The organism is Streptosporangium sp. NPDC051022, from assembly GCF_040683035.1.
GTDB lineage: Bacteria > Actinomycetota > Actinomycetes > Streptosporangiales > Streptosporangiaceae > Streptosporangium.
In genome coordinates, this window is the sequence record NZ_JBFBCF010000003.1 from 55,932 (window position 1) to 113,602 (window position 57,671).

The following is a 57,671-nucleotide window of genomic DNA, read 5'->3' on the forward strand; positions in this document are numbered from 1 at the left end:
CAGCCAGAGCGCGGCACCCGTCCCGGTGACGAGCGCGACGGAGGCGAGCGCGACGAGGGATCGCGGCGGGGTGCCCGGCTCGCGGACGCGGCGGGCGGTGGGGGGCTCTGCCGCCACCGGCATGGAATCCACCTCCTCGACGACACCGGACGGTCGCGGTGGGTGTTCGGCCCATCACGTGACGCACCGGAGGTCTGAACGGTAGCAAGCGCTCCGCCACGCCGTTGGCTTTCTGCGGATGCCGTCCGAAGTACCCGGATAATGGTGTTCGCGAAGTTGGGGATGTCGATGGCGTCCCGGGCAGGGGTGACAACCCTCTGCGCGAAGTGCATAACGGGCACACGGGCGGTCCGGGCGGCCGAGATAACGCGGCCAGAGTTCTCTTCGGAGACCGGGGTCGCTTTCATCGTTTTGGTAGTAATGCGGAGAATTGAGGCGTACCGTCCGACAGTGGATGAAGTCCAATTCCGCTTTACGGACGCGCTGCCGTCCTGTCCTCACTGCGGCAGAGCGAGCCTGATGGCCGTCGATCTCAACCAGTACGGCCGGGGCCTGGTGGTCCTGTGCCAGACCTGCGACAGCGGCCGACCGGCGCGAGTCGCATGGCTGGAGTACCTCGCCGCGGGGAAAGCCAAGCGCTCTCCTGAGGAGATGGGGCCCGCGGAGCTGGAGGAGGCCAAGCGGCTGTGGGATGCCTGCTTCTCGGACCTCCTCTCAGACAGTCCGCTGGGCATGCCGATGGACTTCGAAAACTAGCCGGGTCCGGTGATCGCGCTTTTCGGCGCCGATGCGTCGGCGGTGTCCGGGCGGTTCGCGAAGCGGGCCGATGCGAACCGCCTGGGCTCCTCTGGCCGAGGCGTCCCGCTGGCATGACGGCCGTACGACCCTCGGTGTCCAGGGCATGGCCACCCAGATGGCCGCCCGGGGACACGCGCAACTGGGGAGGGGCAGGCCGCGAGGTCCCTGCTTGGGGAGGCCGAGAGCTTGGGGAGGCCGAGAACCTCATCAAGAGCGCGGCTGAGCGTCCAGACGACGAACCGCCGTGGATGTACTTCTACGGGGAGGACTGGTTCCTCATGCAGCGAGGCATGGCCGAGCTGGAGCTCGGCGACGGCCGACGGGCGGTGCCGTTCCTTGAGCGGGGGTTGTCGGAGCTTCCGGAGTCCTACCGACGTGACCGTGCCTGGTACGGGGCATGCCTGGCCCATGCCCACGCGACGGCTGGCGAGGCCGAGGCCGCGGCAGAGGTGGCGCTCGGCATCGCGCCCGACGCCGTGGCCGTGAACGCCTATGCCGTCCGGGATCTCCGCAAGGTGGTCAAGCTGCTCGACCGTATGCGGGCGCCGGGTGCGCGGGATCTTGAGGATGCGCTTCCGATGTCTGCCTGAGCCGGACATGACGACGTCCCGCTGGTCGGTGACCGGCGGAGCGGGCCGACCGGTTTTGGACCGGCGGGCGATCACGGGCATGCTGTCGCCGCCGATCGAGGTCGGCCCTCGCCAGGTCCATTTGTCGTCAAAGGGTTCCGGCGTCCGGTGGCGTACCGCTGGCGGTAGATCCACATCCGGTTAGACTTCCTGCGGATATCTGTGGTGGTGCCCGGGAATTCGCCTTGCCGCGGTCCTGCGCCCACTGCGAAGTAAATCGCTGAACGGTAAAACGGGTCGATCGTGGTAGCCATCGCGTGGATTTCCTCCCCTGAGGGGACGCGGCGATGGGTGGCGGGCATGTGGGATTTTTCGGGGTTTTGCCTATCTATATTGTGCTTTACCTGCGCTTTTGGAAGGGTGTGCCATGAAGTTGAGGATCTTCACTGAGCCGCAGCAGGGCGCCACATACGACGAACTCCTGACGGTCGCGCGGGCCGCGGAGCGGCTGGGCTTCGACGCCTTCTTCCGTTCCGACCACTACATGCGGATCGGCCCGGGTGACCCCGGTCCGGGCTCCACCGACGCCTGGGTGACCCTCGCGGGTCTGGCCAGGGAGACCTCCACGATCAGACTCGGCACCCTGGTCACCCCCGCCACCTTCCGGCTCCCCGGCGCGCTGGCGATCAGCGTGGCCCAGGTGGACCTGATGAGCGGCGGCCGGGTCGAACTGGGCCTCGGCACCGGGTGGTTCGACGCCGAGCACGTCGCCTACGGCATCCCCTTCCCTCCGGTCGCCGAGCGTTTCGGCCGGTTCGAGGAGCAGCTGGAGATCCTCACCGGGCTCTGGAGCACGCCGGTCGGCAAGACGTTCTCCTTCGAGGGCGCCCACTACCGGCTGGCGGACTCGCCCGCCCTGCCCAAGCCCGCGCAGAGCCCCCGGCCGCCGATCATCATCGGTGGGGTCGGCGCCAGGCGCACCCCGCGCCTGGCCGCGCGGTTCGCCGACGAGTACAACGTGCCGTTCCGCACGCTGGAGGAGACCGCCGCCTCCTTCGGCCGTATCCGGCAGGCGTGCGAGACCGAGGGGCGTGACACGCCGATCGTCTACTCGGCGGCCCAGACCGTCGCGGTCGGCGCCGACGACGCGCAGGTCGCGCGCCGCGCGGAGGCCGCCGGATACGACGTCGCCACGTTGCGGGCCGGTGGCGTCGCGGGCACCCCGGCCGAGGTGGTCGACAGGATCGGCGAGTTCGCCGAGCTGGGCGCCGAACGGGTCTACCTCCAGGTGATGGACCTGTCCGACCTCGACCAGCTGGAGCTGATCGCCGCCGAGGTCCTGCCCCACGTGTAGACCCACCGGCCCACTCCGAGGCGGGCGCGACCCCTGACGGGCCGCGGGCGGATCCCCCGGATCCCCCGGATCACGTGCGAGCACAGGGGCTCACGTGCGGGCCCGGGGGAAGCGATAACCCATGGCAGGGCAGATCGGGCATCGGGCAAACTGAGCCGGGTGTTGCTCACGATCTCTACGACCCTGCGGCCCGCCACGGATCTCGGGTTCCTGCTGCACAAGCATCCGGACCGGATCCAGGAGTTCGGTCAGGCATACGGCACGGCCCGGGTCTTCTATCCGGAGGCGGGCGAGGAACGCTGTACGGCGGCGCTGATGCTCGACGTCGACCCGGTCCGCCTGGTGCGCTCGCGTGGCCGGTCGACGCCCGACTACGCGCTGGGGCAGTACGTCAACGACCGCCCCTACGCCGCGTCCTCGCTGCTGGCGGTCGCGCTGGCGGACGTGTTCCGCACCGCTCGCGCCGGACGCTGCCACAGCCGTCCCGAGCTGGCCGCCCGGCCGATCCCCCTGGAGATCTCCCTGCCCGTACTGCCCTGCCGGGGCGGGCCGGAGCTGGCGCGCCGGTTGTTCGAGCCGCTCGGCTGGCAGGTCGAGGCGCTGGCCGTACCGCTGGACGAGGGGTTTCCCGAGTGGGGCGACTCCCGTTACGTCCGGTTGTCGCTGCGCGGCGAGGTGCGCCTGGCCGACGCGCTCAACCAGCTCTACGTGCTGCTCCCGGTGCTGGACGACTCCAAGCACTACTGGGTGGCGCCGGACGAGGTGGACAAGCTGATCAGGGCGGGTGAGTCGTGGCTGGGGGCCCACCCGGACAGGAGCCTGATCACCCGTCGTTATCTGGGCAGGCGCTGGGCCCTCGCCCGTACCGCGTTCGCCCGCCTGGCCGAGCTCGGCGACGACGCTGAGGAGGATCTCGAACCCTCGGTCGAGGAGGACTCCCCGCGGACCGGCGCCGATCTCGACGCCCTGGAGGTCCTCACCGGCACCGGGGACGCCGAGGACCCGTCGGCTGCGCCGTCCCCGGCCGTCCCCGGGAAGCCCGAGGACACGGCCCGGACGGAGAGCACCGGGGAGGCGGGGAACGCGGAGAACGCGGGGAAGGCGGGAGACACAGAGAGCGCCGGGAGCGCCGGGGCCGTCGCCGTACCCGCGCGTCCCCTGAACACGCTGCGCCGGGAGGCGGTGCTCGGCGTGCTGTCCGAGCTCGGGGCGCGCAAGGTCATCGATCTGGGATGCGGGTCGGGGCAGCTGCTCGGGGAACTGCTGGGCAGGCCGGAGTTCACGAAGGTGGCGGGGACCGACGTGTCGGCGCGGGCGCTGGCGCTGGCGGCCAGGCGGCTGCGTCTCGACCGGATGCCCGAACGGCGGCGGGAGCGGCTCGAACTGTTCCAGGGCGCGCTGACCTACACCGACGAACGGTTCGCCGGCTACGACGCCGCCGTGCTCATGGAGGTCGTCGAGCACGTCGATCCGCCCCGGCTGGGCGCGCTCGAACGGGTCGTCTTCGGTACCGCCAGGCCGGAGAACGTGATCGTGACGACCCCCAACGCCGAATACAACGTGCGTTACGAGTTCCTGGACGGCATGCGTCATCCGGACCACCGTTTCGAGTGGACCCGGGCCGAGTTCCGGGCCTGGGCGGCGGGTGTCTGCGACGGCTACGGCTACCGCGTCGCCTTCCGCCCGGTGGGCGACGACGACCCCGAGGTGGGCCCGCCCACCCAGATGGCCGTGTTCACCCTCGGAGGGATGCCCGGGGAAGCACCGGAGAGCGGAGGCCCCGGGGAGGGGCCGGGGGACGCGGCCCGAGGCCGGGGGACCGCGGAGAAGGCGGGCGGGAACAACGGAGACGACAGAGACGACAGAGGCGACGGAGACGACGTGAACGGCGGAAACACGGAGAGCGCGGCGGAAGGAGCCGGAGATGACTGAGATAGCCGTGCCCGAGATGTCGCTGGTCGTGCTCGTCGGAATCTCCGGCAGCGGGAAGTCGACCTTCGCCGCCAGGAACTTCGCGCCGACCCAGGTGGTCTCCTCCGACTTCTGCCGGGGGCTGGTGGCCGACGACGAGAACGACCAGTCGGCCACGCCCGACGCCTTCGACGTGCTCCACTACATCGTCGGCACCCGCCTGAGGCGCGGCCTGCTGACGGTGGTCGACGCGACCAACGTGCAGTGGGACGCGCGCAAGCAGCTGATCGACCTCGCGAAGTCCCACGACGTGCTGGTCGACGCGATCGTGTTGGACGTGCCCGAGGAGGTGGCGCTCGAGCGCAACGCGACCAGGCCCGACCGGGACTTCGGGCCGCACGTGGTCCGGCGCCAGCGCAAGGAGCTGCGCCGCTCCATGGGGAAGATCTCCAGGGACGGTTTCCGCCGGGTCCACGTGCTGCGCGGCGTCGAGGAGATCGAGGCCGCCACGGTCGTCAGGGAGAAGGCCTGGAGCGACCGGCGCGAGCTGACCGGTCCCTTCGACATCATCGGCGACGTGCACGGGTGCCGCGCCGAGCTGGAGACGCTGCTGCGCACCCTGGGCTGGGAGCTCACCCCCGGCGGCGGCGCCGTCCACCCCGAGGGCAGGACGGCGGTGTTCGTCGGCGACCTCGTGGACCGGGGCCCCGACTCGCCGGGTGTGCTCAGGCTGGTCATGGGCATGGTCGAGGCCGGGAACGCCCTGTGCGTCTCCGGCAACCACGAGCAGAAGCTGGCCCACGCGCTCAACGGGCGCAAGGTGAGGGTCGCCCACGGGCTCCAGGAGTCGCTGGACCAGCTCGCCGCCGAGCCCGAGGAGTTCCGCACGGCCGCGCTCGCCTTCATGGACGGCCTGATCAGCCACTATCAGCTGGACGGTGGCAGGCTCGTCGTCGCGCACGCGGGTCTCAAGGAGTCCTACCACGGCCGTGCGTCGGGGCGGGTGCGCTCCTTCGCGCTGTACGGCGAGACCACCGGCGAGACCGACGAGTACGGCCTGCCGGTGCGTTACCCCTGGGCGAGGGAGTACCGGGGCAGAGCCATGGTCGTCTACGGCCACACCCCGGTTCCCGAGACCGAGTGGATCAACAACACGATCTGCCTCGACACCGGCGCCGTGTTCGGCGGGAGGCTGACCGCGCTGCGCTACCCGGAGCGGGAGGTCGTCTCGGTCCCCGCGGAGAAGGTCTGGTACGCGTCGGTCAAGCCGTTCACCGCCCCCGGCCACCGCGAGCCCGAGGCGCTGTCCATCGAGGACGTCCGGGGCACCAGGCACATCGAGGTGCGGCACGGCGGAGGCCGCATCAAGGTCAGGGAGGAGAACTCGGCGGCCGCGCTGGAGATCATGAGCCGTTTCGCGGTCGATCCGCGCTGGCTGGTCTACCTGCCGCCGACGATGGCGCCGCCGGAGACCTCCGGGCTCGACGGCTACCTGGAGCACCCGGCCGAGGCGTTCGCCGAGTTCGCGGCGGCCGGGGTCACCCGGGTCGTGTGCGAGGAGAAGCACATGGGGTCGCGGGCGGTGGCCGTACTCGCCAGGAACCCCCGGGTCGCGGCGGCGCGGTTCGGGGTCACGGACGGGAGCGCGGGCGCGGTCTACACCCGCACCGGCAGGCCCTTCTTCGACGAGACCGGCGAGCTGGTCGAGCGGCTCCGGCGGGTGTGCGAGCCGCTCATGGACGAGCTGGGGTCGGACTGGCTCGTGCTCGACTGCGAGCTGCTGCCCTGGTCGGCGAAGGCGGAGGGGCTGATCCGCGATCAGTACGCGTCGGTCGGGGCCGCGGCCCGCGCGGCGCTGCCCGAGGCGGTCGCCGCGCTGGAGACGGCGGCCGGGCGCGGGGTGGATGTGGGCGATCTGCTGGACCGCACCCGTCGCCGCCTTGTCAACGCTTCCCGGTTCAGGGACGCCTATGCGCGTTACTGCTGGCCGGTTTCCGGACTTGACGGGATCCGGCTGGCACCGTTCCAGATCCTCGCCTGCGAGGGACGGGCGACGGCGCTGGAACCCCACTCCTGGCACCTGGAGACGCTGGCCCGGCTCACCGACCCGTTCATCGCCCCCACCCGGCACGTGTTCGTCGATCTGGTCTCGCGGGAGTCCATGGACGCGGCGACCGTCTGGTGGGAGGCGCTGACCGCGGAGGGCGGGGAGGGCATGGTGGTCAAGCCCCTGGACCGTGGGCGGGAGGAGACCGCGCCGACGGCGGCGGCCTCCGCGGATCCGGCCGGGAGCACGGACGGGGATACGGACGGGGATACGGCCGGGGGCGTGGGCGACGGTACGGTCGCGCGCCCGAGCCGGGTGCAGCCGGGCGTCAAGGTGCGCGGGCGGGAGTATCTGCGGATCATCTACGGTCCCGACTACACCGAGAGCCTGGAGGTGCTGCGCCGCCGCTTCCTGGGACGCAAGCGTTCGCTCGCCCTGCGTGAGCACGCCCTCGGGCTGGAGGCGCTGTCGCGGCTGGTCGAGGGCGAGCCGCTGTGGCGGATCCACGAGCCCGTCTTCGCGATCCTGGCCCTGGAGTCCGAACCCGTCGACCCGCGTTTGTAGATCCCCAGGCAGGACCGGTGATCCCCCGGTAAAGACAGGTGAAGAAAGAGGGCATATTACTGATAGCGGCAATAATCCCCTCTGTCCGGCTCCCTAATGTGGTGAGAACTCGACCACCAGGGGGGACGTCATGGAGTTCGAGCGATTCGATCGTGCCGCTCTGCGGGAAGTCGTTTCCATGAACGACGGGCTGGGGGTGCTGTCGTTCTATGTGACCGCCTCCCCCCAGGAGGAGGCGTCGGTACGGCCCGCATGGCGGATCCGCTTCGGCAACCAGCTGTCCGACCTGCGAGAACAGGTGACGGCCGAGGCGGACCGGACGCGACGGATGGCCGTGCTCAAGCGGCTGGAGGAGCTGGAGCTGGACTTCCGGCAGCTGCTCGACCCGTCCGAGTCCGGCCTCGGCCGGGTCATGTTCGCCCCGGTCGGCGACGGCCAGGTGCGGGCCTTCTCCTTCCAGCTGCCGGTGGCCGACCAGATCGTGATGGAGTCGACCGCCTACGTGCGCCCGCTGGTCAACACGGTCGAGACCGCACCGCCCGCGGGCCTCGTCCTGCTCTCCCGGGACGGCATGCGCATGATCGACTACCGGTACGGCCTGGCCGAGGACGTCGGCAGGACCCCCTTCGAGATCGTCGCCGAGGACTGGAAGCAGATGCGCGGTCCCGCCACCTCGGAGATCGCCCGGCAGGCCGCGACACACCGCGACAAGTTCGAGCGCCGCGTCGGGGAGAACCTCACCCGGCATCTGCGCACCGCCGCCGCACGGATAACGGAGGAGGCCGAGAGCCGGGGCTGGCAGACGATCGTGCTGCTCGGCGACGTCCAGCTGACCGAGATCACGGCACCGCTGGTGAGCGGGGACGTCATCCAGGTCGACGCGGTGGTGGACTCGCTGACCCCGGCGAAGCTCGCCGAATACGTGGAGCCGCAGCTGCTGGCGGCCCGGACCCGGCACGGCCTCGGACTGGTGAACCGCGCCAAGGACGCCGGGCTGTCCGGCGGGCAGGGCGCCCTGGGGCTGGACGCGACGCTCGGCGCGCTGAACGACAGCCGGGTGGCCCAACTGCTGCTGGACGAGGCCCGCGAGTGGGGCGGCGGCCGTGCGTTCGACGGGCGGCTCTACCCGCCGGACACGATCCCCCCGGGGGAGCCGCCGGAGACGTTCGTGCGGGAACCCACGATGGGGGAGCGCATGATCGAGCGGGCTCTCGACATCGACGCCGAGGTGATCATCCTGGACGGTGAGGCGGCCGAGGCGCTCGCCGAGTTCGACGGAGCGGCCGCGGTCCTCCGCTGGTAGCGCACACCCCCTTCACGGGACGGTCCCGCCCGGGAGAGGGAATGTGGACCGTTCCGGGGAAGGAACGTGATACCTCTCCCCGCGGAAACGCGGACCCGCGGTGAGGGGATGAGCAGTGCCCCCGGTGCCCGGCACCGGGGGCACTGCGTCGTGGGCGGTGGAGGTGACATCCGGAGCCGAGGGCGACGTACGGCCGGCCCGCGGCGGAGACGGTGGTTCAACGGTCCGTGAACAGCAGGCCACGGCGAGGTAACAACAGGGCGTCGTGAGACACTCCACGTAGCAACAAGGGTTGTGTTTCCGCAGTTCAGGGTAGATGTCGGCGTCATGATCGGAAGCGGGGAGATCTCGCGGGGGGCGGCCCAGTTATACCTGTGTGTTTCGGGGAAAGGACTGTCATGGTCGGTACCACCCCTTCGGGCACTTCGAAAGAGAACCTGGGGCACGTCGTCTTCATCGCCGCCGCGGCCGCGATCGGCGGTTTTCTCTTCGGCTACGACAGCGCCGTCATCAACGGTGCGGTCACCGGCATCCAGAAACACTTCCACGTTGGACCGGTCCAGATCGGGTTCGTCGTCGCGATCGCGCTGCTGGGTTCGGCGATCGGCGCGTGGATCGCCGGGCGCATCGCCGACCATTGGGGACGCACCCGGACGATGCAGGTGGCCGCGCTCCTGTTCGCGGTCAGCTCCATCGGCCAGGCGCTGCCGTTCGCGATCTGGGATCTGGCCCTGTGGCGGGTGCTGGCCGGCGTCGGCATCGGCATGGCCTCGGTGATCGGCCCCGCCTACATCGCCGAGGTCGCACCGCCCGCCTACCGGGGACGCCTGGGATCCTTCCAGCAGCTCGCGATCGTGCTCGGCATCGCGGTCTCCCAGCTGATCAACTTCGCGATCGCGCAACTGGCCGGGGGAGACGTCAACAACCAGCTGCTCGGCCTGGAAGCCTGGCAGTGGATGCTCGGCGCCTGCGTGGTGCCCGCGCTGCTCTACCTGCTCTTCTCGACGATCATCCCCGAGTCGCCGCGGTTCCTCGTCGCGGTCGGCAGGACGGAGATGGCGCGCCGGGTGCTCAAGGAGGTCGAGGGCGACCAGGCCGACCTGGAGGATCGGCTGACGGACATCCAGAACTCGCTGCGCATGGAGCACCGGCCGCGGATGAGCGACCTGCGCGGCCCGGCGCTCGGGCTGCTGCCGATCGTCTGGATCGGCATCCTGCTGTCGGTCTTCCAGCAGTTCGTGGGCATCAACGTCATCTTCTACTACTCGGCGTCGCTGTGGCAGTCGGTCGGCATCAACCAGAGCGACTCGCTGCTGATCAGCTTCTCCACCTCGATCATCAACATCGTCGGCACGTTCATCGCGATCGCGCTGGTCGACCGGATCGGCCGCAGGCCGCTGCTGATGATCGGCTCCGCGGGCATGACGGTCGCGCTCGCCGTGGCCGCGTGGGCGTTCAACGCGGGCATCCCCACCGCGGAGGGCGTGCGGCTGCCGTCGATGCAGGGCACCGTCGCCCTGGTCGCCGCCCACGTGTTCGTGCTGTTCTTCGCGCTGTCGTGGGGCGTCGTGGTGTGGGTGCTGCTGGGCGAGATGTTCCCCAACCGGATCAGGGCCGCCGCGCTGTCCGTGGCCGCCGCCGCCCAGTGGGTGGCGAACTGGCTGATCACCGTCTCCTTCCCGTCCCTGGCCCAGTGGAGCCTGTCGGGCGCCTACGTGGGCTACGCCTTCTTCGCCGCGCTGTCCTTCGCCTTCGTGTGGTTCAAGGTGCGCGAGACCAAGGGACGCAGGCTGGAGGAGATGGGCTAGGTTCACCCTGTGCCCCCGGGTGCCCCCGGCGGAGCCGGTCTTGCCGGGAGGCGTCGTCTTTCGGCGTGGGAGGAGGACCGGTGCGGCGACCGAGCCAGGCGCGTACGGCTGGACAGGAGGACCCGGTGGTGCGGGAGACGGGCGCCGCGCGGCCGACCCGGGCCGAACTCGAGGCGGCGTCCGGCCTGACCATCGACGACGTGCTCGGGCCGTCGCTGGAGGTGCTGTTCTGCGAGATCAACCCGGGCCTGTACTCCGCGGTGACCGGTCACCACTTCGCCAGGCCGGGCAACCGCTTCTGGCCCGCGCTGTACCGTTCCGGCTTCACTCCCCGGTTGCTCGCCCCTGCGGAGCAATGGGAGCTGCCCTCCTACGGGCTCGGTATCACCAATGTGGTCGCGCGGGCCACCGCGCAGGCGGCGGAGCTGTCCCCCGAGGAGTTCCGGGAGGGCGGAGTACGGCTGGCGAACCTGGTTGCGGAGGCCGGGCCCCGGGTGCTCGCGGTGGCCGGGGTGACCGCCTACCGGACGGCGTTCGGGCGACCGAAAGCGACCGTCGGCCCCCAGGAGGCCCGGATCGGCGAGACGGCCGTGTGGGTGCTGCCCAACCCCAGCGGGCTGAACGCCCACTGGACGCTCGACCGGATAGCCGGGGAGATGCGGCGGCTGCGGGAGTCGCTCGCCTGAACTCCGTCCGGCAGGCGGTTTCACTCGCCCCGTTCGCCCTTCTCCGGCACGCCGTACGTCCGTGCCGCAACGCCGTACGCCAGGTGGTTCACCCCTTCGCCGCCGGCCGAGGCTCCTGTCCGGGCCGCCTTCGAGGTCTCCGCCCGGACAGGGCCGCTTGGCCGTTTCAGCCGGCCCCTTCGGGCCCCTTCTAGAAGGCGCCCGGGTGGCCTATCCGCCGGGCCTGATGCATCCGGTGGTGCTGTTCGTGCTTGCGGTGGAGCATCTTCGCCACGGCCAGCACCAGTCCGGCGATCAGGAGGAACTTGAGGAATCCGAACCCGGTGATCGCCGCCAGGACGGCCAGCATGATCAGGATCGGGAAGGGGCCGGGGCCGTGCCTGTGGCCCGCGTGGCGGCGACGCATCGCCGCGGTCTGCTGCCATGCCGCGAGCTGCCGCGTCATCGCGGGGTCGAGCCGCAGGGGCGGCGGCGGCGGAGGCCATCCCCCGTGCGCCCATCTCGGGCCGTGCCGGTGGCGCCTGCGCGCCTCGCGACGCTCCCCGGACCGGCTCCGGCCGGCCCACGGGTGGTGGTCCCACCGCTCCCCGTACTCCTCCTCGCCGTCCATGGCCGCGTGGTGGTCGCCGGCGTCGGCGCGGGAGCCGTACAGGTCGGGGAGGTCCGCGAAGGCCGGCGCCAGATCGCGGCCGGTGCGCGCGGACAGGACCAGTTCGAGGCGCTCGTCGAGCTCCTCATGGGTGAGCCTGCCCTGCGCGTAGTGCTCGCGCAGGGCGGCCATGGCGGCGTCACGCTCGGCGTCTCCGATGCGGAGATCGTCGGGAAACGTCATCGTGGGATCACTCCTCGCCGGGATCGCCGTCTGCCAGGATCTGGTAGAGCTTGCGGCGCGTCTCGATCATGATCTGCCTGGCCTGCCGGATCTGCGCCTCACTGCCATTCTGAAGCACCTGGAACAGAGCGACGCCTGACTGCCGGGCCAGATCCATCAATTCCCAGGAGCTCTCGCCGACGTCGGGGGTCATCTCCTCCCACGGGGCGCGCAACTCCTCGGAGTGCTCGGCCACGTAGGCGCGGCCCGCCTCGGTGAGTTGGAAGGACTTGCGTCCGTCGTTCTCCTCGGCCAGGACCAGGCCCTCGTCGGTGAGCTGCTGCAGCGCCGGGTAGACCGCGCCGGGGCTGGGCTTCCAGCCTCCCTGGCTGCGCTGGGCGATCTCCTGGATGATCTGGTAGCCGTTGCGCGGCTCCTCGGAGAGGAGCGCAAGGATCGCCGCGCGGACGTCGCCCCGCTTCGCCTTGCGTCCGCGCCCGAACGGGCCGCCCCCGCCGAACGGGCCCCCGCGCCCGAACGGGCCGCCCCTGCCGAAGTCCCAGGGGAAGGGGCCGGGGAACGGTCCGCCGCGGCGCTCCCTGCGCTCCCTGTGCCGGTGCTCGCGGGGACCGAACTCGTGGGGATCGCGGTCGTGCACGCCGTGCGGCCCGTGCGGGCCCTGCCCGCCGTGGTGCCAGCCGCTGGCCATGCTCCTGAGGGCGTCCTTGGCGGCGCGCTTCACCTCGCGCCGGATCTCGTGCGGGTTGGCGCCGGCCCAGCCGCCGCCCATCGCGTTCGTCGAAGACATGTGAGTACCCCCTTCGTCACGATCGTCTTTCGATCGCTTTCGATGCTTCAAAGATATATCGAGAACATTCTAGTGACAACCCTCGATTCGTTCCCGCCCGCCCGGCAAGGGGTGGCCGGTCGGGGTGTAACCTTCTAAAGTGTTTAGGTGGTTACGGTGATCGGTCGCGCGGAAACGGGAGGGCAGGGCGGTGCGGACGACGGCACGGGAGAGGTGGGCTGCCCGGACGGCGCGCGGGACGCGGCGGAACGAGGCGGTGCTGATCGGGTTCACGGCGGCGACCAACCTCGCCGACGGGGTGACCAAGATCGCGCTTCCCCTGCTCGCCGTCGGCCTGACCGACTCGCCCGGCCTGGTCGCCGGGGTCGGGCTGGCCCTGACGCTGCCGTGGCTGCTGGCCTCGCTCCACGTGGGCGTGCTGGTCGACCGGGGCGACCGCAGACGGCTGGCGGCCCTGGCCAACCTGGTCAGGCTCGCGGTCACGCTGGTCCTGCTGGCGGCCGTCGCGGCGGACAGGCTGTCCCTGCCGCTGCTCTACCTGGCGGGAGTCCTCATCGGCCTGGCCGAGGTGGTGGCGAACTCGGCGGTCGGCGCCCTGATCCCGGCCGCCGTGCCGAGGGGGCGGCTCGGCCGGGTCAACGCCTGGATCGCGGGCGCCGAGACCGTCGCCAACGAGTTCGCCGGCCCGGCCGTGGGGGGCCTGCTGGTCGGCGTCGGCGCGGCACTCGCCCTGGGATCCTCGGCCGGGGCCTTCGCGCTGGGGGCGGTGCTGCTGGCCCTGCTCGCGGGCCGCTTCCGCGCGCACCCGGCCGGGGAGACGGCCGAGGGGGCGGCCGAGGGGACAGCCAGGAAGGCAGCCGGGGAGACGGCCTCTTTCAGGGGGACGGTTCCCTCCGGGGGCGCGGCGCCGCGACGCGAGCGGGGCGGGACGCGGGCCGAACTGGTGGAGGGACTGGCCTTCCTGTGGCGGCGGCGCCTGCTGCGCACGATGTCGCTGACCATCGCGGTGCTGGTGGCCTGCTGGAGCGCCTGGCTGGCGCTGCTGCCCTCCTACGCCGTCCGGACCCTCCACCTCGGTCCGGCGGGGTACGGCCTGCTGCTCGGCTCGATCGGCGTGGGCGGCCTGCTCGGCGCGGTACTCGTCGGCGCGGCCAACCGGCTGCTGGGCATCCGGTGGGCGCTCTTCGCCGACCTCGTCGGCACGATCCTCATGATGGCCGTCCCGGCGGCGCTCCCCGAGGCGTGGGCGGTCGGGGTGGCGGCGTTCGCGGGAGGCATGGGCGGCACGCTCTGGACGGTCAACAGCCGCACCCTGGCGCAGCTGATCGTCCCCGACCGGCTGCTGGGAAGGTACGGCGCGGCCTCGCGTCTGCTGAGCTGGGGGACCCTTCCCGTCGGCGCCGGTGTGGCGGGGCTGTTCGCCGAGGTGGCGGGCCTGAGGACGGCCTTCGCGATCTTCGCTGTACTGGCCGCGTTACCCGTCGTTCCCTTCCTGGTAACCGTCACGGAAGGTGAGCTCGCCGCCGCTCAGCGAAAAAGTGAGGTAGATCACGTAATTCTCGGCGGAATCCGGAACAACTCCTGAGACCTACACGTTACAAAGGACATAGACGGGATTCGTTCCGTGCCGGAAGGGCTGGGGGGTGCTTTCGGCGCGGAACGGTCCCGTCTGTCGTTTTCTGAAGTGTGAGGGCGGTCCGCCGGAGATTTTCCGGCGGGCCGCCCTTTCCAGTCGGAGCGCCGCCGGGCCGCCGCCGGGACGCCGGAGGCGGCCGACCGCCGTCGCGACGGTGTCCCGACGGTGTCCCGACGCCTCCCCGGGATCCCCCGGGCGCCTTCGCGAGGCATTCCCAAAGCATTCCCGGGGCATTCGTGGCGCCTTCCGGGCGCCGCTGGGGGACCGCGTGACCGGCCCCGGTCGCCGGCCTGATCCCACGTTCCTGATCTTTGCCCCTTCGCCGTTCGTGCTCCGCCGCCTCGCCGCCTCGCCGCCTCGCCGCCTCGCCGGGGAGGCGAGCGGCCCGCGGATCGGCCATGGCACCGTCTCCGTAGCCTGTGACCTGGACGAATGGCCCGAGGGTGTTCGCGTCCGGTCGTTAGCCGACTCGTTGATCCGGGTAGAGAAGCGTTTGTAGAGATCTGCCCCCTGAAGATCAATCAACGGGGGTGGACTCGGATGAGCATGGTGCGAACCGGCCTGCTGGCCGTGATCGTGGGAACGGCGGCGGTCGGCGCCGTCCAGCACTCGAACCAGCACGCGAAGCCGACGGCCGACCATGCCACGAACTGGACGGCCAAACGGGCGGGGACGTCGGCGGGCAGGCGAGGCGGGGGCTGGACGTTCGGCCGCCCGGACTCGACCGGCAAGCGCTACAGGGGCAAAGGAGCCGCCGGGCGGCGCGGGGAGGCGGGCGCGAGGCGCTCCGGCAGCTGGCGGACTCGGTGGCCGAAGGCGGATGCCGGGCGTGGTGGCGGCCGGTGGTCCAGGAGGTCCGCGGGATCCGGTTCGAGGGGGTCCGAAGAGGGCGCCGGCAGACGCTCCCGGAACCGGGCGGACGAGTCGTCCGAGGGGTGGGGCGGCAGAAGGTCTCGAGAGTGGATGTCCGGGTGGTCCGACGGCTGGAACGGCAGGCGGTCGCGGAACCAGGGATATGAGCCTTCCGACGGCTTGGGCGGCAGGCGGTCGCGGAACCAGGAGTACGAACCGTCCGGCGACCGGGGCGGCAGGCGGTCGCGGAGCCGAGGGTATGAGCAGCCGGATGGCTGGGGCGGCAGGCGGTCGCGGGGTCAGGTGGATGAGCCGTCCTACGGCCGGGCCGGTAGACGTTCGCGGAACCGGGCGTACGAACCTTCCGATGGCCGGGGTGGCAGGCGGTCCCGGAACCGGGCGTATGAACCGTCCGGCGACTGGAGTGCCAGGCAGCCTCGAGGCCGGGCATCCGGCCGCTTCGACGACCGGAGCGACAGACGCTCCCGGAGATGGACCTACGGGCCGTCCGACGACGGGAACACCGGGCGGCCTCCATGGGCACGGGACGACGCCTGGCGACTCCGGCCGGGAGAAAGAGCCACAGGGGAGTAGCCGGGAAGTGGACCGCCCGCGGGGAGAGGGGGCGTCGTCCTCCACGCCCTTGGCCGGGAACGCCCCGGGGTACGCCGACCGGGAACGTCCACCGGGAGAACGCCCACCGAGGTGCGCGCCGTTCATCGGCGCCAGGCAGGTCGGCGTCACCGCTCGCCGTACCGGCGCCATGGTGTGTGTCCATGGGAGTGGTGCATCGGTGGTGTGGATGCCGTGGGTGTGGTGTGTGGCCGTATCGGCGTCATGGGGTGCGTCCGTGGGTGTGGTGCATCGGTGGTGTGGATGCCGTAGGTGTGGCTATGTCGGCGTCGTGGGGTGCGTCCGTGGGTGTGGTGTGTGGCTGTGTCGGCGTCGTGGGATGCCGTTCATGGGCTGGTGCGTGACTGACCCGGCGTTGTGGGGTGTGCCCGCGGGGGCATGATCTCCCGGGCCGGTGCGGTGCCCACGTGCACCTCCGGTTCCGGGGTGCCCGCCGTTCGCCTTCACGGTTCTCGTGACCGTTCGCCCTCACCTTGTTCGTGGTTCTCAGGGCGCCGGTACGGCGGGCGGTGGAGCGGGGTGAACCGGCGCCGATGAGCGGTGCCCCGCCCGGTGGACGTGACCGTGAACGTTCCCGGCCATGACATCGGGTGGCACGGCGCCGCGAAGTACCGCGAACACGGTGTGGGTGTGCCGCCGTACCGGCGGTGTGTGGTCCGGCGACGTGGGGGAGTGTCGCGAAACACCTCCGGCGGGCCCGGGAACAGGCGTACGTTTCACCCCGGCGCCCCTTCCCTCACCCCGTGTTCCTTCCCGCCGACACGCCGATGATGGAAAATGGCGTGATTCTCCGCTTGGGGTGGGCTTTGCCGTACAGTCGACCAAAGTGATCTTGATGGGAGTGTTTGGCCGATGATGGGGCACACGCACGCGCTGACGGGGGCGGTGGCCTGGCTCGGGGTGGCGCCCACACTGGCCGCCCTGCCGTTGCTCACGGAATCCTCCAGGTTCATAGAGACCGGCGTCATGGTGAACGCGCTCACCCCGGCCGAGTTCGTCGCCGGGACGCTGGTCTGCGCGGGGGCCGCGATGCTGCCGGACCTGGACCATCCGAGCGCGACGATCGCCCAGACCTTCGGTCCCATCACCTGGGGGCTCAGCAAGGCCGTCGCGTGGCTGAGCGGAGGCCACCGGCACGCCACCCACTCACTGCTGTTCGCGGTGGCCACCGGGTTCGGCGCCCACTACCTGGCCAACACCTATCCGATCGGCCGGGACATCCTGGTCGTGCTGCTCATCGGCCTGGCGCTGCGGGCCATCGGCATCGGCGTGCCGGGCAAGAAGTTCGCCTCGGCGATGGTCAACATCGGCCTGACGGCCGCACTGTTCCTGGTGTTCCGCAGCGACAACGTGGGGTACGCGTGGCTGGGGGTGGCGGTCGCGGTCGGCTGCCTGGTGCACGTCGTCGGAGACTGCTGTACGGAGCAGGGATGCCCGGTGCTGTGGCCGATGCGGCAGCGCTGGCTGTTGCCGTGGAAGATCGGGATCAAGACGGGGCGTGCCTTCGAGCAGAAGTTCCTCGCCCCGCTCCTCTCCGTCATCGTCGTCGGCCTGCTGTACTTCAGGCTCGTGCAGACCTGAGTGTACCGACAAGTAACTTGATGTCGAGATATATGCCGCGATATCTTGATATCGAGACAACCGCTGCAACCTGTGAGGGGTCGCTGGTTAGGCATACCTAACCGAATGGTGCACTCCGGCGGTGCGGCAGGATTCAGTTGCGCCCTTTATGTGTGGGTGCGTCAGATAACCCCGGGTGACTAAGGGAGGCGAACCGTGTCTGCGAACAGCTTCGGCAGCCGTGACACGCTCCGCGTCGGAGACGCGGCATATGAGATCTACCGGCTGGACGCCGTCGAGGGGTCGGGACGCCTCCCGTACAGCCTGAAGATCCTCTTGGAGAACCTGCTCCGCACCGAGGACGGCGCCAACATCACCGCCGACCACATCCGTGCCCTCGGCCAGTGGGACCCCGGTGCCGCGCCCAGCGTGGAGATCCAGTTCACCCCGGCCCGTGTGATCATGCAGGACTTCACCGGCGTGCCCTGCGTCGTGGACCTGGCCACCATGCGCGAGGCCGTACGCGACCTCGGCGGCGACCCCGCCAGGATCAACCCGCTCGCGCCCGCCGAGATGGTCATCGACCACTCGGTCATCGTCGACTTCTTCGGCGGATCCGACTCCTTCCAGCGCAACGTCGACCGGGAGTACGAGCGCAACCGCGAGCGCTACCAGTTCCTGCGCTGGGGCCAGACCGCGTTCGACGAGTTCAAGGTCGTCCCGCCGGGCACCGGCATCGTGCACCAGGTGAACATCGAGCACCTCGCCCGCGTCGTGATGATCCGCGACGGCAAGGCCTACCCGGACACCTGCGTCGGCACCGACTCCCACACCACCATGGAGAACGGCATCGGCGTCCTCGGCTGGGGCGTCGGCGGCATCGAGGCCGAGGCCGCGATGCTCGGCCAGCCGATCTCCATGCTGATCCCGCGCGTGGTCGGCTTCAAGCTGACCGGCAAGCTCCCCGCCGGCGCCACCGCGACCGACCTGGTGCTCGTGATCACCGAGATGCTGCGCAAGCACGGCGTCGTCGGCAAGTTCGTGGAGTTCTACGGCGAGGGCGTCTCCAGCGTGCCGCTGGCCAACCGGGCCACGATCGGCAACATGAGCCCCGAGTTCGGCTCGACCTGCGCCATCTTCCCGATCGACGGCGAGACGATCGGCTACCTGCGGCTCACCGGCCGCTCGGAGGAGCAGGTCGCGCTCGTGGAGGCCTACGCCAAGGCCCAGGGCCTGTGGCTGGACCCGTCGGCCGAGGAGCCGGTCTTCTCCGAGTACATCGAGCTGGACCTGGCCACGGTCGTCCCGTCGATCGCCGGTCCCAAGCGCCCGCAGGACCGCATCGCGCTGTCGGACGCCAAGCGGGCCTGGCGCGCGGCCGTCAAGGACTACGCCCCGAGCGACCTGGGCCCGGTGGACGAGGCCTCCGACGAGTCGTTCCCCGCCTCCGACTCCCCGGCCATCGCTCACGACGGCACCGAGGACCTGCCGCACGCCGCCGGTCTCAACGGCGACCGTCCCAACAGGCCGGTCCAGGTCACGCTGGCCGACGGCACGAGCTTCGAGATCGACCACGGCGTGGTGACGATCGCGGCCATCACCAGCTGCACCAACACCTCCAACCCCTACGTCATGATGGGCGCCGCCCTGCTGGCCAGGAACGCGGTCGAGAAGGGCCTGACCCGCAAGCCGTGGGTCAAGACCTCGCTCGCCCCCGGCTCGCAGGTCGTCACCGGTTACTTCGAGCGCTCCGGCCTGCAGCCGTACCTCGACAAGATCGGTTTCAACCTGGTCGGCTACGGCTGCACCACCTGCATCGGCAACTCCGGCCCGCTGCAGGAGGAGATCTCCTCCGCCATCCAGACCAACGACCTCGCGGTCACCGCGGTGCTGTCCGGCAACCGTAACTTCGAGGGCCGGATCAACCCCGACGTCAAGATGAACTACCTGGCCTCGCCGCCGCTGGTCGTCGCCTACGCCCTCGCGGGCACCATGGACATCGACCTGAACAACGAGCCGCTGGGCACCGGCACCGACGGCGAGCCGGTGTTCCTCGCCGACATCTGGCCCTCGGCGGAGGAGGTCTCCGCGGTCGTGGCGTCCTCGATCGACCAGGACATGTTCCTGCGCGACTACGCGGACGTGTTCAAGGGCGACGAGACGTGGCAGTCGCTGCCGATCCCGACCGGTGACACCTTCGAGTGGGACCCGGCCTCGACCTACGTCCGCAAGGCCCCCTACTTCGACGGCATGCCCTCCGAGCCGAGCCCCGTCACCGACATCGCGGGCGCGCGGGTTCTGGCCAAGCTGGGCGACTCGGTCACCACCGACCACATCTCGCCGGCCGGGTCCATCAAGGTCGGTACCCCGGCCGCCGACTACCTCAAGGCCAACGGCGTCGAGGTCAAGGACTTCAACTCCTACGGCTCCCGCCGGGGCAACCACGAGGTGATGATCCGCGGCACTTTCGCCAACATCCGGCTGAAGAACCTGCTGCTCGACGGTGTGGAGGGCGGCTACACCCGCGACTTCACCCTTGAGGGCGGCCCGCAGTCCTTCATCTACGACGCCTCCGCCAACTACCAGGCCGCGGGCACCCCGCTCGTCGTCCTGGCCGGCAAGGAGTACGGCTCCGGCTCCTCCCGCGACTGGGCGGCCAAGGGCACCGCGCTGCTCGGCGTCCGCGCCGTCATCGCCGAGTCCTACGAGCGCATCCACCGCTCCAACCTCATCGGCATGGGCGTGCTGCCGCTGCAGTTCCCCGAGGGCGAGACGGCCGGGTCGCTGGGCCTGACCGGCGAGGAGACCTTCGAGATCACCGGTGTCGAGGAGCTCAACGGCGGCGGCATCCCGCAGACCGTCACGGTCAGGGCGGACGACAAGGAGTTCCAGGCGGTCGTGCGCATCGACACCCCGGGAGAGGCCGACTACTACCGCCACGGCGGCATCATGCAGTACGTCCTGCGCTCCCTGCTCGCCAAGAGCTGAGAGGCCGAAGGCCGCGGACCCGGCCGCCGACGGGCCGGAGCCTTGACCGGGCTCCCGGATCACGGCAGGCCGGGGCGTTGGCCGGGAGATCCGGACGACGGGCAGGCCGGGAGGTTGACCGGAATCCCGGGTCGCGGCAGGGCGGGCCGTGGACCGGGACTCCGGCCGGTGAACCGTGGGCCGGAGCATGGCTTCCGCTCCTCGGCTCCCGGCCTCTGGTTCCCGCTCGTAGGTCTCCGGCTCCCCGTTCTCGAAAGCCGGAGGCCGGAAACAGGGCCGGACCACGGTCACGGAGGAGCGCAAGCGGAGCCGCACCCTGGACCAGGGTCATGGACGGATTCGAGCGGGCGGGACCCCACGGGGCCCGCCCGTCTTCCGTTCTCCAGCTTTCGCGCTCCGTCTTTCAGCTCTGGGTGGTGTTTCTTCGGCGGAAGAATGTCATTCCCCGAGGGATATCCAGAAACTTGTTGTCTCCCGAGTGAAATGCCGGGACAATTCCCCTAACGGGGAAGGGGAGTACCCTCACGCTGCCTGGTCGTCAATACGGCTTTCGCCCGGTCAGGCAGGGTCCGCGCACTCGCGGGCCAGGGGAGACCTTCCAGCTACGTCGACGTGGCTGGAAGGAGAAGCATGCACAGCCACACCCCTCACGGCCTGCACGTCCGGATGTTCGTCTCGATGGCGCTGCTCGGCGTGGTCTACGCGATCCCGGTGGCCGCCGCCCTCTCGATCGGCTTTCCCTGGCCGGTTGTCGCGGTCCTGGCGGCTCTGACGGTCGCCGTCCAATGGTTCGGCACCGAGTGGCTCGCCAGGCGGGCGGCGGGGGCGAGGTTCGTCGACGCCCAGCGGGAACCGGAACTGCACGCGGTACTCGACCGGCTCTGCGCGCTCAACGACCTGCCCAAGCCGCGGGTCGCCGTCAGCCTCGACCCCGTCCCGAACGCCTTCACGGTCGGCCGCTCCCCCCGGCACACCACCGTGGTCGTCACCACCGGGCTGCTGCGCACACTCGAACCCGACGAGCTCACCGCGGTGCTGGCGCACGAGATCGCGCACATCCGCCACCGCGACGTCGCGGTGATGACACTGGCCAGTTCGTTCGCCATCGCGCTGGCCTGGATCGGGCGGAGCACCGGACGGGCCGTCCTGAACGCCCCGGGCGAGCTGCTGGAGGCGGGCCTCATCGGCGCCGTGATCGTGATTCTCGGCGCCTTCGCCGCGTTGGTCGGAGCCCTGGCCCAGCTGCCCTTGCGCGCGCTCAGCCGCTATCGGGAGCTGGCGGCCGACCATGGCGCGGCCGTACAGCTCGGCCAGCCCGCGCTGCTGGCCTCCGCCCTGCTCAAGGTCCACAACCGCGACGCCATCCCCAGCACCGACCTGCGCGCCTCCCGCATCCCGGCCCTCGGCCTGGTCGCCTGCCGCCCCGCCCGCTTCTCCTGGCTGTCCACCCACCCCTCGGTCTCCACTCGCGTGAACAGACTGGAGTCCCTCCTCCGCCACTAACCCGGCGCCCCCTCCTCCTTTCCTCCCCGTCCCTTTCCCGCGTTCCCGGTTTCTCGTTTCCCTCCCCGCGTCCCGTCTCCCTACGCGCGCCTCTCCGCGTTCCCCGCCCCCTACGCTCGGGATCTTCTACAGCGCCGGTACGGCGAGCGGTGAAGCGGGGCGGGTCGGCGCCGATGAGCGGTGCTCAAGCCGGTGAACCCTTCCGGTCGTCCCTCCGGCAGCGCGGTGATATTCGATCGCCCCCAGGGGGAGCAGGCCCTACGGTCTTGGCATGACCGGCGAACTCCTCACTCTGATCATGGTGGGCACGGCCGTCCTCCTGGGGGCGATCGTGCAGGGATCGGTCGGGTTCGGGCTGGGGCTCATGGCGGTGCCCATGGTCACGATGCTCAATCCCGGGGCCATGCCGGGGGCCGTACAGGTCGTCAACGCCACGCTGCCGCTGTTCACCCTGGCGGCCGAATGGCGCCTGATCGACTGGCGCGGAGTCGGATTCGCCGTCCTCGGCAGGCTTCCGGGCAGTTTCCTGGGAGGCCTGGTCGTCCTCTACGTCTCCAAGCGGTCCTTGGGACTCCTGGTCGGAGTGATGGTGCTTGCCGCGGTCGGCCTGACCGTGTGGGCGGTGAGCGTGCCACGCAACGGCCGGACGATCACGGGGGCGGGCTTCGTCTCCGGCATCACCGGCACCGCGACCGGCGTCGGCGGCCCGCCCATGGCCCTGGTCTACCAGAACGCCAAGGGCCCCCAGATCAGGGCCACCCTGGCGATGTTCTTCCTGCTCAGCGCCGTACAATCCATGATCATCCTGGCCGCCCTCGACAGGTTCCCGGCCCATGCGCTGACCTTCGGCGCGCTGCTGATCCCCTTCGTGGTCGCGGGATTCCTGATCTCCAGACCGCTGCGCCGCTTCCTCGACGCCGGGCGCATCAGAACCGCGATCCTCGTCGTGGCCGCAATCTCAGCCCTCACCCTGATCGCCCAGAGCACCCTCGGCTGACCTCCGCCTCTGGTTCCTCACCGGGGAGAGTGTTCCCCGCTTCTCTCCCGAAACGACGACTCGTTCGCCTTCTCTATCACGGGATGTGGGTGAACCTTTCGTTTCGTGACGATCGAAAAACGACGCGTGAGGTCGACTGGCATCACGCACGGTTTTCATGGAGTCACTTAAAGGTGTCGACCCTCTGGGGTCATTTGCTTCCCTGGCTTGCTGCCTGTCAACCGTGCCGAATGGCAAGAATTTTGAAGCGGTTGCGATTCTTGGTCAACTACGACGGGTGATCACGTATGTGAGAATCCAGTGTTCCCGATGTGTGGCGGAAGAGTTTATTCATTTGTTTCTTGCGAAGATCTTGTCCGGGATGACGATCGATGTATACATTTCGTTCGTTTGTGTCCGGCGCGCCTCGTGCGACCTGCTCGTTTCCATGACGGATTGGGAACTTCCGTGAGGTGGCGCCAGGTGTTGACTTCTGCTTTGAATGGCTCGGAGGGTGGCTGCTTTGCGCCGTAATTCGTCATGGCCGAATTCAGTTCGCTGGGTGTTCCTTGTGATGCTCGCGGCGCTTCCGGGCCTGCTGCAGATGAATGCCTTTCCCGCAGTCGCGGCGGCGCGTTTTTCTCTTTCTGCGCAGCCGCCTGACACACCCGACCAGCTTTCCGGGCCGACTGTGGGGCTGCCACACCTGGTGGACGCCGATGCCACCCGGACCCGTGCGGCCGCCGGAGGCGGAAAAAACTCGACGGGTGAGCTGAAGCGGCCCAAAGATGCACCGACGCTCGATGTCAGAGACTTCGGTCGGATCGAGAAGAGGATTACCCGGTCGTCACCGAAAAAGCCCAGATCAGGCATGCTTTCGCCGCAGGAGCGCAACGCCGCGGCGTTGAGCGGCATGTGGATCGAGGGCTACTACCCTGAGGACCAGGAACAGATCGACACCCTTACTCCGCAGTTGCGTGTCGACGGTTACAACACCGGGGACGGTTCCGCGGAGCTCGAGTACTCCTACAAGGTCTGCGCTCTGTCCGACAACGGCACCGTTGGCCTGTGCCAGCAGTCCGGCTGGTTGTGGTGGACCAGTCCGTGGTGGACGGTGCCCGCCGGGTTCCTGAAGTGGGGAAAGCGCTACACCTGGGAGGCCACCGTCCGCGACGCCGCCACCCTGGAAACCGGCACGGTCTCGAACCTGACCTTCGTCACGGGTGTGCGTCAGTCGGTGGTGGGCTCAAAACTCGCCACCCTGGGAGCCGACGGCCAGGAGTTCCATCAGCTCGCGGGTAACTACACCACCAGCGTCACCGATGCCTCGGTGGCGACCTCAGGGCCGCCGCTGTCGGTCACCCGCTCCTACAACAGCCTGGACGTGCGCACCACCGGGATGTTCGGCGTCGGCTGGTCGACCCGCTTCGACATGAAGATCCAGCCCGAGACGGGCACTCCACAGACACTGCTGGTGACATATCCCGACGGTCGTGAGCTTCGCTTCGCCACCAAAAGCACCGCGGCGGGTGTCACCAGTTTCCAGTCCCCACCCGGCATCCAGGCCACACTGACCACCGTCACCGGCGGCGGCTGGAAACTGATGGACAAGTCGTCGACCGTCTACACCTTTGACGCGCAAGGCCGTCTGACGAAGGTGACGGACAACCGCGGCCGGACACAGGACTTGACCTACGGCACCAACGGCAAACTGGCCACGGTCACCGCGGCCGGCGGCCGGTCGCTCGCCTTCACGTGGACAGGCGACCACGTCACGTCCGTGGCCACCGACCCGGTCGGAGGGCAGCCGCTGACCTGGACCTACGTCTATGACGGCCAGCGCCTGAGCCAGGCCTGCTCCCCGCTGGCGGCTCCGAACTGCACCACCTACACCTACGCTACGGGGTCCACCTATCGGGAGAGCGTCCTGCAGGACCGGCCTCTGGGGTACTGGCGAATGGGTGAGAGCCGTTTGATGAGCGGTGCTTCCTACAGCTACTTCCCCGATGAAACGGCACTGTCGGGAGGCGCTTACCTCCCTTCTGGGACCTCCGGGGTGCAGACCGGCAAGCCCGGTGCGCTGACGGGCACCACGAACGCCTCGGCCAACTTCCAGGGCAGCGGTACCACCTCCTGGGCCAACGTTGACGGTACGTTCCCCAGACTGGGCAAGAACATATCGATTGAGTCGTGGTTCAAGACGACCAACTCGGGATTCATCTTCTGGTCCGGTAGCTCCAGCGTCTGGTACCCCAGCATTCTCGCCTACGGGATTCCCGGTCTCTACGTCGGTGTCGACGGTAAGCTGCGCGGCCAACTGCAGTTCCCCCTCATCGGGCCGTACACCCCGGTCACCTCTTCGCAGGTCGTCAACGACGGTCAGTGGCACCACGCGGTGATCACGGCTGACAGCAGCGTCACCAAGCTGTACGTCGACGGCGCCGCGGCGGGTTCGGTCAATCTGGGTGCCGAGGAGAGCGAGTGGATGCCGATCAGTATGATCGGCAGCGGCAGCGCCGATTCGTATCTGCCCGGCGCCCCCAGTGGACGCTCCGTCCCCGCGGAGTTCGGGTTCAAGGGTCTCATCGACGAGGTCGCCGTCTACGATCGCGTGCTCACCCCCGCCCAGATCAGCGCGCACTACGCCGCCCGTGCCGAGGCGCCTTACAAGCTGAGCAAGATCACGCTGCCGTCCGGGCGGGAGTGGATGTCCACCACCTACGACCCGGCCAACAGCCGGGTCGCCACCCACACTGACCAGCACGGCGGTACCTGGACCCTCGGCGCCCCTGTCTACAGCGACAGCGGTGAGCTGGACTACGACAGCGAGCGGACCACGATCACCGTGACCGACCCCAACGGCAAATCCCAGGAGTACGTTCACGACTCCTGGCGCAACGACCGGCTCATCAGCCGGAAAGACCAGCGCACCCCCATCACCTCCGTCACCTCCTACGAGTACGACAGCACGGGCTTCCTGGCCAAGACCACCGACCCCAACGGCAACGCGGTCGAGCAGGTCAGCGACGAGCGGGGCAACGTCACCAAGGTCAAGACCTGCCGGGCGGCAGGGAACTGCCAGACCACCTATCAGGCGTACTACCTCAACAGCGGCGACGAGTTCGACCCGCGCAACGACCAGATGACCGCCAGCCGGGACGCCCGTTCAACCGGCGCCACCGACAACACCTACGCCACGAAGTGGGAGTACACCACCAAGGGCGATGTGTCCAAGGTGACCACCCCGGCCACCTCCGACTTCCCCTCCGGCCGCTCGGCGACCATCACCTACACCGACGGCACCGAACCCGCGGTCGGCGGCGGCACCACCTCGGCGGGCCTGCGCAAGTCCAGCAAGGACGCCAAGGGCAACGAGACCACCTACCGCTACACCGCAGCCGGGGACGTGGCCGAGCAGACCAGCCCGTCCGGCCTGGTCACCGCGTTCACCTACGACGCGGTCGGCCGGGTGGTCTCCCGTAAGGAGATCTCCCAGGCCAACCCCGCCGGGATCACCACCACGTTCACCTACAACGGGCTCGGGCAGGTGCTGACCCGGACCGATCCCGAGGTGGAGAACGAGGTCACCGGCGTCACCCACACCGCCAAGACGACCTACACCTACAACGCCGACGGCAACAAGCTCACCGAGACCGTCACGGACCTGACCGGCGGGGATCCGGCGCGCACCACCACCTACACCTACGACACCCACGGTCGCGTCGAGACCGTCACCGATCCCGAGGGCGGGGTGACCCGCACTGCCTGGGACACCACGGGCGCCCAGATCTCGGAAACCGATCCGCTCGGTACGGTGACCGCCTTCGCCTACACCGAGCGCGGCGAGCCGGCCACCACGACGCTGAAGAACTGGACCGGCAGCCCGGTCAACCCGCAGGCCCCCCAGGACAAGGTGCTGGAGTCCAACGCCTACGACCCGGCGGGCCGCCTGGCCAGCCGGGTCGACGCGATGGGCCGCAAGACCACCTACACCTACTTCACCGACGACCGCCTGTCGCAGACCATCGCCGACGACGTCCGGCTGAACGGCTCCACCACCGCCACCGACGTGGTGCTGGCCGACAACACCTACGACGCGGCGGGCAACCTCACCAAGCGGATCATCGGCGGGGGCAAGGCCACCACCGACTACGTCTACGACGCCGCCGGCCGCACGACCTCGACCACGTTCGACCCGGCCACACTCAAGCGTAAGACCGCCTTCACCTACGACGCCGCCGGCAACGTCACCCGCGAGACCTTCAGCGGCGCGGGAACCACCCGGACGGAGTTCACCGACTACGTCTACAACGCGCTGGACCAGGTGACCCGGCAGACGGTCGAGAACGGCACCGACGACCTGGTGACCACCAGCACCTACGACGACCGCGGCTTGCTGACCGCCACCATCGACCCGCGGGGCAACGCCACCGGCGCCACCGCCGCCGACTTCACCACAACTCTGCGCTACGACCTGGCCGGACAACTGGTGGAGACGAAGGCCCCACAGGTGAAAGTCGACAAGAATGGCTCGGCCGCCGACGGTCGGCCTACGGTGAAGTACGGCTACGACACCGTGGGCCTGCGCACCCACACCGTGGACGCGGAGGGGCGGACCGTTGTCTCGGCCTTCGACAAGATCGGCCGCCTGACCTCTGCTACTCGGCCTTCCTATACGCCGCCGGGTGGCAGCGCCCTCGTTCCGAAGGTCAGCTTCACTTATGACGCGGCGGGCCGCGGGACCCAGATCACCGACGAACGCGGATACGTCACCAAGACCGACTACGACGCTCTCGGCAATCCAGTACGTAGGACAGATCCCGGCCCGTCCGGGCCGGGGGGAGTGTGGACATCGGAATACGACCTGCTGGGCGAGACATTGGCCACGGTCGATCCGACAGGTGCCCGCAGCGAGGCCACCTACGACGACCTCGGCCGCCAGATCACCCAGACAGAGATCGAGCGCACACCGACCACCGCCGCCTACACCACCGCGCTGACCTACGACACGGCGGGTAACCTCACCAAAACCGTCGCACCGGGCAACAAGATCACCACCTACACCGTCAATGCCGCCGGAGAGGTGACCGCGACCACCGATCCGCTCACCAGGACCAGCACCGTCGGCTACGACATCCTCGGCCGTGTGGCCAAGTCAACCGACGCGCTGGGCAACGCCACCGAAACCGACTACGACCTGGCCGGGCGCAAGATCACGATCAGAGACCTCGAGAAGGTCGGCAGCAGTACCACGACCGTCCGTACGGTCGGGTTCGGTTACGACCCGGCCGGTAACCAGACCAGCACCACCTCCGGGGAGGGCCGCGTCACCCGCCGCGACTTCGACGCCCTGAACCGGGTGACCTCGCTGATCGAGCCGGTCTCCGCCAGCAAGTCGATCACCACCACGCTCGGCTACGACGCCACCGGCGCCCGCACCCGCCTGACCGACGGCCGTGGCAACGCCACCTGGACCACCTACAACAGTCTCGGCCTGGCCGAAGCTGTCACCGAACCGGCCACCACCGCCCACCCGGCCGTCCCCGACCGCACCTGGACCGCTCTCTATGACGCGGCCGGTAACCCCGTGGCCACGCTCCAGCCCGGCGGAGTGCGCATCGACCGGGAGTTCGACCCGCTCGGCCAGATGGTCAAACAGACCGGCACCGGAGCCTCGGTGACCACCCCCGACCGCACCTACGCCTACGACCAGGCAGGCCGTACCACCGCGATCGGTGACTACACCCTGGACTACAACGACCGCAGCCTGCCGACCAAGGTCTCCAAAGCCACCAACCAGGTCGCCACCTACGCCTACGACGCCCTCGGCAACACCACCCAGCGCGTCGATCCGACCGGCACCGCGAACTACACCTACGACGACGCCAGCCAGCTGAAAACAGCTGGTGATCCGGTGACCGGCCGCACCTGGACCTACGGCTACGACGACGTCGGTCGGCTCACCAGCCAGACCTCCAGCGGGACGGCCAACACCCAGACCTACACCTACGACGGGGTCGACAGGATCACCTCTCACACGCTGAAGAGCGGCGGCGGTACCCAGCTCGCGAAGATCACTTATGGGTGGGACAAGGACGACAACCTCACCACCAAGACCACCGTCGGCACCGCGGGCGCCGGCACCAACACCTACGGCTATGATCACGCCGGCCGTCTGACCTCCTGGACCGCCCCCGGCGGCGCGACCACCGCTTACGAATGGGACGACGCCGGCAACCGCACCAAGGCCGGAAGCAAGACCTACACCTACGACGAACGCAACCGTCTGCTGTCGGGGGACGGTACCGACTACACCTACACCCCCCGCGGCACCCTGGCCACCGAGACCAAGGCGGGCGTCACCAACAACCTGGTCTTCGACGCCTTCGACCGGCTTATTTCCGACGGCGACGCCACCTACGGGTATGACGCCCTAGGCCGGGTTATCTCCCGGACCAAGGGCACCGACCAGCAGCGCTTCATCTATTCCGGGCTGGACAACGACATCGCCACCGTCACCAACAGCACAGGCGCCATCTTGGCCACGTACGGTCGCGACCCCTTCGGCGGCCTGCTGAGTTTGCACGAAGGCGCCACACCCGCATTGGCGACTATGACCGACCTGCACGGCGACCTGGTCGGTACCTTCTCCGACACCGCCTTGGTCGACTCGATGGCATACGACCCGTTCGGTCAGGTTATTCAGCGTACGGGCACTCAGCGCGCGCTTGGTTACCAGGGAGAGTACACCGACCCGGACAGCGGCAAGGTCAACATGGACGCTCGCTGGTATCAGCCCGGCACCGGCGCCTTCACCTCCCGCGACACCGCCACCCTTACCCCGGATCCTTCTGTCCAGGCCAACCGTTACACCTACGCCAACGCCGCCCCACTGGCCAACGTCGACCCCACCGGCCATATCACCATCGAGACCGGAGGACGTCAGAGCGGCGGAGGCGGAGTCTCCGATTGGGAGTCATCGGGTAACTTGGCCGACTACCTGGCGCCGACCGATTCGAGCTGGGGCTTCGCATCGCTGGAGGTCATTCCAGGGAAGCCGTACAACGCGTGGCCCGACCAGCCGTGCGGCTGCATTGATTCACAGGGAACCTATGACGCTCAGTTCGGGCTGTGGGCATGGGCTCCGCTGTTTTCCGATGGCGAGGCGGAAAGAATAGGCGTAATGCCGAACGGCAGGCCTATACCCAAAGCCTCTCCAGCGGCCGGAAATGCGCTGCCGACAGCTGGCGGAGGAGCAGATGCATGCGCGGCGGATCCTAATAGCGCTAAATGTAAGAATATGTGGAAGAAGTGCGCCGTGCAGTACTCAAATAGGGCGTGCGACCAGTGGTTCAAAGCTTCCGGTGAAGTTTTGATGATGCAGAGGTTCGTACAAGGCTGCACGGTCAACAAGGTGGGGAAGGGCCTTGGTGCCGACGTGTGCGGGCGGCTGGCGACCATGCTCGGAATCACAGGGAAGGAATGGAGTGCGTTAGTCGAGAAGAAGTTCTGGGAGAAGCTCGGTAAAGGCCTGATGGCTGCTCTCAACGCGGTCGTCGACTTCTTCATCGAAGACGCGGTGAACTGCTTTAAGGGTGACTTCGCCTCGTGTGCGTTGCTGGCGATCGATGTGGCGAGCGGTCGCACGCTGAAAGCTCTTAGGGGAGTAAGTAAAACCTTCGCTGTTCTCGGTAAGGGCCTCAGGGCGGTTGACAAGGCCTGCGGTAACAGTTTCCTGCCGGGAACCAGGATCCTTATGGCCGACGGCTCTTCCAAGCCGATCGAGGAAGTGGAGACCGGTGATCGTGTGGTCGCGACCGATCCCGCGACCGGAAAGGCCGAGAGCCGGCCTGTCACGGCCTCGATCGTTGGTGAGGGCACCAAGCGCCTTGTGCGCCTCCGTGTCGACACGGACGGCAGCGGTGGTGACCAAGTGGGCCGGATGACGGCGACGGACGGGCATCCTGTCTGGGAGGACGATCAGAATGACTGGGTCGACGCGGGTTCGCTGACCGCGGGAATGCATCTGCTCTCCGCTGAAGGGGAGCGGCTGGAGTTGCTCTCTGTTCAGGAATACGTGAAGCGGGAGCAGCGAGTCTACAATCTGACCGTAGAGGGTATTCATACCTACTACGTGATTGTCGGGAACCAGAGCGTTCTCGTACACAACACAGATTTTTGCATAAGAGTCACGTCTGTCTTTGAGAAGAGCCCCGCTCTTTTGAAGGCGGCAAATAAGGCGATCACCAACGAGAAAGTGAAGAGGGAGATGGATACGCTGCTCTCGAAATTGATGGAAGGGAACACGAAGCCTGGAATAGATTCGAAGTACCTGGGGCACGGTATATCCTATCTGCGCGGCAAAAGAGGTGCGCGTATATATTATAGGCAGGTTGGGGGTGGTATTGAAATTGTCGGAAAGTCCGATAAGAAAAATCAGCAATACGTGATAGACAGGCTCGGGGAGATTTACGGAAAGAAGTAGGGGAAAGTGCTTCACTTTGATGAAGGTGAGTTCACGGTCGACTTCCCTATAGGGGGGCCTGAGCTGGATGATCTCGAACTCGTCGATGACGTCGATGTTTTCGTCACGCTTCGTGATGGCACAAGTTGGCTCGGAGTGTTCATCTCGCTTGCAAAACTTGCCAGTTCGATGAAGGTCCGAGCGGAGAGCGGCGAGCTTAGAGGTGGTCTCTACCACTGGGAGAGCGGCTTGGTCATAATGCGACAAGCCGGAGTCAGCGCCATACTTGAGGCGATCAGAGACATGGTCGCGGAAGGGGACGTTGAGGAGCATTTGATCAAGCAGCTGAAAGACGATGACCCTGATGAAACGTCTTGATGGGCTGCGGGATTGGCTCGCGTGAGTCGACCGTTTTTCCGTCCGGCCTGAGGTTTGCGTTCGCCAACCGCTTGATTGTTTTATAAAAATATTTTGCTCTCTTTTTCTCCTTCGCTTTCAGGGGTCGTCTACGACCAGCTATGCCTGTAAGACCGCCGGGGATCGGGAGAGGGGAGATGGATAAAAAACCACTCGTCGTGCTGTCGGAAGCGACGACGAGTGGTTTCGGAAAAATCTCATCACAGGTGTTCACCTTGTCGGGGTGAAAACCGTCGAGAAGGGGAACGGGGTCAGGAGACCTTGGCGGCGGGGGCGGAGAAGGTGTTGCAGACGTCGGGGGTCTCGGCGTCGAAGCCGCGCCTGAGCCAGAACGCGATGTTCTTGGACTTGCCGTGGCTGGCGGTGTCGTAGGCGGCCTGGGCCACGTAGGTGAAGTCGGACTCGCGGCGGCCGAGGGCCTGCCAGACGCTGCCGATGAAGGCGCCGCTGAAGCACTCGGCCTGGAGCTCGATCTTGCGGATCGCGGCGAGGGTGGCCTTCTCGTTCTTGTACTTGCGGTTGCCGACGGCGTTCATGATGCCCGACAGCTGCTGCACGTGGTGGCCGTACTCGTGGGCGAGTACCTCGAACAGGAACAGCTCGGTCGCCTGGGAGAGGATGCCCGGGTCGAGCAGGAAGGTGATCTTCTTGTTGTAGGGGCAGTAGACGGCCTGCGCGCCCTTGGGGAACTTGCCGCAGCCGGTGGGGACGCCGGCGCGGGAGGTCGTGACGAACTTGGGCTTGGAGAAGGGGATCCTGGCCTTGGTCAGCTGGTCCTGCCAGCTGGTGTTGAGGCAGTCGAGCACGAACTCGAGATAGACCCGGGCGGCGTCGAGGTCGTCCGGGTTGATGGGCTGCTCCTCGCACGCCTTGATCTCGAATTTTCCGCTGTGGTAAACGGGATTATTCGTCTCAGGGCTCTTGCCCGCGGCGGGGACCGGCCCGTTCTGCTCGAGGACGCCCGCAGTGGCGGTACCGGCGAACAGGAGGCTCGCGAGCACGCCGGAAAGCAGGGAAATGACGGAGATACGCATGATCCCGCACCCTAATGGAGGTAAAAGGGCGGGTAAAGCGAAATGCGGCCGTACCCCGGAGGATACGGCCGCATGCCGTGGACAGGGCGGGCGGAAGTGCGGTCGGCCGCCGCCCCAGGGGAAACCAGGGGAAAGAAAGGGAAACGTCCCAGGTCAGGCGACGGTACGGCTCGGCGCGGTCCAGGTGTTGCACGACGACGGGGAACCGGAGTTGAAGCCCCGCTCCATCCAGTAGGCCTGGCTGCGGCCCCTGCCGTGGTCGTTCTTGGCCCAGTTCTTCTGGCCGTTCTCGGAAACCCACTCGACCATCGAGTCCCACTGCTCCTGGTCGACCGGCAGGTCGGCGGAGACCTGGCGCAGGAACGCCGAGCCCAGGCAGTCGGCCTGCAGTTCGAGGCGGCGGGAGAAGGCGAGCTTGGTCGACGCCCCGGCGCGCCAGATGCTCTGGCCGTAGTAGTTCATGACGCCCATGAGCTGCTGCACGTGGTGGCCGTACTCGTGGGCCATGAACTGGGCGTGGTTGGGGGCGTAGGGGTTCTTCAGCACGTCACGGAAGACACCGATGTAGATCATGCGGTTGCTGGAGCAGTAGTAGCCGCCGGCGCCCTTGGGCCAGGGGCCGCAGGGGCTGCCGACCCGGGTGGTGACGAAGCGCAGCTTCGGCTGGGCGAAGGGCAGCTTGGCCTTCTTGAACTGGGTCTTCCAGGACAGGTTGAGGCAGCGGGTGATGCGGGTCATGAAGTACCGGTAGGAGGCCGCGCTTCCCGCGCGGATCTGCCCGGCCCCGCAGCTCATCTGGGGAAGGGTGCCCGTGCGGTACAGGGGGCTGGCCGTCGCGGCGGTGCGGCCGCCCGGCACGCGCAGCGTCGCGCCGGCGGCGGCGGGCGACTGCGCGGTGGAGGACTGCGCCGCGGAGGACTGTGCGCTCGGGGAGGCGCCCGCGGAGGCCGCGGTGGCGAGGGCCTGGGGGGCCGGAAGTGCGTCTGCGTTCGCCGTACCAATGCCCGTGACCAGGGTAAATGCCAAGCAGGCGGTGGTGAGTGACGATAGTTGCCTAAAGGGGAGAGTGCTCATGGTGAGGCAAAGGCTATTGCAAGTGTGGATAAAACGTGCAGAATCGTTGTCCTCGGAAGAGGCGCCCCTCACGCGAACTAGACTCAGCTCTGACGCTGACCGATCAGAGGGGATGATTCCGTGAGTGAGCGGACCGGGCGGCCTGGCAGTCTGCTGGATTCGGTCGGGGGCCCACGGGACCTCAAGACGCTGGGAGCGGACGAGCTACCCCGGCTCGCCGCCGAGATCCGGGACCTGCTGATCAGCTCGACGGCCCGTGGCGGCGGTCACCTGGGCCCCAACCTCGGCGTGGTGGAGCTGACGATCGCCCTGCACCGGGTCTTCGACTCCCCCCGTGACCGCATCCTCTGGGACACCGGCCACCAGGCCTACGTCCACAAGATGCTCACCGGCCGCGCGGGACGGTTCGACACGCTCCGCCAGGAGGGCGGCCTGTCGGGCTACCCCAGCCAGGCCGAGTCGGAACACGACGTCATCGAGAACTCCCACGCCTCGACCGCGCTGTCCTACGCCGACGGCCTGGCCAAGGCCTACAAGCTGCGCCGCGAGAGCGACCGCACGGTCGTCGCGGTGATCGGCGACGGGGCGCTCACCGGGGGCATGGCCTGGGAGGCGCTCAACAACATCGCCGCCAGCAAGGACCTGCCGCTGATCATCGTGGTCAACGACAACGGCCGCTCCTACTCGCCGACCATCGGCGGCCTCGCCTCACACCTGGCCTCGCTGCGCGCCACCCAGCGCTACGAGGACATGCTGGAGTTCGTCAAGGACAACCTGGCGAAGGTCCCCGTCGTCGGCCCCCCGGTCTACGACGCGCTGCACGGCGTCAAGAAGGGCATCAAGGACGTCCTGGCCCCGCAGGTCATGTTCGAGGACCTGGGGCTGAAGTACATCGGGCTGGTCGACGGTCACGACGAGCAGGCCGTCGAGGCCGCGCTGCGCAAGGCCCGCGGCTTCCGCCGCCCCGTCATCGTGCACGTCCTGACCAAGAAGGGCTTCGGCTACTCCTTCGCCGAGAACCACGACGAGGACTGCTTCCACTCGCCCAGCGCCTTCGACCCGCTGACCGGCGAGGAGAAGCCCAAGCCGCACGGCTGGACCAACGTCTTCAGCCAGGAGATCGTACGGCTCGCCGCCGAACGCCAGGACATCGTGGCGATCACCGCCGCGATGCTCGGCCCGGTCGGCCTGATCCCGTTCTCCGAGGCCTATCCCGACCGCCTCTACGACGTCGGCATCGCCGAGCAGCACGCCCTGACCAGCGCCGCGGGCCTGGCGCTCGGCGGGCTCCACCCGGTGGTCGCCGTCTACGCGACCTTCCTCAACCGGGCCTTCGACCAGCTCCTCATGGACGTCGCACTGCACCGCCTGCCGGTCACGGTCGTGCTCGACCGGGCGGGCGTCACCGGTGACGACGGCGCCAGCCACAACGGCATGTGGGACCTGTCGATCCTGCAGGTCATCCCAGGCCTGTCGATCGCGGTGCCGCGCGACGAGCCGCGCCTGCGCGAGCTGCTGGCCGAGGCCGTCGAGGTCGAGGACGGCCCGACCGTGGTCCGCTACCCCAAGGGGCCCGTGGCCGCCGAGATCGAGGCGGTCGGCAGGATCGGCGGGATGGACGTGCTGCGCGCCGCCCCCAGCCCGGCGGACGCGGAGGGCATGGAGGGCATGGAGAGCGCGGAGCAGGCGGACGCCGACTCCGACGTGGACGCCGACGTGCTGCTGGTCTCGGTCGGCCCGATGGCCGAGCTGTGCGTGGAGGCCGCCGCCCTGCTCGACGCCCAGGGCATCTCGGCGACCGTGGTCGACCCGCGCTGGGTCAAGCCGCTGGACGAGGCACTGGTGACGACCGCCGCCGCGCACAAGCTGGTCGTGGTGGTCGAGGACAACGGCAGGGTCGGCGGTGTCGGCGACGCGGTCGCCAGGACGCTGCGCGACGCCGACGTGGACGTTCCGGTCCGCACCTACGGCATTCCGCAGCGCTTCCTGGATCACGCCAAGCGGGCGAAGATCCTCGGCGAGATCGGCCTGACCGCGCAGGGCATCGCCCGCGAGATCACCGAGGCGGTCGCCAAGCGGTCCCCGGCTCTGGAGAACCAGCCGGCTCGCTGAGCCGACAGCCGACGGCCACGTACGGGTCCGCGCGAACACGCATCGGTTCGCGCGGACCCGTATCGGTCTGTGCGGACCGAGATTGGTCTGTGCGGACCAGTGTCGGTCTGTGCGGACCGGGATCGGTCTATATGGGCTGGGATCGGTCTGTGCGGACCGGTGCCGGTCTGTGCGGGCCGGGTGTGCCTGGCGCGGGAGCCGTCAGCCGGTCTCGCCGGGGTGGCCGGCCTTCGCGGGTGTCGCGGCTCCGTCGGGACCGCCGATCTCCGCCGTAGCCGTAGCCGTAGCCGTAGCCGCAGCCCTGCCCGCGCGCGTCCGCCGTGCGATCACGATGAGGCCCGCGGCCAGTACGGCGGCGCATCCGGTGATCGGCACCATCAGGTGCTGGTTGTCACGCATGAACTCGCCCGCCAGGGAGCCCAGCACCAGGTAGGTGGTCACCCACGCCGCCCCGCCCGCGACCGCCCAGCGGATGAAACGGCCGTACGGCATGCCGAGGCTCCCGGCCAGGACCGGGGTCAGCGCGTTGACCATCGGCAGGAAGTAGGCGGCGGCGAGCGCCGGACCGCCGCCCTCGCCGGTGGTGATCCGTTCCGCCCGCGCCCAGCGGTGCTCGCCGATCCACCGCCCGGCCCTGCTGTGACGGACACGCGGGCCGTACCGGCGGCCGATCAGCCATCCGCCGGTGGCGCCCAGGAAACAGCCGATCACCCCGGCGGCCGCCGCGACCGCGATCTCGGCGGGGCCCGTCAGCGCCGTTCCCGCCACGATGATCGCCGCGTCCCCGGGGAGCACGGCCCCGATCAGCAGGGAGCCGTCCAGCGTCAGGAGCGCCAGCAACGCGGCACCGACCAGAAGTGGGTCTAACTGACCCAGCGTGTCCAGGAGCATGACCTCATGCTTTCGCCGGGTGGGCATGGCCACATCAGGACTTTCCCTTAAAGAACCCGGAACCTCACCGTTCAGCCACTGATCCGTTGGGCATGACATGCCCCATAGATGTTGGCGACTGTGGATGGTCAAGGAGGACCCCATGGGGGCGCAACGTACTAAAGGAGTTCTACGGGTCAAGTCGGTGGAGCAGTCGATCAGGGATACCGAGGAACCCGAGCACCGGTTGCGCAAAGACCTTTCCGCGATCGACCTGACGGTCTTCGGCATCGGGGTCATCATCGGCACTGGAATCTTCGTGCTCACCGGGCGCGTCGCCAGAGACCTGGCCGGACCGGCGGTGGCGTTGTCGTTCGTGGTGGCCGGGATCGTCTGCGCGCTGGCGGCGCTGTGCTACGCGGAGTTCGCCTCGACCGTCCCCGTGGCCGGATCGGCCTACACCTTCTCCTTCGCCACCTTGGGAGAGTTCCCCGCCTGGATCATCGGCTGGGACCTGTTGCTGGAGATGGCCCTGGCGGCCGCGGTCGTCTCGGTCGGCTGGTCGGGCTATCTGACGTCGTTGCTGGACTCTCTCGGGATACCCCTGCCCGGCTGGATAGCCGGGGAGGGGGCGACCTTCAACCTGCCCGCGGCGCTGATCGTGCTGATCCTCACCGCGGTCCTGGTCGCCGGGGTCAAGCTGTCCTCCAGGGTCAACCTCGTCATCGTGACCATCAAGATCGCGGTGGTACTGCTGGTCATCTTCGTCGGCCTGTTCTTCGTGAGAGGGGCGAACTACACGCCGTTCATCCCGCCCGCGGAGCCGACCCCCGCCGTCAAGGGCCTGGCCGCCCCGCTGATCCAGGTGCTGTTCGGGGTCACCCCCGTCGCGTTCGGCGTCTTCGGCATCTTCAGCGCCGCGGCGATCGTGTTCTTCGCCTACATCGGCTTCGACATCGTCGCGACCGCGGCGGAGGAGACCCGCAACCCACAGCGCGACCTGCCGATCGGCATCATCGCCTCCCTCGCCGTCTGCACCGTCCTCTACGTCGCGGTCTCCCTGGTGGTCGTCGGCATGCAGCCGTACGGGCAGCTCAGCGAGTCCGCCCCGCTGGCGGACGCGTTCAAGGCGGTCGGCCAGACCTGGGCGGCGACGCTCATCAGCATCGGCGCGCTGGCCGGTCTCACCACCGTCGTGATGATCCTCCTGCTGGGCCAGTCGAGGGTGCTGTTCGCGATGTCGAGGGACAACCTGCTGCCGCGTGGCCTGGCCAAGGTCCACCCGAGGTTCGGTACGCCGGCCCGGATCACCGTCATGATGGGTGTCATCGTCGCGATCCTGGCCGGGCTGGTGCCGCTGTCCACGATCGCCGAGCTGGTCAACATCGGCACGCTCTTCGCGTTCGTGGTCGTCTCGATCGCGGTGGTCATCCTGCGCCGCACCCGGCCCGACCTGCCGCGTTCGTTCCGCACCCCGCTGGTGCCGCTGGTGCCCATCCTGTCGGTACTGGCCTGCGTCTACCTGATGATCAACCTGCCGGTGGAGACCTGGATCAGGTTCGTGGTGTGGATGCTCCTCGGGGTCGTGATCTATGCCGCGTACGGCTACCGCCACAGCCGGGTGGCCGAGGTGATCCCGAGCAGACGCCAGGACGTCGACCCCGTCTGAGTCCGCACCGGTCCGTCACGGAACCCGGGGACGCCTGCGCCGAGGAGACCCCGAAAGCATCCGAAGAGCCGGGGAACTCCTCGTCAGGAGCCGGAAGCTCGTCAGAAGCCCGTCAGAAGGAGAAGACCGGGCCGGTGAGCGCCGTCATCTCGCACCGGTTGTCGTAGGTCCGCGAGAACCGTACCGGTCTTCCCTCCCAGGTCCCGGAGGCGTTCACGGTGTGCGGCACGTACTCCTCATCGCAGATCATGTCGATGTCGTAGGTCATCTTCGCCAGGTCGCCGCCGAACCTGCGGAGCATGCCGCAGGCGGTGGCGAAGGAGGGCAGACCGGTGTCGTCCCGGTCGCAGCGCAACAGGACGCTCCTGGCCGGACCACCGGCGACCGAGAGGCTGAGCGTCAGCGCCGATCCGGTGCCTGAGACGGGCAAGGCGGGCGAGACGGGCGAGACGGGGGCGGAGGCGCCGGGGACGCCGGATGAGCTGTCCGAGGCGGGCGACGAGGTCGTGTGCAGCGTGGTCGCGGCGAGGAACGTCACGGCGGCGGACACGATCTTGACGGTTCTCATGTCACCGGTTATTCCCGCCCCGCGACAAAGCTCTGATCCGGATCATGCCAAAGATCCGCCCGCTCTTGGGCGCATGTGTGCGGGAGGGGACGACGTTTTCCGGGATGCGCACCGCCCATCGGCGCCGATCAGGCCCGCGTCCCTGCTCGCCGTACCGGCGCCGGAGAAGAGACAGCGGTGGGGTGGGAGATGCGGTGTGCGGACCGGGGCGTCTGTCGCACTCTGGCGCTGAGGGAGTGGCGTCAGCGGGTGGGGGATGTGGTGCGTGGGGTGGATTGAGCGCTTTTCGTCATATTGGCGTTGGGGTGGGAGGTGCGGTGGTGGATCGGGGTGGGGTGCCCGCCGTACCGGCGCTGGGGAAGGAGCGCCGGTACGGCGGGCGGTGCGGATAAGGCAGGCCGTGTGGGTGCGGTGGGAAGGGGGCGGGAGTGGTGGGTCAGGCGGGGACGGAGGCCGTGCCCGGGGGCAGGAAACGGGGTTCGGCGATGCCGGTCCGGTCGAGGTAGGGGGTGATTCCGCCCAGGTGGAACGGCCAACCGGCGCCGAGGATCATGCACAGGTCGATGTCCTGGGCCGCCGCGACCACGCCCTCGTCGAGCATGATGCGGATCTCCTCGGCCAGGGCCCGCAGGGCGCGCAGCCGTACCTCCTCGGCGGTCGACGGCGAGGTGCCGCCGGTGAAGAAGGCCGTCGCCTCGGGGTCCAGCGAGAAGTCGGGGGCGTAGACCCCGGGCTTGCCGGCGGCGACCAGCCGGGCGAGGTTCTCCGACACTCCGTAACGGGACGGGAAGGCGGCGTGCATGGTCTCGGCGACGTGCAGCGCGACGGCCGGGCCGACGAGTTGCAGCAGCGTGAACGGGGTCATCGGCAGGCCGAGCCCGTCCAGCGCGTGGTCGGCGACCTCCAGCGGGGTGCCCTCGTCGACGGCGCCGATGACCTCGCCCATGAACCGGGTCAGCAGCCGGTTGACCACGAACGCGGGCGCGTCCTTGACCAGCACGGACGACTTCTTCAGCGACTTCCCGACGGCGAAGGCCGTGGCGAGCGTCGCGTCGTCGATCTTCTCGCCCCGGACGATCTCCAGCAACGGCATCACGGCGACCGGGTTGAAGAAGTGGAAGCCGACGACCCGTTCCGGGTGCCGCAGCCCCGAGGCCATCTCGGTGACCGGCAGCGAGGAGGTGTTGGTCGCCAGCACGCACTCGGCGGAGACGACCGCCTCGACCTCGGCGAACACCTTCTGCTTGACCTTCAGGTCCTCGAACACCGCCTCGATGACGAAGTCGGCGTCGGCGAACGCGTCCTTGGTCAGCGAGCCGGTCACCAGGGCCTTGAGTCGGTTGGCCTGGTCGGCGGAGACGCGGCCCTTGCCGAGCAGCTTGTCGATCTCGGAGTGGACGTAGCCGACGCCCTTGTCCAGCCGGGCCTGGTCCAGGTCGGTCAGCACGACGGGCACCTCGAGGCGGCGGGCGAACAGCAGCGCCATCTGCGAGGCCATCAGGCCCGCGCCGACGACGCCGACCTTGGTGACCTTGCGGGCCAGCTCCCTGTCCGGAGCCCCGGCGGGCCGCTTGGCCCTGCGCTGTACCAGGCCGAAGGAGTAGAGGCCGGCGCGCAGCTCGTCGCTCATGAGGAGGTCGGCCAGGGCCTCGTCCTCGGCGGCGAAGCCCTCGTCGCGCGAGGCGGTGCGGGCCAGCTCGATCAGGTCCAGCGCCCGGTAGGGGGCGGGGGAGGCGCCGCGCAGCTTCATGTCGACCAGGAGGCGGGCGTCGGCGACGGTCTTCGACCAGTCCTCGGCGGTGTGGTCGGTACGGGAGACGGACACCTCGCCGCGCAGCACCCGGGCGGCCCAGCGCAGTGACTCCTCCAGGAAGTCGGCGGGCTCGAACATCACGTCGGCGACGCCCGCCGCGAAGGCGGCCCGGCCCTTGATCATGCGGTTCTGCGAGAGCGGGTTCTCGACGATCAGCTTGATGGCTGAGGCCGGGCCGATCAGGCGGGGGAGCAGCTGGGTGCCGCCCCAGCCCGGTACCAGGCCGAGGAAGCACTCGGGCAGCGCGACCGCGGGGACGCCCGAGGAGATGGTCCGGTAGGTGCAGTGCAGGGCCACCTCGAGGCCGCCGCCCATGACGGCGCCGTTCACGAACGCGAACGACGGCACGTCCAGTTCACCGAGGCGGCGGAACACCCGGTGTCCCAGCCTGCCGATCTGCAACGCCTGGTCCCGCTCGGCGATCGTCGCCGCCCCGTTGAGGTCGGCGCCGACCGCGAAGACGAACGGCTTGCCGACGACGCCGACGGCCGCCAGGTCGCCGCGGGCCGCGATCGTGTCGAGCGCCTCGTCCAGCGAGATGAGGCCCGCCGGCCCGAAGGTCGACGGCTTGGTGTGGTCGAAGCCGTTGTCCAGCGTGATCAGCGCCATGGTGCCCGCGCCGTAGGGCAGCTCGACGTCCTGGACGATCGCCTTCGTGACGACCTCGTCGGTGAACAGTTCCCTGATGTCCGTCACGTTCTCGCCGTCCGTCCTGTGCCCGGTGTCCGTCACTTCGCGCCTTCCCAGGAGAGGTTCTCCCAGATGACCGTTCCGCCCATGCCCATGCCGACGCACATCGTGGTCACGCCGTACCGGACGTCGGGGCGCTCGCCGAACTGGTGGGCGAGCTGGGTCATCAGCCGCACCCCGGAGGAGGCCAGCGGGTGGCCGAAGGCGATCGCGCCGCCGTAGGGGTTGATCCTGGCGTCGTCGTCGGCGATGCCGAAGTGCTCCAGGAAGGCCAGCACCTGTACGGCGAAGGCCTCGTTGATCTCGAACAGGCCGATGTCGGAGATCGACAATCCGGCCAGGCGCAGCGCCCGTTCGGTCGACGGGATCGGGCCCACACCCATGACCTCGGGGTCGACCCCGGCGAAGGCGTAGGAGACCAGGCGCATCTTGGCCGTCAGGCCCAGCTCGACGGCGACGTCCGAGGCGGCCATGATGCAGCCGGTCGCGCCGTCGTTGATTCCGGAGGCGTTGCCCGCCGTGACCCGGCCGTGCGGGCGGAACGGGGTCTTGAGGGTGGCGAGCGCGTCGAGGGTGGTGCCCGGACGCGGAGCCTCGTCCGCGGTGGCCAGGCCCCAGCCCCTCTCGGCGGAGCGGGTGGCCGTCGGGACCAGGTCGGGCTGGATCCTTCCGTCGGCGTACGCCTTGGCGGCCTTCTCCTGGGAGGCGACGGCGAAGGCGTCCGCGCGGGCCTTGGTGATCGTCGGGTAGCGGTCGTGCAGGTTCTCCGCGGTCATGCCCATGACCAGGGCGGAGCCGTCCACGAGCTGTTCGGCCAGGAACCGGGGGTTGGGGTCGACGCCCTCGCCCATCGGGTGGCGGCCCATGTGCTCGACGCCTCCGGCGATGGCGACGTCGTAGGCGCCGAAGGCGATGCCTCCGGCGACCGAGGTCACCGCGGTCATGGCGCCCGCGCACATCCGGTCGATCGCGTAGCCGGGCACGGTCTTGGGCAGCCCGGCCAGGACGGCGGCCGAGCGGCCGATGGTCAGGCCCTGATCGCCGATCTGCGTGGTGGCCGCGATCGCCACCTCGTCGACGCGCTCCGGCGGCAGGTTCGGATTACGCCGGATCAACTCGCGGATGACGCGGATCACCAGGTCATCGGCGCGCGTCTCGGCGTACAGGCCCTTGGGTCCCGACTTGCCGAAGGGTGTGCGCACACCGTCGACGAATACGACGTCACGAGACGAAGGCACGGGTTCGCTCCTTGCTGGGTGGCTACCCCTCCATGCTACTCGCCGGTAACAACTCTTGTCTCGGTGCCCCTCCGCCGCCGGTGTCCGCCGGAAGCGATGTCGTGCTCCCGTCGAAGGTGTTGGCGAAGGCGGACTCCGAGGTGTGGCCGATCCGCCGGGCCGCCGCGCTCGGGGGGTGTCCGGGGAGATCGGGGGGTGTCCGGGGAGAGGGGTCGATGCCGTGGTGAGGGGTTTAATCTCCATCAAAGATGACGGACAGGAATATTTCCTAGGAAGATCTGTTTACCGGATTTTCGCGGTTTGTTCGATGTGGAGAGTTTCATGTGGACGATGATTTTTCCTGATGTCTTCCCAGATCAAAGGTGTTGTCCCGCTTGTTAGCGGCATTATCCGACCAATCAGATCACGGCTCATCGTCAAACCCTGATATTTGTCCTTTTAGGGTGCCTTGAGAAGTTCCGTCTGTTCCTGCCTCGCAAAGACCAGGCTCTCCGACTGGCCGAGGCGGGCAACAGAAGGGGCCACTCGTGAAACGGGTCGTCACCGCGGTTCTCGCTGCCCTCACCGCGACTCTCCTCACCTTCTCCCTGACCGCCGGTGCGGCGTGGGCCACCCCGCCCAACATCCCCTCCGCGTCCACCGCCGCCTCCAGGCTCGCCGCGCTCACCGTCGCGAACGAGTCCAACCAGTCCACCTACAACCGCAGCCTGTTCCCCCACTGGATCACCATCAGCGGCACCTGCAACACCCGGGAGACCGTGCTCAAGAGGGACGGCTCCGGCGTGGTCGTCGACTCCGGCTGCGCCGCCGTCTCCGGCAGCTGGTACTCCCCCTATGACGGCGCCACCTGGACCGCCGCGAGCGACGTCGACATCGACCACATGGTCCCGCTCGCCGAGGCCTGGCGGTCCGGGGCCTACGCCTGGACCACCGCCCGGCGGCAGGCGTTCGCCAACGATCTGAACCAGCCGCAGCTGTGGGCGGTGACGGACAACGTCAACCAGGCCAAGGGCGACCAGGACCCCACGACCTGGCAGCCGTCCGTCCCCTCCTTCCGCTGCACCTACGCCAAGGCCTGGATCCAGGTGAAGTGGACCTACGGCCTGACCCTGCAGAGCTCCGAGAAGACCGCCCTGCAGAACATGCTCGCCACCTGCTGACCCTCGCGCGAACGGTACGGCCACCGCCTCCGCTGTGAGGTGGTGGCCGTTAATCTGCGTGAACGGTAAACCGTCTTCCTTGGTTCACCAGAGAGAGGCATCTCCGCCGTGAGAGCGCTCCCGCTGTGAATCGGGAGAGAGCGCGCCGTGAAAACCGCGGCTGTTCTCCCTTCGCCCCCGAAAATCGCGGTTCCGGCGGGAAAACCACGGGTCCATGCCCGATCCAAGAAAGCGGCAACAAACAAATGCTTTCCTCATTTCGGACAATTCACTTCATATCCTGGCCTTATCGACCGTGAGCTCCGGCGATTCCCGCCGGCGACCTGACTGGAGGAGATGCTCATGGACCGCAGGAGATGTCTGTTGCTGGCAGGCCCGGGCCTTCTCATGGCCCTCGCGTTCGGCGGGGCCGCCGCCTCCCAGCCCGTCGCCGCTTCGGCTCCGGAGCGGGCGACGGCGGCGAGCGTTCCGCTGGACAAGCCGATCGCGGAGCTGCGCGGCAAGCCGAAGGAGTATCGCGAGGCCTACGTCAAGGGCTACACCTACGCCGGAAAGAACTGCAACAAGGCGGAGAGCTTCTCCTACGGTTCCTCGGCCAGCTGGGACAGGAAGGGCTGGGTGGACGGCTACAACGCCGGCCACGCCGACCTGTGCAAGAAGGCCGGCTGAGCCTTCCGGACGTCCGGGCCTCCGCCGCAGAAGCGGCGGGGGCCCTCCGTCGCCCCCCGTTCGGCCGGTTCGCCAACGTCATCCGCTTCGACGCCGGCTTCCCCGCCCTCATGCGTCAGGCGGGGGAGTCGCCCGGATCCCGGAGGACCACCGAGGTCACCTCGCCCCGCAGGGCGGGCACGGCGGACGGCGCCGGGCGCGACCGGTCAGATCTCGCCCTTGGTCTCCAGCCGTACGAGGGCCTTGGCCATCGGGTGGGCGGTCAGCGTGATCTGCCACTCGCGTGCGCCCAGCTCGCGCAGCCGGGCCGCGACGGTCTCGTCGTCGATGACCGGGGGAGGCTCCCAGGTCAGGCGGCGTACGGCGTCGGGCTGGACGAGGTTCTCCGTCGGCATGTGGTGCTCGTCGGCCAGCGCGGCGACCACGGTCCGGGCGGCGGCCAGCCGCCTCGCGGCGACCGGGTCACGATCCATCCACCGGTTGGCGGGCGGCGGCCCGTCGCCCGGTGTGCTGGGCTGGGGCAGCTGCGACTCGGGCAGCGTCCGCGCCCGGCCGATCGCGGCCAGCCAGTCGCGCAGGTGCCTGCGGGCGCTGCGTCCGGTGAACGGGGGGATGTCGGTGAGCGACTTGGTGGTGCGGGGCAGCTCGAGGGCGGCGGTGACGATCGCCGAGTCGGGCAGGACCCGCCCCGGCGCGAGGTCGGACTCCCTGGCCAGCTCGTCGCGGAGCGTCCACAGCTCCCTGACCACCGCGAGCCCGCGCAGCGAGCGGACCTTGTGGATCCCGGAGGTGCGCCGCCACGGATCCGAGCGCGGTGCCGGGGACTTGTGCGCCAGCACCGAGGCGAACTCCTCCTGCGCCCACGACAGCTTCCCGCTGGAGTCGAGCTCCTGGTAGAGGATGTCGCGCAGCTCGATCAGGACCTCGACGTCGAGCGCGGCGTAGCGCAGCCAGTCCTCGGGCAGCGGGCGGGTCGACCAGTCGGCCGCGGAGTGGCCCTTCTCCAGCCTGAGCCCCAGGACGTTCTCCACCATCATCCCCAGCCCGACCCGCTCGTAGCCGAGCAGCCGCCCGGCCAGCTCGGTGTCGAACAGCTCACGGGGATGGAAGTTCAGCTCGGACAGGCACGGGAGGTCCTGGGAGGCGGCGTGCAGCACCACCTCGGTGTCGGACAGGGCCGTGTCGAGCTCGGACAGGTCGGGGCAGTGGACGGGATCGATCAGTGCACTGCCCGCGCCCGCGCGACGCAGTTGCACGAGGTAGGCGCGGCCGCTGTAGCGGTACCCCGAGGCCCGCTCGGCGTCCACGGCGACCGGGCCGGTGCCCTCGGCGAACGCGCGTATCACGCGTGCGAGGTCGGCGGGGTCCTCGATGACGGGTGGGATTCCCTCTCGCGGCTCCAGCAGCGGAACGATGGTTGTCTCGTCGGTCACGTTCGGAAGGACTCCGGATCTTCGCGACGGCGTGGCGGCAGGGTCGCCACGTCGGGTGGCAGGGGTGGTATGCCGGCCGCGAGGCACATCAGATCGCACCACGCGGCGACGTGGCCGGAGAGGTCCTCTTCCAGCGGAGACCAGGAGGCGCGCAGCTCCAGCTCCGTGGTCACCGGGTCTTCGGCCTTGTTTCCGAAGCCTTCGGACACCGCCCTGGTGACGGTGCCGCCGGCCGCGGCGTAGGTGGCGCCGTGCGCGTCGAGTGACTCGGTGAGCCAGCTCCACGCGACGGGGCCGAGCAGCGGATCCTCGGTGATCTCCGGCTCCATGTCGGCCCGGACATAGGCGACCAGCCGGAACTGGCCGTCCCAGCCGCGCTGGCCGTCCGGGTCGAAGAGCATGATGAGGCGGCCGACCGCGAGCTCGTCGTCGTCGCGGTAGACCGATGCGCCGATGGCGGTCGAGTAGGGGGCGAGGCGCTGCGGCGCCGGAATGTCCTCCAGCTCGATCTCCGGCCTGACCTCGGCGGGGCGCATGCTGGCCGCCGCGCGCTTGAAGGCGGCGGGAGTGGGCGGCGCGTCACCGACGGTCATATCGGAAGCGTAGGTCGGAACTGCACGCATGGGGACCACTGGGGTGTGTGTAGAAGCCATCGGAACCGATCAAGCCACTGCCGCCGTCAGGGGGGAAACGAGTGCGTCCCCGCCGCCGGAGATTCCGAGAAACAGCGCGTGACCGCAGGAAACGCAGGCCCATTCGGGGCATTGGCCCGGTTCGTGACCGTCGAGACAGGGGGGTTGCTCGAACACCCGCTCGTCGGCACAGGTAGCACAGTGCTCACCGCGGCGTTCGGGTGAACTCCACATCGTGGACATCGCACAGGCCTTTCGTCGGGTCGTGGTCCGACGTTGGCACGTCGCGCCGACATTTCCGCGCAACGTGCTCGGCGTGTCCCGAAAGTGGTGCCGGAATCGATGCCGCGCGGTGACTTGGCGAACATTTGGACCAGCCGGGGGCCGGACCAGGTTCGTCGATGGGAGGAACTGTACCCGGAAACATGATCGCTTCGCGCGGTCCGGCGCCGTCCGGTGCCTGGCGTCATCGGGTTTCGGTGGACGAAGCACTCGAAACGGGCGGAACCCTATCGTCATCACGACTTGAAGCTGTCTAGGTGTTGTTAGGTGTGATCTCATTTAATAACCGGTGATTTCATACCGAGAACGGCGCTCACCAGCCTTGATGAGCGGACCGCGCCCCCGGCATGGCACCCTGGTGGGGTGACTCCCGAGCTTGCCGACTCTCCGTTCCTGCGCGCATGCCGCCGCCAGCCCGTTTCGCACACACCCGTGTGGTTCATGCGGCAGGCGGGCCGTTCGCTGCCCGAGTACCGGGCCGTGCGCGGAGGGGTGCCCATGCTCACCGCGTGCGCGACCCCGGACCTGATCGTGGAGATCACGATGCAGCCGGTGCGGCGCTACGGCGTGGACGCGGCCATCTTCTTCAGCGACATCGTGGTGCCGCTCAAGGCGATCGGGATCGACCTCGACATCAAGCCCGGTGTCGGCCCCGTGGTCGCCGAGCCGATCAGGGACGCCGCCGGCATCGGCAGGCTCCGCCCGATCGAGCCGGACGACGTCCCCTACGTCACCGAGGCCGTCGGGGCGCTGACCGCCGAGCTGGGGGCGACCCCCCTCATCGGCTTCGCGGGCGCGCCGTTCACCCTGGCCTCCTACCTGATCGAGGGCGGCCCCTCCAAGAACCACGACCACACCAAGGCCATGATGTACGGCCGGCCCGACCTGTGGCACGCCCTGATGGAACGGCTGACCGAGATCACCCTGGGCTTCCTGCGCGTCCAGATCTCCGCCGGGGCCTCGGCCGTCCAGCTCTTCGACTCGTGGGTCGGCGCCGTCGCCCCCGAGGACTACCGCGAGTTCGTCCTGCCCTACACCAGCCGCATCTTCGCCGGACTGGCCGGCCTGGAGGTTCCGCGCATCCACTTCGGCGTCGGCACCGGCGAGCTGCTCGGCCTGCTCGGCGAGGCCGGGGCCGACGTGGTCGGCGTCGACTGGCGGGTCCCGCTCGACGAGGCCGTCCGGCGGGTCGGGCCGGGTAAGGCGCTGCAGGGCAACCTCGACCCGGCGCTCCTGCTCGCCCCGTGGGAGGTCGTCGAGCGCCGCGCCGCCGACGTCCTGGCCCGCGGCGCCAAGGCCGAGGGTCACGTCTTCAACCTCGGCCACGGCGTGCTGCCCGCGACCGACCCCGACCAGCTCGCCCGTCTCACCGACTTCGTGCACGAGACCTCCGCGCGCTGACACGCCCGCCGGGCCCCACCGGGCCCCGGCGGGGCCCGGCGGGGCCCGGCGGGGCCCGGCGCTCCCGGCCTCGTCACTCCCGGGCCCGGTCGCTCCCGCCGTCGCCGCCCGCATCGTGGCCGTCGTCGGCGCTCTTCGGATCGCCGGGCCCGGCCACGGGGGACGGGTACGCCGTGGGCGCGGGCGCTGCGGGTACGGGCGCCGTGGGCACGGGCGCCGCGGGTACGGGCGCCGTGGGCACGGGCGCCGCGGGGGTCCTCCCGGGGGTGGGTCTCCCGCCGGGGGCGGGGCGGTTCCTTCTCCTGCCGCGCCGCACCACCACGACCAGCACCCAGGCCACCGCGACCAGGACCAGCCAGGGCAGCAGCACGCCCAGGACCGTCAGGCCGACCTTCACGGCCATGACGAAGGCGCTCCAGCCGCTCCGCAGCCCGCCGAAGAACCCCGCGGGCTCCTCCTCCGGCGTCTCGACCGTGACCTCGGGGCCGATCAGGTTCAGCGTCAGCGTCGCCATGCTCGTCTGCGAGGCGAGCGTCTTCTGCCGGGACTGGAGCGCCTCCAGGTCGGCCTCGCGCTCGGAGATCTCCCGCTCGACGTCCAGCACCTCGCCGATCGTCTTGGCCTTCTTCATCAGCGTGCGCAGCGAGTCGAGCGCCGCCTTCGACGACCTCAGGCGGCTCTCCACGTCGGCCACCTGCTCGGTGACGTCCTCGGTGTTCTGCTGCAGCGACTCACGCTTGCCCAGCTCCCGGCCCAGACGGTCCAGCAGGCCGGGATAGCCGCCGGGCGGGATCTTGAAGACCAGGGTGGCCGAGCCCTCGTCGCCCGGCCGGCTGTCGGACTTCTCCGTGGCCAGGTAGCCGCCCGCCGTGCTGACGATCCGCCGGGCGCTGTCGGCCGCCGCGGTGACGTCCTTGGCGCGGACCGTCATCTCGGCGATGTAGATGATCGCCCGGTCCTGCGCGACCAGCTTCACCTGGTCGGCCTGTGACCGCTGACCGGTCTGCGCGTCCGCCGCCCGCGGCTTCGGGGCGCGCGCCGACCCCGCCTCGGCGTCCATCGGCGCCCTCTCCGCGGCCGCGGGAACGGGGGCGCCGCCCGAGTCGGAGATCGACTGGGAGCTCGTGCCCCCGCACGACGACACGAACAGCGCGACGCCCACCGCGCACAGGCCGTACCTGAGTTTTCTCATGACCGTGAAGACGATCGCGGCGGCAGCGGGGTTTTGCGACGGCGGTCACGATGGAATCACGTTCCGCGCACCGTCCGGTTTCGGGGTGGCGGGACGCGAGGGCGAGCCCGGGGGGCGATACGGTCAGGAGTCATGGAAGGCAACCGATGCCATGTGGTGGTCGTCGGCGGCGGGATCGCGGGCCTGGCGGCCGCGTGGTACCTCCGGCAGGGCGACGAGGAGATCCGGGTGACCGTGCTCGACGGGGCCCGGCGGATCGGCGGCAAACTTCACGCCTCCGAGGTCGCGGGGATCCCGGTGGACGCCGGGGCGGAGGCCATGCTCGCGCGGCGCCCCGAGGGCAAGGAACTGGCCCGGATGGTCGGCCTCGGCGACGAACTGAGTGACCCCGGCACCACCCAGGCGGCCGTTCTCAGCCGGGGCGCGCTGCGCCCCATGCCCAGGGGGCAGGTCCTGGGCGTCCCCTCCGACCTGGGCGCGCTGGCCAGGTCCGGCATCCTCAGCCCCGGTGGCCTCGTCCGCGTCCCGCTGGACCAGATCCTTCCGGCCACGCTCGTCACCACCGACGTGTCCGTCGCCGCCTACATCCGGGCCAGGATGGGCGAGGAGGTGGTCGAGCGCCTCGTCGAGCCGATGCTCGGCGGCGTGTACGCCGGCCGGGCGGACCGGCTGTCGCTGGAGGCGACGATGCCCAGGATCGCCGCCGCGGCCCGTTCGGAACGTTCCCTGCTCACCGCCGCGCGGCAGATCGCGGCCGAGCCGGCCAAGGAGGCCGGGCCGGTCTTCACCACGCTGCGCCGGGGCATGGGGTCCCTGCCGGAGGCCGTGGCCGCCGCCTCGGGCGCGGAGATCAGGACCGGTGTCACGGTCAGGGAACTGGCCCGGACCGAGACCGGCTGGCGCCTGGTGACGGGTTCCGTGCCCGATCCCGAGATCGTCGAGGCCGACGCGGTGATCCTCGCCGTTCCCGCCCCCGCCGCGAGCCGCCTGCTCGCGGGCGAGGTGCCCGGGGCGGCCTCCGAACTGGCCAGGATCGAGTACGCCAGCATGGCCATCGTCACCCTCGCCTACCCGAGGCGGGCCTTCCCCGAGCCGCCGACCGGCAGCGGCTACCTGGTCCCGCCCGTCGAGGGGCGCCCCGTCAAGGCGGCCACGTTCAGCTCGGTCAAGTGGCCGCACCTGGCCGAGGCGGATCCCGACCTGATCGTGCTGCGCTGCTCCATCGGCCGTCTCGGTGAGGAAGCGCTGCTCCAGCGCGCCGACGCCGAGCTGGTCGAGCTGGCGGCGGCCGAGATGGCCGAGGTCATGGGGGTACGGGGGGCGCCCGTCGACTCCCGGGTGACCCGCTGGGGCGGCTCGCTGCCGCAGTACGACGTGGGCCACCTGGACCGGGTGGCGCGCGTCCGCTCGGCCGTCGCCGGGCAGCCCGGCCTGGCCGTGTGCGGCGCCGCCTACGACGGCGTCGGCATCCCCGCCTGCGTCTCCACCGCCCGTACCGCGGCGGCCCGGATTCTGGACCACCTGGGTCCCACGGGAGAATGGCAGGGTAGGAACGGTCTGTTGACGAAGGGGTGAGGAAGACGGACGGGAACCCACGGCCGAAGGCCCGTGACCTGAACCAGGTGATCCGCTACACGATGTGGTCGGTCTTCAGGTTGCGCGAGCACTGTCCGGCCAACCGCGAGGGCATGGCCGACGAGGTCGAGGATCTCCTGGCCCAGATGGCGGAGAAGGACGTGGTCACCCGCGGCCTGTACGACGTGGCCGGGTTCCGCGCCGACGCCGACTTCATGTTCTGGTGGCACGCTCCGACCGCCGAGGACCTGCAGGAGACCTACTCCCGCTTCCGCCGTACCGACCTCGGGCGGCTGTCCGAGCCGGTCTGGTCGGTCATGGCGCTGCACCGCCCGGCCGAGTTCAACAAGTCGCACATCCCCGCCTTCCTGGCCGAGGAGGAGCCGCGCGGATACGTCAGCGTCTACCCGTTCGTCCGCTCCCTGGAGTGGTACCTCCTGGACGACGCCGACCGCCGCCGGATGCTGGCCGAGCACGGCAGGATGGCCCGTGACTACCCGGACGTCCGGGCCAACACCGTCGCCTGCTTCGCCCTGAACGACTACGAGTGGATGCTCGCCTTCGAGGCCGACGAACTGCACCGCATCGTCGACCTGATGCGCACCCTGCGCGGGGCCGAGGCCCGGCGGCACACCCGGGAGGAGATCCCCTTCTACACGGGTGTCCGCAAGCCGGTCAGCGAGCTGATCGCCTCGCTGCCGTAGCCCTCGCGGCGGCGCGGCGGACCGCGCCCCGCCACGGTGGACCGGGACGTCCGGCGCCACCGGGGCGGCGGACCGCCGTGCCGCCGCGCTGTTCCCGGCGCCGTTCTCCGGCGCGGTTCTCCGGCCGGTTCCCGGTGCTCCGGCCTCCGGCGGGTTTCCCGGCGTTCCGAACTCCGGAGCCTTTTCCGGGAAACGTTCTCCGCGGCCCTCGCCGGTGTCGCCCCGCGCCGTCGTTTCCCGAGGTACGGGTGGTGCGCGTGGGGCGGTGACGGTGGCGCCGATCCGGTGAAACGTTCGCCATCGCGCCAGGCGTTTGTAATACTCAGGGAAAAAGATCACCTTTCTATGTGAGGCCAAAGGGTGAAAACGGACGAGAGTCTGGCACGGTCCAGCGGGCGGAGGAACGGCCGCCGCGGGAGGAAAGCCCGATCGCGTCTTCTTGAAATCCTGGTGGGGGTGGCCGCGCTGGCGATCGCGGTGCTGGTGCTGGGCGGGTCGCTGCTGCGCGCCGGGGCGCCGACGCAGCAGCAGGAGGTGGCGCGGGCCGTCGTCGCGGTGCCCTCCGCGGTCTCCCCGGGCGGTGGTCAGGTGCTGACCGTCACTCCGGGGGACGACAAGCGGGGAGACGCTGTCAAGGCCACGGGCCTGTCCAAGCACACCGACAAGAAGGCCCTGGCCTATTTCGTGGAGCACAAGGCGACCAAACGCCTCAAGGACATCCGCATGGTCGGTGGTTATCTACGGATATATACGGATCTACCGGAATCTGCGAGCAACTCCAAGCAGGCCCTCAAACTCTGCGAGACCGGCCGTGACTATCTCGTCGGGGAACTCGGCGAGCCCAAACCGGTGGTCTTCGTCCAGGCGAAGTTCGGGGAGAACGGCAACCCGGTGCTGGCCAACATCCTCGGCCCGAACGACTCCGACTGCCGCCTGACCTATCCCGAGCCCCGCAAGTGACCCCGGTGTGATCCCGGAGGTGACCTCGGAGGCGGTGCCGCGCCGGGCCCGGTGAGCGGCCCGTCCGGGATCCCGGTGGACGGCCTGTCCCGGATCCGGTGGGGGCGGTCCGTGCCGGGGCCGGTCAGAGCACCCGGACCCTGGTCTTGCCACAGATCCTGCAGCGCTGAACGATCACCCGGCCAACGCTCTCGATGATCTCCCACCTGTGCCGGAGGTGCACAACCGCCCCCTGAGCGCGAACACGTTGCGGAGATGTGTGCGTACTGTACGTGATGTCGCTGTACCCCGATGCCGGGCGTCCTCACTGTTCCGCGGGGGCGGATTGTGGTGCGGATCGTTCGGCGCGGCCGTGGTGACCCCCGCGGTGACCCCTCCGGCCGCCGGGGTCCGCGGAACCGTGGCGGGAGGGGTCCGTGGAACCGTGGCGGGAGGGGGCCGGGTCCTACTCGACGGGTTCCAGTCGCAGCGAGACGGAGTTGATGCAGTAGCGGTCGTCCGTCGGGGTGGCGTACCCCTCGCCGTGGAAGACGTGGCCGAGATGGGAGTCGCAGGTGGCGCAGCGGACCTCGACCCGGACCATGCCCAGCGAGCGGTCCTCGATCAGGGTCACCGCGTCGGACTTCGACGGCTCGTAGAAACTCGGCCAGCCGCAGTGGCTGTCGAACTTGGTGTCGGAGCGGAACAGCTCGGCGCCGCAGGCCCGGCAGCTGTAGACGCCCTCGGTCTTGGTGTCGACGTACTCGCCGGTGAAGGGGCGCTCGGTGCCCGCCTGGCGGAGCACGTGAAACTCCTCGGGAGAGAGCTGGACACGCCATTCGGCGTCGCTCTTGACCACCTTTTCCATGCCTCAAGCCTATGTGGTCGAGATGGTGATCCCGATGTTCCAGGCCGCTCCCGGCGCTCGAAGGCCGTCCACGGCCGCGGCCGGTGCCGGAGGGAAAAATCTTGGGGGTGAAGCATCCATTTATGTCCGATTTAGCGTCTTTGAAGATGGGGGGTATTTCACCTTCCTGTTGAGGGGTGAGATCATCCGTCGGGCCGTCCAAGGGTCAACTGGACGGTCGCAATGCCGCCGGCCGGGTGGCGCGCCAGCGCCCGGAACCGGAGTGCACGACGGGTGATCATGCGGTCCGCCCCGTTGAGTGCCCGGTCCCGCCGCCGTGGCGGCTCCGGGGCGGACCCACCCATCCCGGTTCCGGGACGGATCAGACCACACGGGGTACGGTCGGACGTATGGCGTCGCCGTACATGGAACTCCCCGTCGGGGACAGGGTGGTCAAGGTCACCAACCCCGACAAGGTCTACTTCCCCGAGATCGGGGTGACCAAGCGCGAGCTGGTCGAATACTACGTGAGCGTGGGCCCGGGCATCCTGCGCGCGCTGTACGACCGCCCCACCCACCTGCGGCGCTATCCCGACGGGATCCAGGGGGAGGAGATCTACCAGAAGCGCATGCCCCTCAAGCGGCCCGAGTGGGTCAAGACGGCCGAGGTCCGCTTCCCCAGCGGCCGGACCGCGCAGGCGCTGTGCGTGACCGAGGTCGCCGAGATCGCCTACTGCGCGCAGCTGGGAACCATCGACTTCCACCCCTGGCAGGTCCTGTCCTCCGACGTCGAGCACCCCGACGAGCTGCGCGTCGACATCGACCCGCAGCCGGGCACCGGCTTCAAGGAGACGCGCGAGGTGGCCTTCGTGGTCCGGGAGATCTTCCAGGAGCTCGGCGTCACGGGTTTCCCCAAGACCTCCGGCGGCAGGGGCGTCCACGTCGCCGTGCGGATCGAGCCGCACTGGGACTTCGTGCGGGTGCGTCACGCCGGGATCGCCCTCGTCCGCGAGGTCGAGCGGCGCGTGCCCCACCTGGCCACCACCGCGTGGTGGAAGGAGGAGCGAGGGGAGCGGGTCTTCCTGGACTACAACCAGAACGCCCGCGACCGCACCCTGGCCGCCGCCTACTCGGTCCGCGCCAGGCCGAACGCCCCCGTCTCGGCCCCCGTCACGTGGGAGGAACTGGCGGACGCCGACCCGCGCGACTTCGACATCCGTACGGTCCCGGCCCGGTTCGCCGAGCTGGGCGACGTGCACGCCGCGATCGACGAGCGGGCCTACTCGATCGAACCCCTGCTGGAGTGGTTCGAGCGTGACGGCGCAGTGGACATGCCCTACCCGCCCAACTACCCGAAGATGCCCGGTGAGCCGAAGCGGGTGCAGCCCAGCAAGGCACGCGAGGAGACCACCGGATGACGCGCGGGGAGACGAGCGGGTGACGCCGGCCGGTCAGGGGCGGCGTTCCCGGGGTAGATCAGCCCGGACCCCCTGGAGCCGGCCGAGCGCCGGCGAGGCTCGCGTCGTGGCCGGTTCCGGCTGCGGGGTCAGCCCTGGCGCCGCCTGCCGAGGATGAAGGAGAGGTTCACCCCGATGATCCCGACCCACATGAGGACGAGCACGAACCCCAGGGAGTCCCCAAGCCCGGCGAAGGACAGCCCGACCGTTCCCGGGACACCCAGCGCGATGGTGACGATCGCCAGGGCCAGCCGCTGACCGGCCTCCACCGAGGGCTTGACCGGCGGGCTCTCCCTGTGCGCGCGGGCGGCGATCCGGTCGTCCACCCGCCTGTCGATCTCCTGGTCCATCTTCTCGAGGAAGCCCTCGACGAGGGAGTCTTCGTATTCGGGGCCGAGCTCGCGGCGGGCTTCGAGGGAGGCTCGCAGCTCGTCACCGGAGGAGGATGATCGTGCCATGGTCGAGATATAACGCCTTTTGGTGCTCGTGTCTATGCGAATCGCCTCAACGGGCCAGGATGTCATCCAGATCGTAGGAGACGGGCCGCTCCAGCTGCTCGTAGGTGCACGACCCGGGGTCGCGGTCGGGCCGCCAGCGGCGGAACTGGGCGGTGTGCCGGAAGCGCGAGCCCTCCATGTGGTCGTAGGCGACCTCGACCACCAGCTCCGGGCGCAGCGGCACGAAGGACAGGTCCTTGGCCGCGCTCCACTTGGAGACCGCGCCGGGCAGGGAGTCGGCACTCCACGGGTGGCCGTCCCGGCTCACGTACGGGGCGAGTTCCCCGACCAGCTCCGCCCTGCGTTTCATCGTGAACGACGCCGCCACGCCGACGTGCCGCAGCGTACCGGTGGAGTCGTGGAGCCCCAGCAGCAGGGACCCGACCACCGGGCCCGACTTGTGCTCCCGGTAGCCCGCCACCACCACGTCGGCGGTGCGCTCGTGCTTGACCTTGAGCATCACCCTCTTGTCCGGCTGGTACGGCAGCCCGCCCGGCTTGGCCACGACGCCGTCCAGCCCGGCGCCCTCGAACGCCTCGAACCACTCGGCGGCCTGTTCCTGCGACGAGGTGACCGGCGTCAGCCGTACCCCGTGCCCCGCGGCGCCGAAGACCGACTCCAGCCTGGCGCGGCGCCGCGAGAAGGGGACCTCCAGCAGGGACTCCTCGCCCAGCGCCAGCAGGTCGAAGGCGACGAACGACGCCGGTGTCCGTTCGGCCAGCAGCTTCACCCGGGAGGCCGCCGGGTGGATGCGCTGCTGCAGGGCCTCGAAGTCGAGCGTCTGACCGCCGCGGACCACGATCTCCCCGTCCATCACCACCCGCTCGGGCAGCTCCGCCCGCACCGCCTCGACCAGCTCGGGGAAGTAACGCGTGAACGGCCGTTCGTTGCGGCTGCCGAGATACACCTCGTCGCCGTCGCGGAAGACGACGCACCGGAACCCGTCCCACTTCGGCTCGTACAGCAGGGTGCCGTCCTGCGGGGGCAGGCTCTTGACGGCTCTGGCCAGCATCGGCGCGAGCGGCGGCCGTAGCGGAAGGTTCATCCTGATCCTCGTTCGTTCGCCGGGACGTCACCGTCACCGGACGTATCTGGTGAACAGGAAGCCATCCTCCTCCAGGACGTGGGCCAGGCGCAGACGGGTGAGCGTGTCGGGGCCGTCGAGCAGCCGCGCGGCGGTGCCGCCGATCAGCATCGGGCTCACCGTGAGGCAGAGCTCGTCGACCAGACCGGCCGCCGCGAGCTCGGCGTTGACCTTCGGGCCGCCCTCGCACAGCACCCGTTCCAGGCCGCGCTCGGCGAGCTCCCCGAGCGCCGCAGCCAGATCCACCCGGTCGTCCCCCGCCACGATCACCTCGGCGTGCCGCGCGGCCTCCTCGCGCCGGTCGCGGGGCGCCGCGCCGCAGGTGACGACGATCGTCCTGGCGTCCGGCTCCGCCTCGGCGAACAGCGGTCCAGTCAGGTCCAGGTCGAGCCGCCGGGTGAGCACGGCGATCGGCGGCGCGGCGGGCCGGCCCCGCCGCAGCTCACGCCACGACTCCCTCGGCCTGGCCGGGCCGTACTCCTCGGCCCTGACCGTCGCGGCCCCCGCCAGGATGACGTCGGCCTGCCCGCGCAGCACCCCGAAGATCCGCCGGTCGCCCTTGCCGGACAGGCCGCCGGACAGTCCTTTCAGCCAGGTCCCGCCGTCGGCGCTGGCCACCATGTTGAGGCGGACGCACGGGCCTCCGGGGTAGGCGTAGGCCCGCGCGAGATCGACGTCGTCCGAGACCGTCGGATGGATGAGGCGCATCCTCCCACCCTGGCACAGGGGAGGGACGGGGCCGCCGCCGGTGTCGCCCCGGCCGTTCCGGAGGGGGCGCGTGGGAGCGTTCCCGGAACAGAAAATAACGGATTCGACGCATCCGGTGACTTTGTGCGGTTCCCGATACATGATGCGTTCAACGAGACCTGGGAGGGTGTGTGGGGCTGGTCGCGATCGTGATGTGGCTGATCACCGCGATGGTCGGGATATATCTGCTGTATCTCTGGCTCTCCGGCGGCGGCCTGCGCCAGCAGGCGACGAAGGTCACCCGTTTCCCCGCGGTGCTGGTCTTCGCCCACCCGGCGCTGGCGGTCTCCGCCCTG

At 69.3% G+C, this 57,671-nt stretch carries 42 protein-coding genes (2 of these 42 cut by a window edge); 25 read left to right on the top strand and 17 right to left on the bottom strand.

The window, feature by feature from the left end:
* Nucleotides 1-123, bottom strand: the start of a protein-coding gene (locus AB0N02_RS07020) for a hypothetical protein (protein ID WP_363943550.1). Its footprint begins 951 nt before the window's first position; 123 of the gene's 1,074 nt are visible here — the first part of the coding sequence; its start codon is at nucleotides 121-123; its stop codon lies beyond the left edge, outside the window.
* 327 nt (nucleotides 124-450) lie between these two features.
* On the opposite strand from AB0N02_RS07020, the gene AB0N02_RS07025 reads away from it, so the two are divergent.
* From AB0N02_RS07025 to mug, 8 genes are all read left to right on the top strand, one after another.
* The gene (locus AB0N02_RS07025) at nucleotides 451-756 is read left to right on the top strand and encodes a DUF6300 family protein (protein ID WP_363943552.1); all 306 of its coding nucleotides are present in this window, start codon (nucleotides 451-453) and stop codon (nucleotides 754-756) included.
* 332 nt (nucleotides 757-1,088) lie between these two features.
* Nucleotides 1,089-1,388 carry a hypothetical protein gene (locus AB0N02_RS07030; RefSeq protein ID WP_363943553.1) on the top strand — a complete coding sequence of 100 codons (300 nt, stop codon included), beginning with the start codon at nucleotides 1,089-1,091 and terminating at the stop codon, nucleotides 1,386-1,388.
* A gap of 406 nt (nucleotides 1,389-1,794) precedes the next feature.
* On the top strand, nucleotides 1,795-2,721 hold the full coding sequence (locus AB0N02_RS07035; protein ID WP_363943555.1) for an LLM class F420-dependent oxidoreductase: 927 nt from the start codon (nucleotides 1,795-1,797) through the stop codon (nucleotides 2,719-2,721).
* Nucleotides 2,722-2,880: 159 nt separating this feature from the next.
* Complete coding sequence (locus AB0N02_RS07040) at nucleotides 2,881-4,653, top strand: 3' terminal RNA ribose 2'-O-methyltransferase Hen1 (protein ID WP_363943556.1); 1,773 nt, start codon at nucleotides 2,881-2,883, stop codon at nucleotides 4,651-4,653.
* On the top strand, nucleotides 4,646-7,243 hold the full coding sequence (locus tag AB0N02_RS07045; protein ID WP_363943557.1) for a polynucleotide kinase-phosphatase: 2,598 nt from the start codon (nucleotides 4,646-4,648) through the stop codon (nucleotides 7,241-7,243). The genes AB0N02_RS07040 and AB0N02_RS07045 overlap by 8 nt, the downstream gene beginning before the upstream one ends.
* Before the next feature lie 130 nt (nucleotides 7,244-7,373).
* Nucleotides 7,374-8,546 carry a VLRF1 family aeRF1-type release factor gene (locus AB0N02_RS07050; protein ID WP_363943559.1) on the top strand — a complete coding sequence of 391 codons (1,173 nt, stop codon included), beginning with the start codon at nucleotides 7,374-7,376 and terminating at the stop codon, nucleotides 8,544-8,546.
* Between the two features lie 398 nt (nucleotides 8,547-8,944).
* Nucleotides 8,945-10,354, top strand: a complete 1,410-nt coding sequence (locus AB0N02_RS07055) for a sugar porter family MFS transporter (protein WP_363943561.1) — start codon at nucleotides 8,945-8,947, stop codon at nucleotides 10,352-10,354.
* A gap of 128 nt (nucleotides 10,355-10,482) precedes the next feature.
* Nucleotides 10,483-11,040 carry a G/U mismatch-specific DNA glycosylase gene (gene mug / locus AB0N02_RS07060; RefSeq protein WP_363944211.1) on the top strand — a complete coding sequence of 186 codons (558 nt, stop codon included), beginning with the start codon at nucleotides 10,483-10,485 and terminating at the stop codon, nucleotides 11,038-11,040.
* Between the two features lie 190 nt (nucleotides 11,041-11,230).
* Here mug and AB0N02_RS07065 read toward each other — a convergent pair whose 3' ends face one another.
* On the bottom strand, nucleotides 11,231-11,872 hold the full coding sequence (locus AB0N02_RS07065) for a DUF1707 domain-containing protein (protein ID WP_363943563.1): 642 nt from the start codon (nucleotides 11,870-11,872) through the stop codon (nucleotides 11,231-11,233).
* A gap of 7 nt (nucleotides 11,873-11,879) precedes the next feature.
* Complete coding sequence (locus AB0N02_RS07070; RefSeq protein ID WP_363943564.1) at nucleotides 11,880-12,659, bottom strand: PadR family transcriptional regulator; 780 nt, start codon at nucleotides 12,657-12,659, stop codon at nucleotides 11,880-11,882.
* A 256-nt stretch (nucleotides 12,660-12,915) separates the two neighbouring features.
* Here AB0N02_RS07070 and AB0N02_RS07075 point away from each other — a divergent pair, with 256 nt between their 5' ends.
* Nucleotides 12,916-14,244 (top strand): MFS transporter, encoded by a 1,329-nt coding sequence (locus tag AB0N02_RS07075; protein ID WP_363943566.1) that lies wholly within the window; start codon nucleotides 12,916-12,918, stop codon nucleotides 14,242-14,244.
* Nucleotides 14,245-14,816: 572 nt separating this feature from the next.
* On the opposite strand, the gene AB0N02_RS07080 is transcribed toward AB0N02_RS07075, so the two are convergent.
* Nucleotides 14,817-15,026: a hypothetical protein gene (locus tag AB0N02_RS07080; protein WP_363943568.1), complete on the bottom strand. Its 210-nt coding sequence runs from the start codon at nucleotides 15,024-15,026 to the stop codon at nucleotides 14,817-14,819.
* A 1,606-nt stretch (nucleotides 15,027-16,632) separates the two neighbouring features.
* Here AB0N02_RS07080 and AB0N02_RS07085 point away from each other — a divergent pair.
* From AB0N02_RS07085 to AB0N02_RS07110, 6 genes are all read left to right on the top strand, one after another.
* Nucleotides 16,633-17,361, top strand: coding sequence for a metal-dependent hydrolase (locus tag AB0N02_RS07085; RefSeq protein ID WP_363943570.1), 729 nt, complete (start codon nucleotides 16,633-16,635; stop codon nucleotides 17,359-17,361).
* Between the two features lie 195 nt (nucleotides 17,362-17,556).
* Nucleotides 17,557-20,328 (top strand): aconitate hydratase AcnA, encoded by a 2,772-nt coding sequence (gene acnA / locus AB0N02_RS07090; RefSeq protein WP_363943571.1) that lies wholly within the window; start codon nucleotides 17,557-17,559, stop codon nucleotides 20,326-20,328.
* Between the two features lie 630 nt (nucleotides 20,329-20,958).
* Nucleotides 20,959-21,831, top strand: a complete 873-nt coding sequence (locus tag AB0N02_RS07095) for a M48 family metalloprotease (protein ID WP_363943573.1) — start codon at nucleotides 20,959-20,961, stop codon at nucleotides 21,829-21,831.
* Nucleotides 21,832-22,102: 271 nt separating this feature from the next.
* Nucleotides 22,103-22,828, top strand: coding sequence for a sulfite exporter TauE/SafE family protein (locus AB0N02_RS07100; RefSeq protein ID WP_363943575.1), 726 nt, complete (start codon nucleotides 22,103-22,105; stop codon nucleotides 22,826-22,828).
* 541 nt (nucleotides 22,829-23,369) lie between these two features.
* Nucleotides 23,370-31,292, top strand: coding sequence for a polymorphic toxin-type HINT domain-containing protein (locus AB0N02_RS07105; RefSeq protein ID WP_363943577.1), 7,923 nt, complete (start codon nucleotides 23,370-23,372; stop codon nucleotides 31,290-31,292).
* A 6-nt stretch (nucleotides 31,293-31,298) separates the two neighbouring features.
* On the top strand, nucleotides 31,299-31,649 hold the full coding sequence (locus AB0N02_RS07110; RefSeq protein WP_363943579.1) for a hypothetical protein: 351 nt from the start codon (nucleotides 31,299-31,301) through the stop codon (nucleotides 31,647-31,649).
* A 290-nt stretch (nucleotides 31,650-31,939) separates the two neighbouring features.
* Here AB0N02_RS07110 and AB0N02_RS07115 read toward each other — a convergent pair whose 3' ends face one another.
* On the bottom strand, nucleotides 31,940-32,722 hold the full coding sequence (locus AB0N02_RS07115; RefSeq protein ID WP_363943581.1) for a neutral zinc metallopeptidase: 783 nt from the start codon (nucleotides 32,720-32,722) through the stop codon (nucleotides 31,940-31,942).
* A gap of 153 nt (nucleotides 32,723-32,875) precedes the next feature.
* On the bottom strand, nucleotides 32,876-33,748 hold the full coding sequence (locus tag AB0N02_RS07120) for a neutral zinc metallopeptidase (protein ID WP_363943583.1): 873 nt from the start codon (nucleotides 33,746-33,748) through the stop codon (nucleotides 32,876-32,878).
* A 168-nt stretch (nucleotides 33,749-33,916) separates the two neighbouring features.
* Between AB0N02_RS07120 and dxs the strand changes: the two genes are divergently transcribed.
* Nucleotides 33,917-35,908, top strand: a complete 1,992-nt coding sequence (dxs, locus tag AB0N02_RS07125) for a 1-deoxy-D-xylulose-5-phosphate synthase (RefSeq protein ID WP_363943585.1) — start codon at nucleotides 33,917-33,919, stop codon at nucleotides 35,906-35,908.
* Nucleotides 35,909-36,109: 201 nt separating this feature from the next.
* Here the strand turns inward: dxs and AB0N02_RS07130 are convergent, their stop codons facing one another.
* Complete coding sequence (locus AB0N02_RS07130; RefSeq protein WP_363943587.1) at nucleotides 36,110-36,799, bottom strand: VTT domain-containing protein; 690 nt, start codon at nucleotides 36,797-36,799, stop codon at nucleotides 36,110-36,112.
* A gap of 142 nt (nucleotides 36,800-36,941) precedes the next feature.
* On the opposite strand from AB0N02_RS07130, the gene AB0N02_RS07135 reads away from it, so the two are divergent.
* The gene (locus AB0N02_RS07135) at nucleotides 36,942-38,447 is read left to right on the top strand and encodes an amino acid permease (protein WP_363943589.1); all 1,506 of its coding nucleotides are present in this window, start codon (nucleotides 36,942-36,944) and stop codon (nucleotides 38,445-38,447) included.
* 112 nt (nucleotides 38,448-38,559) lie between these two features.
* Here AB0N02_RS07135 and AB0N02_RS07140 read toward each other — a convergent pair whose 3' ends face one another.
* The 3 genes from AB0N02_RS07140 to AB0N02_RS07150 form a co-directional block, all read right to left on the bottom strand.
* Entirely contained in the window at nucleotides 38,560-39,015 is a 456-nt protein-coding gene (locus tag AB0N02_RS07140) for an SSI family serine proteinase inhibitor (protein ID WP_363943591.1), read from the bottom strand.
* A gap of 436 nt (nucleotides 39,016-39,451) precedes the next feature.
* Entirely contained in the window at nucleotides 39,452-41,524 is a 2,073-nt protein-coding gene (locus tag AB0N02_RS07145) for a 3-hydroxyacyl-CoA dehydrogenase NAD-binding domain-containing protein (RefSeq protein ID WP_363944213.1), read from the bottom strand.
* Nucleotides 41,525-41,556: 32 nt separating this feature from the next.
* Nucleotides 41,557-42,756 (bottom strand): thiolase family protein, encoded by a 1,200-nt coding sequence (locus AB0N02_RS07150; RefSeq protein ID WP_363943593.1) that lies wholly within the window; start codon nucleotides 42,754-42,756, stop codon nucleotides 41,557-41,559.
* A gap of 527 nt (nucleotides 42,757-43,283) precedes the next feature.
* Here AB0N02_RS07150 and AB0N02_RS07155 point away from each other — a divergent pair.
* Entirely contained in the window at nucleotides 43,284-43,916 is a 633-nt protein-coding gene (locus tag AB0N02_RS07155) for a DUF1524 domain-containing protein (protein WP_363943595.1), read from the top strand.
* 342 nt (nucleotides 43,917-44,258) lie between these two features.
* Nucleotides 44,259-44,585 carry a hypothetical protein gene (locus tag AB0N02_RS07160; RefSeq protein ID WP_363943596.1) on the top strand — a complete coding sequence of 109 codons (327 nt, stop codon included), beginning with the start codon at nucleotides 44,259-44,261 and terminating at the stop codon, nucleotides 44,583-44,585.
* A gap of 206 nt (nucleotides 44,586-44,791) precedes the next feature.
* Here AB0N02_RS07160 and AB0N02_RS07165 read toward each other — a convergent pair whose 3' ends face one another.
* Nucleotides 44,792-46,018 (bottom strand): ribonuclease D, encoded by a 1,227-nt coding sequence (locus tag AB0N02_RS07165; protein WP_363943597.1) that lies wholly within the window; start codon nucleotides 46,016-46,018, stop codon nucleotides 44,792-44,794.
* Nucleotides 46,015-46,611: a DUF3000 domain-containing protein gene (locus AB0N02_RS07170; protein WP_363943599.1), complete on the bottom strand. Its 597-nt coding sequence runs from the start codon at nucleotides 46,609-46,611 to the stop codon at nucleotides 46,015-46,017. The genes AB0N02_RS07165 and AB0N02_RS07170 overlap by 4 nt, the downstream gene beginning before the upstream one ends.
* 684 nt (nucleotides 46,612-47,295) lie before the next feature.
* On the opposite strand from AB0N02_RS07170, the gene hemE reads away from it, so the two are divergent.
* Nucleotides 47,296-48,333 carry a uroporphyrinogen decarboxylase gene (gene hemE, locus AB0N02_RS07175; protein WP_363943601.1) on the top strand — a complete coding sequence of 346 codons (1,038 nt, stop codon included), beginning with the start codon at nucleotides 47,296-47,298 and terminating at the stop codon, nucleotides 48,331-48,333.
* 73 nt (nucleotides 48,334-48,406) lie between these two features.
* On the opposite strand, the gene AB0N02_RS07180 is transcribed toward hemE, so the two are convergent.
* On the bottom strand, nucleotides 48,407-49,525 hold the full coding sequence (locus tag AB0N02_RS07180) for a DUF4349 domain-containing protein (protein ID WP_363943603.1): 1,119 nt from the start codon (nucleotides 49,523-49,525) through the stop codon (nucleotides 48,407-48,409).
* Nucleotides 49,526-49,657: 132 nt separating this feature from the next.
* On the opposite strand from AB0N02_RS07180, the gene hemG reads away from it, so the two are divergent.
* The 3 genes from hemG to AB0N02_RS07195 all read left to right on the top strand — a co-directional run bounded on the left by hemG (nucleotide 49,658) and on the right by AB0N02_RS07195 (nucleotide 52,764).
* Nucleotides 49,658-51,100, top strand: coding sequence for a protoporphyrinogen oxidase (gene hemG, locus AB0N02_RS07185; RefSeq protein WP_363943605.1), 1,443 nt, complete (start codon nucleotides 49,658-49,660; stop codon nucleotides 51,098-51,100).
* Nucleotides 51,097-51,804 carry a hydrogen peroxide-dependent heme synthase gene (hemQ, locus tag AB0N02_RS07190; RefSeq protein WP_363943606.1) on the top strand — a complete coding sequence of 236 codons (708 nt, stop codon included), beginning with the start codon at nucleotides 51,097-51,099 and terminating at the stop codon, nucleotides 51,802-51,804. The genes hemG and hemQ overlap by 4 nt, the downstream gene beginning before the upstream one ends.
* 456 nt (nucleotides 51,805-52,260) lie before the next feature.
* The gene (locus AB0N02_RS07195; RefSeq protein WP_363943608.1) at nucleotides 52,261-52,764 is read left to right on the top strand and encodes a hypothetical protein; all 504 of its coding nucleotides are present in this window, start codon (nucleotides 52,261-52,263) and stop codon (nucleotides 52,762-52,764) included.
* A gap of 445 nt (nucleotides 52,765-53,209) precedes the next feature.
* Here AB0N02_RS07195 and msrB read toward each other — a convergent pair whose 3' ends face one another.
* Nucleotides 53,210-53,611, bottom strand: a complete 402-nt coding sequence (msrB, locus tag AB0N02_RS07200) for a peptide-methionine (R)-S-oxide reductase MsrB (protein ID WP_363943609.1) — start codon at nucleotides 53,609-53,611, stop codon at nucleotides 53,210-53,212.
* A 389-nt stretch (nucleotides 53,612-54,000) separates the two neighbouring features.
* On the opposite strand from msrB, the gene ligD reads away from it, so the two are divergent.
* A complete protein-coding gene (gene ligD / locus AB0N02_RS07205; protein WP_363943610.1) occupies nucleotides 54,001-55,008 on the top strand; it encodes a non-homologous end-joining DNA ligase in 1,008 nt (335 codons plus the stop codon).
* Between the two features lie 128 nt (nucleotides 55,009-55,136).
* Here ligD and AB0N02_RS07210 read toward each other — a convergent pair whose 3' ends face one another.
* Genes AB0N02_RS07210 through AB0N02_RS07220 form a run of 3 tightly spaced genes read right to left on the bottom strand, consistent with a single transcriptional unit; the run spans nucleotide 55,137 to nucleotide 57,336 of the window.
* Nucleotides 55,137-55,505, bottom strand: a complete 369-nt coding sequence (locus AB0N02_RS07210) for a hypothetical protein (RefSeq protein WP_363943612.1) — start codon at nucleotides 55,503-55,505, stop codon at nucleotides 55,137-55,139.
* Between the two features lie 46 nt (nucleotides 55,506-55,551).
* Entirely contained in the window at nucleotides 55,552-56,589 is a 1,038-nt protein-coding gene (locus tag AB0N02_RS07215; RefSeq protein ID WP_363943614.1) for an ATP-dependent DNA ligase, read from the bottom strand.
* A 33-nt stretch (nucleotides 56,590-56,622) separates the two neighbouring features.
* Nucleotides 56,623-57,336, bottom strand: a complete 714-nt coding sequence (locus tag AB0N02_RS07220) for a pyrimidine reductase family protein (RefSeq protein ID WP_363943616.1) — start codon at nucleotides 57,334-57,336, stop codon at nucleotides 56,623-56,625.
* A gap of 170 nt (nucleotides 57,337-57,506) precedes the next feature.
* On the opposite strand from AB0N02_RS07220, the gene AB0N02_RS07225 reads away from it, so the two are divergent.
* A protein-coding gene (locus AB0N02_RS07225) for a hypothetical protein (protein ID WP_363943617.1) crosses the window boundary here: on the top strand, nucleotides 57,507-57,671 show its beginning. Its footprint extends 240 nt past the window's final position; only the first 165 of its 405 coding nucleotides appear in the window; the start codon lies at nucleotides 57,507-57,509; its stop codon lies off the right edge, out of view.

Excerpts from the sequence above, each read along its gene's own strand:
- AB0N02_RS07030 (WP_363943553.1), top strand. The coding sequence starts at position 1,089 with ATGGCCGAGCTGGAGCTCGGCGACGGCCGACGGGCGGTGCCGTTCCTT.
- AB0N02_RS07035 (WP_363943555.1), top strand. The coding sequence starts at position 1,795 with ATGAAGTTGAGGATCTTCACTGAGCCGCAGCAGGGCGCCACATACGAC.
- AB0N02_RS07045 (WP_363943557.1), top strand. The coding sequence starts at position 4,646 with ATGACTGAGATAGCCGTGCCCGAGATGTCGCTGGTCGTGCTCGTCGGA.
- AB0N02_RS07050 (WP_363943559.1), top strand. The coding sequence starts at position 7,374 with ATGGAGTTCGAGCGATTCGATCGTGCCGCTCTGCGGGAAGTCGTTTCC.
- AB0N02_RS07055 (WP_363943561.1), top strand. The coding sequence starts at position 8,945 with ATGGTCGGTACCACCCCTTCGGGCACTTCGAAAGAGAACCTGGGGCAC.
- AB0N02_RS07065 (WP_363943563.1), bottom strand. The coding sequence starts at position 11,872 with ATGACGTTTCCCGACGATCTCCGCATCGGAGACGCCGAGCGTGACGCC.
- AB0N02_RS07070 (WP_363943564.1), bottom strand. The coding sequence starts at position 12,659 with ATGTCTTCGACGAACGCGATGGGCGGCGGCTGGGCCGGCGCCAACCCG.
- AB0N02_RS07085 (WP_363943570.1), top strand. The coding sequence starts at position 16,633 with ATGATGGGGCACACGCACGCGCTGACGGGGGCGGTGGCCTGGCTCGGG.
- AB0N02_RS07095 (WP_363943573.1), top strand. The coding sequence starts at position 20,959 with ATGCACAGCCACACCCCTCACGGCCTGCACGTCCGGATGTTCGTCTCG.
- AB0N02_RS07100 (WP_363943575.1), top strand. The coding sequence starts at position 22,103 with ATGACCGGCGAACTCCTCACTCTGATCATGGTGGGCACGGCCGTCCTC.
- AB0N02_RS07115 (WP_363943581.1), bottom strand. The coding sequence starts at position 32,722 with ATGCGTATCTCCGTCATTTCCCTGCTTTCCGGCGTGCTCGCGAGCCTC.
- AB0N02_RS07130 (WP_363943587.1), bottom strand. The coding sequence starts at position 36,799 with ATGCTCCTGGACACGCTGGGTCAGTTAGACCCACTTCTGGTCGGTGCC.
- AB0N02_RS07135 (WP_363943589.1), top strand. The coding sequence starts at position 36,942 with ATGGGGGCGCAACGTACTAAAGGAGTTCTACGGGTCAAGTCGGTGGAG.
- AB0N02_RS07140 (WP_363943591.1), bottom strand. The coding sequence starts at position 39,015 with ATGAGAACCGTCAAGATCGTGTCCGCCGCCGTGACGTTCCTCGCCGCG.
- AB0N02_RS07160 (WP_363943596.1), top strand. The coding sequence starts at position 44,259 with ATGGACCGCAGGAGATGTCTGTTGCTGGCAGGCCCGGGCCTTCTCATG.
- AB0N02_RS07170 (WP_363943599.1), bottom strand. The coding sequence starts at position 46,611 with ATGACCGTCGGTGACGCGCCGCCCACTCCCGCCGCCTTCAAGCGCGCG.
- AB0N02_RS07180 (WP_363943603.1), bottom strand. The coding sequence starts at position 49,525 with ATGAGAAAACTCAGGTACGGCCTGTGCGCGGTGGGCGTCGCGCTGTTC.
- hemG (WP_363943605.1), top strand. The coding sequence starts at position 49,658 with ATGGAAGGCAACCGATGCCATGTGGTGGTCGTCGGCGGCGGGATCGCG.
- msrB (WP_363943609.1), bottom strand. The coding sequence starts at position 53,611 with ATGGAAAAGGTGGTCAAGAGCGACGCCGAATGGCGTGTCCAGCTCTCT.
- ligD (WP_363943610.1), top strand. The coding sequence starts at position 54,001 with ATGGCGTCGCCGTACATGGAACTCCCCGTCGGGGACAGGGTGGTCAAG.
- AB0N02_RS07210 (WP_363943612.1), bottom strand. The coding sequence starts at position 55,505 with ATGGCACGATCATCCTCCTCCGGTGACGAGCTGCGAGCCTCCCTCGAA.
- AB0N02_RS07215 (WP_363943614.1), bottom strand. The coding sequence starts at position 56,589 with ATGAACCTTCCGCTACGGCCGCCGCTCGCGCCGATGCTGGCCAGAGCC.
- AB0N02_RS07220 (WP_363943616.1), bottom strand. The coding sequence starts at position 57,336 with ATGCGCCTCATCCATCCGACGGTCTCGGACGACGTCGATCTCGCGCGG.